At 66.1% G+C, this 57,671-nt stretch carries 45 protein-coding genes (1 of these 45 cut by a window edge); 27 read left to right on the top strand and 18 right to left on the bottom strand.

Annotated elements, in window-relative coordinates:
* Nucleotides 1–61 precede the first annotated feature (61 nt).
* The 8 genes from cls to OC373_RS14625 all read left to right on the top strand — a co-directional run bounded on the left by cls (nucleotide 62) and on the right by OC373_RS14625 (nucleotide 10,983).
* Entirely contained in the window at nucleotides 62–1,522 is a 1,461-nt protein-coding gene (gene cls / locus OC373_RS14660) for a cardiolipin synthase (RefSeq protein WP_046272265.1), read from the top strand.
* A 68-nt stretch (nucleotides 1,523–1,590) separates the two neighbouring features.
* Nucleotides 1,591–1,851 (top strand): hypothetical protein, encoded by a 261-nt coding sequence (locus OC373_RS14655; protein WP_019184059.1) that lies wholly within the window; start codon nucleotides 1,591–1,593, stop codon nucleotides 1,849–1,851.
* A 4-nt stretch (nucleotides 1,852–1,855) separates the two neighbouring features.
* Nucleotides 1,856–2,599, top strand: a complete 744-nt coding sequence (locus tag OC373_RS14650; RefSeq protein WP_261997919.1) for a pyridoxine 5'-phosphate synthase — start codon at nucleotides 1,856–1,858, stop codon at nucleotides 2,597–2,599.
* Between the two features lie 286 nt (nucleotides 2,600–2,885).
* Nucleotides 2,886–3,977: a PA0069 family radical SAM protein gene (locus OC373_RS14645; RefSeq protein ID WP_261997918.1), complete on the top strand. Its 1,092-nt coding sequence runs from the start codon at nucleotides 2,886–2,888 to the stop codon at nucleotides 3,975–3,977.
* Between the two features lie 187 nt (nucleotides 3,978–4,164).
* Complete coding sequence (locus tag OC373_RS14640; RefSeq protein WP_315985465.1) at nucleotides 4,165–7,569, top strand: DUF6531 domain-containing protein; 3,405 nt, start codon at nucleotides 4,165–4,167, stop codon at nucleotides 7,567–7,569.
* Nucleotides 7,569–9,800 carry an RHS repeat-associated core domain-containing protein gene (locus tag OC373_RS14635; protein ID WP_070426292.1) on the top strand — a complete coding sequence of 744 codons (2,232 nt, stop codon included), beginning with the start codon at nucleotides 7,569–7,571 and terminating at the stop codon, nucleotides 9,798–9,800. The genes OC373_RS14640 and OC373_RS14635 overlap by 1 nt, the downstream gene beginning before the upstream one ends.
* A gap of 252 nt (nucleotides 9,801–10,052) precedes the next feature.
* Nucleotides 10,053–10,409, top strand: coding sequence for a hypothetical protein (locus tag OC373_RS14630; protein WP_261997917.1), 357 nt, complete (start codon nucleotides 10,053–10,055; stop codon nucleotides 10,407–10,409).
* A 364-nt stretch (nucleotides 10,410–10,773) separates the two neighbouring features.
* Nucleotides 10,774–10,983 carry a hypothetical protein gene (locus OC373_RS14625; RefSeq protein ID WP_046272253.1) on the top strand — a complete coding sequence of 70 codons (210 nt, stop codon included), beginning with the start codon at nucleotides 10,774–10,776 and terminating at the stop codon, nucleotides 10,981–10,983.
* 84 nt (nucleotides 10,984–11,067) lie between these two features.
* On the opposite strand, the gene OC373_RS14620 is transcribed toward OC373_RS14625, so the two are convergent.
* From OC373_RS14620 to OC373_RS14610, 3 genes are all read right to left on the bottom strand, one after another.
* Nucleotides 11,068–11,778, bottom strand: a complete 711-nt coding sequence (locus OC373_RS14620; protein WP_070426294.1) for a 2OG-Fe(II) oxygenase — start codon at nucleotides 11,776–11,778, stop codon at nucleotides 11,068–11,070.
* 109 nt (nucleotides 11,779–11,887) lie between these two features.
* Entirely contained in the window at nucleotides 11,888–12,904 is a 1,017-nt protein-coding gene (locus tag OC373_RS14615; protein WP_046272251.1) for a class 1 fructose-bisphosphatase, read from the bottom strand.
* 167 nt (nucleotides 12,905–13,071) lie between these two features.
* Entirely contained in the window at nucleotides 13,072–14,274 is a 1,203-nt protein-coding gene (locus OC373_RS14610; protein WP_070426295.1) for an amino acid aminotransferase, read from the bottom strand.
* Nucleotides 14,275–14,450: 176 nt separating this feature from the next.
* Here OC373_RS14610 and OC373_RS14605 point away from each other — a divergent pair, with 176 nt between their 5' ends.
* On the top strand, nucleotides 14,451–16,577 hold the full coding sequence (locus tag OC373_RS14605; RefSeq protein ID WP_070426296.1) for a TonB-dependent receptor: 2,127 nt from the start codon (nucleotides 14,451–14,453) through the stop codon (nucleotides 16,575–16,577).
* A 10-nt stretch (nucleotides 16,578–16,587) separates the two neighbouring features.
* On the opposite strand, the gene OC373_RS14600 is transcribed toward OC373_RS14605, so the two are convergent.
* Nucleotides 16,588–16,929: a hypothetical protein gene (locus OC373_RS14600; RefSeq protein WP_046272249.1), complete on the bottom strand. Its 342-nt coding sequence runs from the start codon at nucleotides 16,927–16,929 to the stop codon at nucleotides 16,588–16,590.
* Nucleotides 16,930–17,073: 144 nt separating this feature from the next.
* On the opposite strand from OC373_RS14600, the gene OC373_RS14595 reads away from it, so the two are divergent.
* From OC373_RS14595 to ligD, 3 genes are all read left to right on the top strand, one after another.
* Nucleotides 17,074–17,469 (top strand): hypothetical protein, encoded by a 396-nt coding sequence (locus OC373_RS14595; RefSeq protein WP_019184068.1) that lies wholly within the window; start codon nucleotides 17,074–17,076, stop codon nucleotides 17,467–17,469.
* A 98-nt stretch (nucleotides 17,470–17,567) separates the two neighbouring features.
* A complete protein-coding gene (locus OC373_RS14590) occupies nucleotides 17,568–18,509 on the top strand; it encodes a Ku protein (protein WP_261997916.1) in 942 nt (313 codons plus the stop codon).
* Nucleotides 18,510–18,515: 6 nt separating this feature from the next.
* Nucleotides 18,516–21,101 carry a DNA ligase D gene (gene ligD / locus OC373_RS14585; protein WP_261997915.1) on the top strand — a complete coding sequence of 862 codons (2,586 nt, stop codon included), beginning with the start codon at nucleotides 18,516–18,518 and terminating at the stop codon, nucleotides 21,099–21,101.
* Here ligD and OC373_RS14580 read toward each other — a convergent pair whose 3' ends face one another.
* The 4 genes from OC373_RS14580 to adh all read right to left on the bottom strand — a co-directional run bounded on the left by OC373_RS14580 (nucleotide 21,102) and on the right by adh (nucleotide 24,664).
* Nucleotides 21,102–21,497 carry a hypothetical protein gene (locus OC373_RS14580; protein WP_070426299.1) on the bottom strand — a complete coding sequence of 132 codons (396 nt, stop codon included), beginning with the start codon at nucleotides 21,495–21,497 and terminating at the stop codon, nucleotides 21,102–21,104.
* A gap of 56 nt (nucleotides 21,498–21,553) precedes the next feature.
* On the bottom strand, nucleotides 21,554–21,931 hold the full coding sequence (locus tag OC373_RS14575) for a DUF779 domain-containing protein (protein ID WP_026069918.1): 378 nt from the start codon (nucleotides 21,929–21,931) through the stop codon (nucleotides 21,554–21,556).
* An 88-nt stretch (nucleotides 21,932–22,019) separates the two neighbouring features.
* Nucleotides 22,020–23,048, bottom strand: a complete 1,029-nt coding sequence (gene adhP, locus OC373_RS14570) for an alcohol dehydrogenase AdhP (protein WP_070426300.1) — start codon at nucleotides 23,046–23,048, stop codon at nucleotides 22,020–22,022.
* 86 nt (nucleotides 23,049–23,134) lie between these two features.
* Nucleotides 23,135–24,664 (bottom strand): aldehyde dehydrogenase, encoded by a 1,530-nt coding sequence (gene adh / locus OC373_RS14565; RefSeq protein WP_070426301.1) that lies wholly within the window; start codon nucleotides 24,662–24,664, stop codon nucleotides 23,135–23,137.
* Between the two features lie 240 nt (nucleotides 24,665–24,904).
* Between adh and OC373_RS14560 the strand changes: the two genes are divergently transcribed.
* Nucleotides 24,905–26,788 carry a sigma-54-dependent Fis family transcriptional regulator gene (locus tag OC373_RS14560; protein WP_261997914.1) on the top strand — a complete coding sequence of 628 codons (1,884 nt, stop codon included), beginning with the start codon at nucleotides 24,905–24,907 and terminating at the stop codon, nucleotides 26,786–26,788.
* A gap of 19 nt (nucleotides 26,789–26,807) precedes the next feature.
* Here OC373_RS14560 and eda read toward each other — a convergent pair whose 3' ends face one another.
* Complete coding sequence (gene eda / locus OC373_RS14555; RefSeq protein WP_019184076.1) at nucleotides 26,808–27,446, bottom strand: bifunctional 4-hydroxy-2-oxoglutarate aldolase/2-dehydro-3-deoxy-phosphogluconate aldolase; 639 nt, start codon at nucleotides 27,444–27,446, stop codon at nucleotides 26,808–26,810.
* Nucleotides 27,433–28,449 carry a sugar kinase gene (locus OC373_RS14550; protein ID WP_083279829.1) on the bottom strand — a complete coding sequence of 339 codons (1,017 nt, stop codon included), beginning with the start codon at nucleotides 28,447–28,449 and terminating at the stop codon, nucleotides 27,433–27,435. The genes eda and OC373_RS14550 overlap by 14 nt, the downstream gene beginning before the upstream one ends.
* Nucleotides 28,450–28,720: 271 nt before the next feature.
* On the opposite strand from OC373_RS14550, the gene OC373_RS14545 reads away from it, so the two are divergent.
* From OC373_RS14545 to OC373_RS14535, 3 genes are all read left to right on the top strand, one after another.
* A complete protein-coding gene (locus OC373_RS14545) occupies nucleotides 28,721–31,477 on the top strand; it encodes a TonB-dependent receptor (protein ID WP_070426305.1) in 2,757 nt (918 codons plus the stop codon).
* Between the two features lie 263 nt (nucleotides 31,478–31,740).
* Nucleotides 31,741–34,920, top strand: coding sequence for a TonB-dependent receptor (locus OC373_RS14540; RefSeq protein WP_261997913.1), 3,180 nt, complete (start codon nucleotides 31,741–31,743; stop codon nucleotides 34,918–34,920).
* A 151-nt stretch (nucleotides 34,921–35,071) separates the two neighbouring features.
* On the top strand, nucleotides 35,072–38,890 hold the full coding sequence (locus OC373_RS14535) for a LamG domain-containing protein (protein ID WP_261997912.1): 3,819 nt from the start codon (nucleotides 35,072–35,074) through the stop codon (nucleotides 38,888–38,890).
* 27 nt (nucleotides 38,891–38,917) lie between these two features.
* Here OC373_RS14535 and OC373_RS14530 read toward each other — a convergent pair whose 3' ends face one another.
* The 5 genes from OC373_RS14530 to OC373_RS14510 all read right to left on the bottom strand — a co-directional run bounded on the left by OC373_RS14530 (nucleotide 38,918) and on the right by OC373_RS14510 (nucleotide 44,015).
* Nucleotides 38,918–39,757 carry a PhzF family phenazine biosynthesis protein gene (locus OC373_RS14530; protein ID WP_070426307.1) on the bottom strand — a complete coding sequence of 280 codons (840 nt, stop codon included), beginning with the start codon at nucleotides 39,755–39,757 and terminating at the stop codon, nucleotides 38,918–38,920.
* 80 nt (nucleotides 39,758–39,837) lie between these two features.
* The gene (locus tag OC373_RS14525) at nucleotides 39,838–40,428 is read right to left on the bottom strand and encodes a cysteine dioxygenase family protein (protein WP_070426308.1); all 591 of its coding nucleotides are present in this window, start codon (nucleotides 40,426–40,428) and stop codon (nucleotides 39,838–39,840) included.
* Nucleotides 40,429–40,544: 116 nt separating this feature from the next.
* Nucleotides 40,545–41,363, bottom strand: coding sequence for a rhamnogalacturonan acetylesterase (locus tag OC373_RS14520; protein ID WP_083279933.1), 819 nt, complete (start codon nucleotides 41,361–41,363; stop codon nucleotides 40,545–40,547).
* Between the two features lie 44 nt (nucleotides 41,364–41,407).
* The gene (locus OC373_RS14515; protein ID WP_261997911.1) at nucleotides 41,408–43,030 is read right to left on the bottom strand and encodes a carboxylesterase/lipase family protein; all 1,623 of its coding nucleotides are present in this window, start codon (nucleotides 43,028–43,030) and stop codon (nucleotides 41,408–41,410) included.
* Nucleotides 43,023–44,015 carry an alpha/beta hydrolase gene (locus OC373_RS14510; RefSeq protein ID WP_261997910.1) on the bottom strand — a complete coding sequence of 331 codons (993 nt, stop codon included), beginning with the start codon at nucleotides 44,013–44,015 and terminating at the stop codon, nucleotides 43,023–43,025. Before OC373_RS14510 ends, OC373_RS14515 begins: the two co-directional genes overlap by 8 nt.
* Nucleotides 44,016–44,166: 151 nt before the next feature.
* Here OC373_RS14510 and OC373_RS14505 point away from each other — a divergent pair, with 151 nt between their 5' ends.
* The 10 genes from OC373_RS14505 (at nucleotide 44,167) to OC373_RS14460 (ending at nucleotide 54,883) form a co-directional block, all read left to right on the top strand.
* Nucleotides 44,167–44,988, top strand: coding sequence for a 2-keto-4-pentenoate hydratase (locus tag OC373_RS14505; protein ID WP_083279831.1), 822 nt, complete (start codon nucleotides 44,167–44,169; stop codon nucleotides 44,986–44,988).
* Between the two features lie 37 nt (nucleotides 44,989–45,025).
* Nucleotides 45,026–46,030 (top strand): TRAP transporter substrate-binding protein, encoded by a 1,005-nt coding sequence (locus OC373_RS14500; RefSeq protein ID WP_026069922.1) that lies wholly within the window; start codon nucleotides 45,026–45,028, stop codon nucleotides 46,028–46,030.
* A 12-nt stretch (nucleotides 46,031–46,042) separates the two neighbouring features.
* Nucleotides 46,043–46,573: a TRAP transporter small permease gene (locus OC373_RS14495; protein ID WP_019184090.1), complete on the top strand. Its 531-nt coding sequence runs from the start codon at nucleotides 46,043–46,045 to the stop codon at nucleotides 46,571–46,573.
* 3 nt (nucleotides 46,574–46,576) lie between these two features.
* A complete protein-coding gene (locus OC373_RS14490; protein WP_019184091.1) occupies nucleotides 46,577–47,860 on the top strand; it encodes a TRAP transporter large permease in 1,284 nt (427 codons plus the stop codon).
* Nucleotides 47,833–48,990: a pectate lyase gene (pelA, locus tag OC373_RS14485; RefSeq protein WP_070426312.1), complete on the top strand. Its 1,158-nt coding sequence runs from the start codon at nucleotides 47,833–47,835 to the stop codon at nucleotides 48,988–48,990. The genes OC373_RS14490 and pelA overlap by 28 nt, the downstream gene beginning before the upstream one ends.
* A 38-nt stretch (nucleotides 48,991–49,028) precedes the next feature.
* On the top strand, nucleotides 49,029–50,609 hold the full coding sequence (locus tag OC373_RS14480; protein ID WP_070426313.1) for a family 43 glycosylhydrolase: 1,581 nt from the start codon (nucleotides 49,029–49,031) through the stop codon (nucleotides 50,607–50,609).
* Between the two features lie 43 nt (nucleotides 50,610–50,652).
* Nucleotides 50,653–51,711 (top strand): LacI family DNA-binding transcriptional regulator, encoded by a 1,059-nt coding sequence (locus OC373_RS14475; RefSeq protein ID WP_046274231.1) that lies wholly within the window; start codon nucleotides 50,653–50,655, stop codon nucleotides 51,709–51,711.
* A 219-nt stretch (nucleotides 51,712–51,930) separates the two neighbouring features.
* On the top strand, nucleotides 51,931–52,779 hold the full coding sequence (gene kduI / locus OC373_RS14470; RefSeq protein ID WP_070426314.1) for a 5-dehydro-4-deoxy-D-glucuronate isomerase: 849 nt from the start codon (nucleotides 51,931–51,933) through the stop codon (nucleotides 52,777–52,779).
* Nucleotides 52,780–52,845: 66 nt separating this feature from the next.
* Nucleotides 52,846–53,601 carry a 2-dehydro-3-deoxy-D-gluconate 5-dehydrogenase KduD gene (gene kduD / locus OC373_RS14465; RefSeq protein ID WP_070426315.1) on the top strand — a complete coding sequence of 252 codons (756 nt, stop codon included), beginning with the start codon at nucleotides 52,846–52,848 and terminating at the stop codon, nucleotides 53,599–53,601.
* A gap of 178 nt (nucleotides 53,602–53,779) precedes the next feature.
* Nucleotides 53,780–54,883, top strand: a complete 1,104-nt coding sequence (locus OC373_RS14460; protein ID WP_261997909.1) for a GDSL-type esterase/lipase family protein — start codon at nucleotides 53,780–53,782, stop codon at nucleotides 54,881–54,883.
* Nucleotides 54,884–54,962: 79 nt separating this feature from the next.
* Here the strand turns inward: OC373_RS14460 and OC373_RS14455 are convergent, their stop codons facing one another.
* Together OC373_RS14455 and phhA are read right to left on the bottom strand one after the other, a co-directional pair.
* On the bottom strand, nucleotides 54,963–55,613 hold the full coding sequence (locus OC373_RS14455) for a DUF4375 domain-containing protein (protein WP_261997908.1): 651 nt from the start codon (nucleotides 55,611–55,613) through the stop codon (nucleotides 54,963–54,965).
* 31 nt (nucleotides 55,614–55,644) lie between these two features.
* A complete protein-coding gene (gene phhA, locus OC373_RS14450) occupies nucleotides 55,645–56,541 on the bottom strand; it encodes a phenylalanine 4-monooxygenase (protein WP_019184099.1) in 897 nt (298 codons plus the stop codon).
* Between the two features lie 127 nt (nucleotides 56,542–56,668).
* Here phhA and OC373_RS14445 point away from each other — a divergent pair, with 127 nt between their 5' ends.
* Nucleotides 56,669–57,151 (top strand): Lrp/AsnC family transcriptional regulator, encoded by a 483-nt coding sequence (locus tag OC373_RS14445; protein WP_019184100.1) that lies wholly within the window; start codon nucleotides 56,669–56,671, stop codon nucleotides 57,149–57,151.
* Between the two features lie 125 nt (nucleotides 57,152–57,276).
* Here the strand turns inward: OC373_RS14445 and OC373_RS14440 are convergent, their stop codons facing one another.
* On the bottom strand, nucleotides 57,277–57,671 hold the final stretch of the coding sequence (locus OC373_RS14440; RefSeq protein ID WP_019184101.1) for a patatin-like phospholipase family protein. It continues 604 nt past the right edge of the window; only the last 395 of its 999 coding nucleotides appear in the window; its start codon lies off the right edge, out of view; the stop codon is at nucleotides 57,277–57,279.

Genomic DNA, 57,671 nt, shown 5'->3' with positions numbered 1-57,671 from the left:
TTTTTTTGTGCCACCGGGCGTGGATACGCGCCAGCGCCACGCCGCCCGCTATCATCCGGCCATGCTCGCAACCTTCGATCTCTTCGGGGACTGGCTCGACGCCATCCCGCACCTGCGCCCGCTGATGGTGGCGGCCTACATTCTCTATCTGCTGTGGTTGATCGGCTGGATCATGCTGCAGAAGCGCGAGCCGGTCGCCACGCTGAGCTGGATCCTCTCGCTGGCCGCCCTGCCCTATGTGGGGCTGTTCATCTACTACCTGCTCGGCCCGCAGAAGGTGAAACGACAGCGCCTGCGCCGTGGCCGTTCGCGCTCGGGCATGGAGCACTACAGCAGCGTCTGCCCGCCGGATGCGGACTGCACCGAGCTGGCCAAGATCGCCCAGGCCACCACCGGGCTCTCACCGAGCTCGGCCACCGAGGTGGAGTGGCTGGTCGATGGCGCGGCCACCTACAGCGCACTGCTTGCCGCGGTGGCCACGGCCAAGGACCACCTGCACCTGGAGTACTACATCTTCAATCCGGACCACGCCGGCACCGCGCTGCGCGATGCGCTGACCGAGCGTGCGGCGGCCGGCGTGCGCGTGCGCCTGCTGCTCGATGCGGTCGGCTCGTCGTCCATCCGCAAGCGCTTCCTGCAGCCGCTGCTGGATGCAGGTGCCGAAGTCGTCTGGTTCCATCCGCGACAGCTGCTCAAGCCGTTCAAGCGGCCCTGGTTGAACCTGCGCACGCACCGCAAGCTCGTCATCATCGACGGCCTGCAGGCCTTTACCGGCGGCATCAACATCACCGATGAAGAAGACGAGAGCGTCCGCCCGGATGCGTATCGCGACCTGCACATGCGGCTGCGTGGCCACGTGGTGCGCAGCCTGCAGCTGGTCTTCATCGAGGATTGGATCTACGCCACCGGCCAGGAGCCGGCGCGCTTCAACATCGCGCAGTTGTGGCCCGAGACCATGCCCAGCCGCAGCGAGGGCAGCATCAATGCGCAGGTGCTGGTGTCCGGTCCGGACTCGTCATGGGAGACCATCCACCGGCTGCACGTGGCGGCGATCCACGAAGCGAAGGAGCGCGTCTGGCTGGTGACGCCCTACTTCGTGCCCGGCGAGGCCGCGCGCATGGCGCTGACCTCGGCCGCACTCGGCGGCCTGGACGTGCGCCTGCTGGTGCCCAAGATGAGCGACTCCTGGTTCGTCACCCAGGCCGCGCGTTCCTACTTCGACGAGCTGCTGCAGGCAGGCGTCAAGATCTACGAGTACGGCCCGCGCATGCTGCACACGAAGGCCTTCATCGCCGATGACGATGTCTGCATCGTCGGCAGTGCCAACTTCGACCACCGCAGCTTCCGGCTCAACTTCGAGCTCTCGATGATGATCAGCGATACCGACCGCGTGGCCGCGCTGGCCGAGATCCTGCTGGCCGAGTACAGCAGCGCCTCGCCGGTCTACAACGATCGCCAGCGTTCGCTCTGGCGGCACCGTGTTCCGGAGGCCTTCGCACGCTTGGCATCGCCGTTGCTGTAGCCACCGCTCCCCGTGGAACCGCACCCGGCGCCAGCGCTACACTGGCCCGGTCAATCGGGGAGAACGACATGTACTGGCTGTTCCTGCTGTTCGCGCTGGCCTGTTTCGGCATGGCGCTCAAGACCCCCCACATGGGGCTGATGGCGCTGTCGCTGCTGGGCACCCTGGTGTTCCTGCTGGCGTGGGTCCGCGGCCTTTACGTGGCCCGCTTCGGTGACGTGCAGCCCACCCGCGCGGCCATCACCGATCCCAACGAACTCCGTCGGCTGCGGGAGCTCGCCCTACAGGCGCGCACCCCGACCGCTCAGGGTGAGTCCGACCCCTCGTAGTGCCATGACCCAACTCAGCGTCAACGTGAACAAGATCGCCGTCCTGCGCAACTCGCGCGGCGGCACCGACCCGGACGTGCTGCAGGCCGCCCGTGCCTGCCTGGAGGCCGGCGCGCACGGCATCACCGTGCACCCGCGCCCGGACCGCCGCCACATCCACGCCGAGGACGTGCTGGCCCTGTCCGCGCTGACGGCCGAGCGCGGGGTGGAGTTCAACATCGAGGGCAACCCGTTCGCGCCACCGCGCGAGGGCTACCCCGGGCTGCTGCCGCTGTGCGCGCAGACCCGCCCCGCCCAGGCCACCCTGGTGCCCGATGGCGACGGCCAGCTCACGTCCGACCACGGCGTCGACTTCGCCCGGGATGCGCAGCGCCTGCGCCCGCTGATCGCCGAATTGAAGACCTACGGCTGCCGGGTCAGCCTGTTCGTGGATGCGGGCGACCCCGACATCGCCCAGGCCGCGGCCATCGGTGCTGACCGCGTGGAGCTCTACACCGGCCCTTACGCCGAGGCCCATGCCGCCGGCGACGCCACGGCCATGCTGGCCGTGTTCGCCGATGCAGCCCGCCGCGCGCAGGCGGCCGGCCTGGGGGTCAACGCCGGGCATGACCTGTCGCAGGACAACCTGGCCGATTTCCTCCGGACCGTGCCGGACGTGCTGGAAGTCTCGATCGGCCATGCGCTGATCAGCGAGGCGCTGTATGACGGGCTGGATGCCACGGTGAAGGGCTATCTGCGGCTGCTTTGATGGGGCGCGTAGCCCTGCCGCGTAAGGGGCGCCCGGCATCGGGTAGAGCCGACCGTTGGTCGGCTCAGCCGCCGGTGACGTGGCGCGCGAGGCACGCGCTCTGGCCCTGTGGATAATGTAGGGGATCAAATCGGCACCCACCGCCGGTGAGCCTTACCGGGCGCAGGTTTCACTTCCATTTGCCCCTGTGGTTAGTAATACTACTAACCATGGATATCCCCTATCCCCGCCGTTCCGACGCTACGACGTCTCATTCCCTGAGACATCCGGGCGATAGGCTTTGAAGATGGGTATTGCGATCAAAGGCCGGGGCTCCAGCGCGCACCTGGCGGGCCGCTTCGAGGTCACCGTCAGCGAAGCGATGGACGACGGCTGGGCGCCGGACGAGAGTGAAGAGTTCGCTGCGCCGCGCCTGCGCACCGAAGTCCGTGCCGAGACCGCGCGCAGCATCATCAGCCGCAACAAATCGCCGGACGTCGGCTTCAGCCAGTCGGTCAATCCGTACCGCGGTTGCGAGCATGGCTGTTCGTACTGTTTTGCCCGGCCCTCGCACGCCTATCTCAATCTCTCGCCCGGCCTGGACTTCGAGACCAAGCTGTTCGCCAAGACCAATGCGCCGCAGCTGCTGCGCAAGGAGTTCTCGCGCCCCGGCTACGTGCCGCAGCCGATCGCGCTGGGCATCAACACCGACGCCTACCAGCCGATCGAGCGCAAGCTCAAACTCACCCGCCAGCTGATCGAGGTGATGCTGGAAACGCAGCACCCGTTCTCGCTGATCACCAAGAATGCGCTGGTCGAGCGCGACATCGACCTGCTCGCACCGCTGGCGGAAAAGCAGCTGGTCAGCGTGCACTTCTCGGTGACCTCGCTGGACCCGCACCTGTCGGCCAAGCTGGAACCACGCGCCTCGGCCCCGCATGCACGGCTGCGCGCGATGCGTCGCCTGAGCGATGCCGGCATCCCGGTCGGGGTAATGGTCGCGCCGGTGATTCCGTGGATCAACGATGCCGAACTGGAAGCCGTGCTTGAGGCCGCCCACGATGCCGGTGCCTCCACCGCCGGCTACGTGCTGCTGCGGCTGCCGCTGGAAGTGGCGCCGCTGTTCCGCGATTGGCTCGACACCCACCACCCGGACCGCGCCACGCATGTGATGAGCACCATCAACCAGCTGCGCGGTGGCAAGGACTACAACAGCGAGTTCGGCACGCGCATGCGCGGTGAAGGGGTCTACGCCGACCTGCTGTCCAACCGTTTCAAGCTGGCCCGCAAGCGCCTGGGCTTCGATGCGCAGCACAGCCATTGGCCGAAGCTGGACTGCACCCGCTTCCTGCGGCCGTTGCCGCCGCGGGTGGACTCGCCGCAGGGTTCGTTGTTCTAACGAGCCTTGAAGGGACGGTCGTCAACAAACGTCTTAGTCCGTACCTAGTCGCCGTACATCAATGTAATCGGCCCGTTACTGCCGAGCATGCGTCCGCCACGACAGTCTATTAAACAACCCCAGGCTTGCTTGCTGAACCCTGAACGATGTAGCTTAAGCTTAATTATAAGTGAATGAGTCAGTATCCATGGATGGAAAAAGCACGCCCAATAGCCCGGGTAAGAGGCGCTTCTCCTATGTGATGACGCTATTGCCTATCGTTTCTTTGGGCGTCATATCAACGAGTGCTTTTGCAGCGCCCGCGAAAGAAAAGGTGCGAATAATCAGCCAAGCCGACGGCGGGGGTGGGGTAGCCACAACAGATATGGCAAGGATGACCGTCCGTGGGACTAGACCCAATCAGCCTCCCCTATTTAAGTCCTATAGCGGGATCTCCGCTCCTTACATCCAGCTGCCAATAGGGGGGGGCGGAGGAGGAACTGCAGCCCCTGCCCAAACATCGAAAGAGCAGGAAACCGACGATAGGCAGGACGACTGTCCAGAAGTTAGTGGGAATCCCGTGGTTCTTTACACTGGGAACAAGGTGGAGCCTGAGCTGGATTTTGCGAGCCAGGGAGAAATGGGCCTGTACCTGCAGCGCACCTACAACCACCATTGGAGTGCGGTTGGCATCTTTGGCCAACACTGGCTGAGCAACTTCGACTACTCACTGGCATTCTCTGATGAAAGGAATCTGGCTTGGTCGCAACGGCCAGATGGTCGGCGAATCAAGTTCCTCCGTGATCTAAGCAGTGGTCACTGGTTCGAGGACAAAGCGCAACCGGTGGCGTACATCAAGCAAAACGGCGATGGCTCATTCACGCTGCACAACGAACAGCGCGGGACAGAGAGCTATAACGCCGAAGGATTCATTACGCAGCAGCGCGATGAACAAGGCGTGGCATGGACGTACTCTTACAATAATCGTTATCTTCAGCGGGTGACTCATTCTTCGGGTCGACAAATCAACTTTTCCTGGAGTAATGGCCAGCTCGTGAGGGTAACGGACCCAGCCGGGAACGCTTACCAATACACGTATACCGCCAATGCCTTCGGTAGTAACCGCCCCCGACTCGCCTCTGCTGTAATGCCTGGCGCGCCCGCTACAACCATCAGCTACCACTATGAAGATGCGAGATTCCCCGGCGCCCTTACAGGCAAATCGTTCAATGGCAATCGATACTCAACCTTTGCCTACGATGCGAGCAGGCGCGCGGTTCTTTCCGAGCATGCGGGTGGAGTCGAACGCTTTACTTACAGCTACGCTGTACTTCAGACGGAAGCCGTCGCCCCTCCCCCCGCACCTGCTCAGCCAGGACGGTCTGCCGGAGGGACGGGGAGTACGCCGGGTTCACCATGGTGCGAACCGCGCGTAGGAGGAGAAATCTGCTATGCCCCACAGTCCCTGCCGTCCTTCCCGTCCCAGCCATCTCTGCCGACGTCCGGCGGCCCAATTATCAACCTTCCCGGCGTACCTGGGTCACCTGGCCTGCCTACAGACCCGCTTTCCCAACTTCCGACCACCAGGGACCGTGCAGTAAAGATCAGCGTCACTGAGACCAACCCGCTCGGCCGTAAGACTACCTACAAGTACGAGGATGGTAGGCAAGTATCGGTAAAAGGAGATGCGTCACCGAAATGTGCAGCCAGCTATAAGGAGCGTAGTTATGACGCCAATGGCTACCCCGACCTGGTCCACGACTTCGCGGACAACTTGACCAACTTTGATTACAGTCCCCAAGGCTTCCTGCTCAAACAGGTTGAGGCGGTCGGAACCAGTGCCGAACGTACAACAACGTGGGAGTGGGACACTGGGAAGAACCGCTTGCTGAAGCAGAGAATAGTGGGCGACGTCGAGAACAGTTTCACTTATGACGCCAAGGGAAACCTGGCCTCATCCACTGCGCGGAACGCCAGCGCAATTGGTGCGGTGGGCCAGTCCAGCGTCACGACATACACCTACACTTACCACCCCAATGGGCTAAAGGCATCAATAAAGTCCGACGGACCTCTCGCGCAAGATGACGTCGTCGAAACATATAGTGGGTCAGGCGACCTTCTCGCGGTCAAAAACGCACTCGGTCACACCGTGAGCTACAGCAACTACAACGGTCTTGGACAGCCTGGCCGAATCGTTGGCGTCAATGGCGATGTAACCGAAATCTCTTACGATGCGCGAGGAAGAGTTGCCTCGTCTCGTAGAAGCATTGGAAATGACTGGGCCACGACGACTATCAGCTACGATCCAACTGGCAATCTGGCGAGCATCCTTCGCCCCGATGGCATCAAAGTAAGCTACAGCTACGACGCTGCACAGAGACTGGTGCTGGAGTCTAGGCCCCTCGGTGACGGGCAGTTTGCAAGGGTGAAGCATAGTTACGACAACGCCTCCAACCGTACTCGAACCGAAATATCGCAAAGCGACTATCCAGCCGATAGCCAAGTAGTTGGATACATCGATGGTGTCACACACGACGGCCAGTGGAACTGGTTCGTACACGGTTGGGCCTGCACTACTGGATCCGCCGCATCCATCCAGGTCGACGCCTATGCCAGCGGGGGTGTGCACATCGGAAGCACCAAGGCGAATAGGGCTACCGGTACTGAGGTTGCGAACGTTTGCCAGGCGAGTGGAGCAGCGTACGGATTTCGCGTGCCAATCACCTTGGCTCAGCGCCAACAGTTGGGTGGCCGAACTGTTTCGGTCCAAGGCGTATCGCCTCAAGGAGCCACTTACAATCGGGCTTTGCCGAGCGCGGCAGATCATCTGATCCCGACAGCGACGATCATTGGCGGCGTCAGTGGGGTGGTCCAAGACGAAACATGGAACTCATACATCGAAGGGTGGGCGTGCTCCGTTGGTGTTGCTGCACCTATCGCTGTCCACGTCTATGCTGGCGGCGCTGCGGGTTCGGGCACGCACGTTGCAAGCGGGACCGCCAACCTGCCAGGTGACGCCACCGTCGCACATAGCTGTCAGGTGGCGACAACTGCGCATCGGTTCAGGGTGCTCTTAGACTTTGGCACCCGGCAGGCCCACGCCAACAAAACGCTGCACGTTCACGGCATCTCGCCTGTTGGACAATCCAACCTGGTCGTTACCGGATCCGGCAGCCATATCGTTCCACCGGCCACACTTAGCGCGCAGATCATCAGCTTTAACACTTCTCCGACTAATATCGTAAATGGAGAAACCACCGAGCTGACTGCTCGGGTGCGCAACACAGGAAATATCGTCTGGCATAGCAATACCTATCTTGCTTGGGGATTCATCCACCTAAACAACAGCATGCTCCTGTCAGCACCAGTTCCTCCTGGCGGAGAGGTGGTCTTCAGTCAAACCATCGCGCCAGAAAATCCTGGGACGGGAAACATGTACTTCGAATACTCTGCGCAGATGGCGAGCAGTGGTACAGCGTGGGGCCCCCGAGCCACCACGGGAGTGACCGTGTCCAATGTTGGCTGGGTCTGTAAGCCGAATGGAGAGTGTCAGGCGCCAATGTCAGTCGAGCCAGGCGGCCAGATGCTGAAGTCCACGGAAGGAGAGCGCTGATGTCCATCGCAACGGCAACACTGATCGCGTTGAGCACAGTTTCCTACAGCGTTGACTATCAGTATGACGAGCTGGGAAGACTGGTGGCGGAGAACGGTAACAGTGGTCAGAACGTCCGCTACGCATATGACGCTGAGGACCGTCTGATCCAAATCACGGATTCGCAGAATCGCACGACGAAATTCGAGTATGACGCGCGAGGACGATTGTTGAAGAAGATAGATCCAGCGGGTGGCGCGACACTGCTGGCCCACGACGTGGGTGATCGTGTTACCAAGGTGATCGACCCCCGTGGATTGGTAACGAGCTTCGAATACGATGGATTTGGACAACTGTGGAAGCAGAGCAGTCCGGATACTGGGGTCACGAGCCACCAATACAACGCAGGCGGCCTGCGAACGGGTACCGTGCGTAACGATGGCAGTATGGTGTCCTTTACTCATGACGGTTTGGGACGACTTACTGAGGTCAATTCCGACGGTCAACAACACAGTTACAGCTATGATTGGTGCAGTAGGGGGCTGGGCCGGCTATGTGGATTGGCCGCTCCAACCACATCCACACATTTCGCCTACAGCCCTGCTGGTGAAGTTTTGATCAGGCGGGACTTCATAATTGCCGGTGGAGCGACGACGGACCACAGCACCACCTACGGCTTCGACGGGATTGGCAGGCCTAACAAGATTACCTATCCCAATGGAAACGCTGTTGAGTACGGGTACGGGGCCGGCGGTCAACTTGGTTCAATGTCCGTGACCATCAACGGTGTGACCAAGCCGGTGATCACAGCCGCGAGTTACAAAGCAACGGGTGCTCGAAACAACCTCTCTTACGGCAATGGTCTTGTGCGTGGATATGGCCACGATCTGGACGGCCGCCTCACCTCCATGTCCGTACGGCGAGGGGACAACACCGCACTGAGCGCCTGGGACTACCAGCACAGCGCGGACAATGAGATCACCCGGATAGGTGACGGGGTCTCCCCGGACATGACGCAGGTCATTGGCTACGACGCGCTGAGTCGCCTGACCACCCTGACGCGATTCGGCGTGATCAACCAGCTTTCGTACGATGCGGGCGGCAATCACGATCGCTACCAAGCTGGAACCTCGCTGACCCAGTACAGCATCGATCCTCAGAGCAATCGCGTCCTGAACTACACGAGTGATGGTGTGAGCCGCCAGTACCAGTACGATGCTGTAGGTAACAGGATCAGCGAGAAGAGCGGTTCGCGTGTGCAGACCTACACCTATAGCCCCTTCAATCGGATGAGTCAGGCTAACGTCAATGGGGCTGTTACAAACTACATGCTCAATGCGCAAGGCCAGCGTGTAGCGAAGCTCAACGCAAGCACGAGCCGCTACTACTACGCGGGGCAGAATCAGCTCACCTCTGAGCTGACGGACGGTACTTGGACGAACTACCTTTGGTTCGGCGGCGAGCTGGTAGGCTTGGACCGTGGTGGCCAGGTTAACTTCGTACACACTGATCATCTGGGGCGGCCTGAATTTGCTACGAACGCTAGCCAGCAGACAGTGTGGAAGGCGTATAACTACGCCTATGGCCGGAGTGTTCAGCAGGACAGCATTGGCGGACTGAATATTGGTTTCCCAGGGCAGTACCACGATGCCGAGACGGGGCTTTGGTATAACGGCTTCCGGGACTACGACGCAAGTATTGCCAGGTATGTGCAGAGTGATCCGATTGGTTTGGAGGCTGGAACTAATACCTACTCATACGCTGGCTCCAACCCTGTAAGCTTAATCGATCCGTTTGGCTTGAAGGACTGTGATTGCACTTCAGCATCATTCGGAGAGATCAGGGCCCAGCTTCCAGATAAAGGGCCCCTTAGCCAAGTTTCCGATGGCGTTTCTAGCTACATTCAAGGCGTGGCTTGGGGCGGTACTGCGTTGGCTGCACAATCAGGAATATTGGGCGATAGAGCACTACAGGAAGCCAGTAGCACACATTCCCAATTAGGGATAGCCCTGATACAGGCACTGTCGCACCCAAATCAGACCGGAACAGCTGTAGCGGCGGTATCGTCTAAGTACCCCCTACAAGTGATGAGCAGAGCTGGAGCCGGCATCGCCGTCGGGACTGGATTTGGCGGGCGCGTGGGTGGTTATGCTTCCGCTGCCGCCTTCTATGGCTCAATGTTTAAGGCCACTTACAATAACTCTGAAGCAATAGCGGCAGCAGGAATAGTTGGGGAAGAGATATGTCGATGAATTTATCTTTTAAATTCAAGTGTCCAGCATGCGGCACAAGAGCACAGCGATTGCCAGCATTTAAATCGCTTGAGAGAGTGCTCATCGTCAAATGTAAAGAATGTCGATCAATCATTGAATCGGATATAGGCTGGCTCAGGTATATATTACTGGTGTCCTATACATATATATTCGCCGGGCTATTGGGGTCTGCATTCATAATTGGATTGGTTACTGGCAATGTTCTTCAGGTTCTGATCTCAGGCTTATTATTTGCACTCCTGGCACTTCTGCCTGCAATTATTCTTCATTCTCGATTTTTGGTTGTCCAGAAGACGGAGGAAAGCGTTAGATCGCTTGATCAGAAGTACGGAAAATATCGAAGGTGATTTCTTCGTCCCTCTTGGCGAGTCACGCAAAGGTCTAGACCCGGCACTCCATGCTCCGCTGAGTTATTACCGCGACAACGGCGTCATCCGCGACGCGGGCGCTGATCGTCTCTATCTCGATCTGGACGTGCTGGTCGGGTTGAAGGCGAAGACGAAGCGCACCGGGCGCAATGTGCCGATCACCGTGATGGTGTTGGCCGTGCTGGTTGCAGCCGTAGTGGTGGTGCTGGCGACTTGGTAACGCATGGGTCGCCCGTGTCCCCCGGTGCCTGTGACTCAAGGAGACCGCGTTGGGATGAAATGGATTCATCGGCTTGGGATCGCCTTCCTGTGGATGCTCCCAGTGAACTTCGTGGTACTTACGGGGCTGAAAGTTGCCTACCGTGTTTCTCTAGGCGAACAGGAGCTGGTTGGGTTGTCGTTGGCTATCCTTGGAACCGTGGGAGCGACGGTTTCCACTCGCCGAGGCCGCGTGAGTCGTTCCGATACGGCCGGTGATCGATGACGCGGGTTAGAGCGAACCTTTGCTCAACCGGCAAGCATTTGAACGGATAGAGTGCAAGGGCGTTGATCGAGACGTTGAACTCAAGCCAAGGAGGACGCACATGCTGGACCATCACCGGAGGACGGTAAATCTCGTGGTATTCGTCCTGATCACGATTGCGACGGGAGTGAATGCTCTCTGCAGGATTGCAGACGGGAAATTTACCGGCGTGCACCAGTACGCGCTGGCTTTCTTCGGCTTGTTCACTCTGTTCCTGAGTGTCGTGACCCTCATGACGATGCTGCGTACAAGCGCGCACCGCCGAAAGTGATCCAGGCTTTTGAGTGCATCGCATCGCCTTCGTAGATGAGAACCGGCGCTGCCTGCTCACGTGCTGATTGAAAGCGCGCGCTGATCAATTCCCACCAAACAATTTCTGCGCACTCTGGAAAAGAACCCAGCTCGTTGCAATGAACTTGTCCCCACCCTGCGGCCGGTTGCCCCGGTGGGTGTGGGTAAACGCCGTCGGTGCGATCAACAGGCTGCCCGTGCGCGGCGCGACCTTGCGGCCCTGGAACAGGAACTCGGTTTCGCCGGCATCGAAATCGTCATTGAGGTAGAGCGTCCACAGCAGGTGGCGGTGCAGCGTTTCGCCGGCCGGATCGCGTGGGTACAGCTCGCAGTGCCAGTACGGATAGCCGCCCTCGCCCGCTGCATACCATTGCAGATTGATGGCACCGGGCCGCAGGCAGGTGCGGGCCAGGTCGGACAGCGTGGCGTCGTCCATGTCGGGGAAATCCTCGGCCGCCAACCGGCGCGGCTGGCCCTGGCTGTCCTGGATCTGCAACATCAACGGCGAGATCAGGGCCTGTGGATAACGGCGTAGATAAGTCAGCAAACCCTTGAAAACCGCCTGCTGCAGCGCCGCTTCGGCCTGCCGCCACTCGGGGCGCCCGCTGATGCGAAGATCCTTGCTGTGCTTGAGTTCCGGGAACACACCGCTGCCCACTTCGCCCGGCTGCAACTGCGCACTGGATCGCATCTGGGCCTGCAGGGCCGCGCAGACCTCGTTGGGGACGGCGTTGTGGATTACTTCGATGAAATCGAGCGGCGCGTCGGCAGTCATGGGGTCATCCGTGGGCACGAATGGCCGATGGTGACCGCTGCCGTGGCCGATGTCACGCCGTTGCCACGTAGCAACAGGGCTGACCAGGCGGCCAGCCCTGCGTAGGAAATCACCCTGCCGCGCTGTCGTGTTCGCGGTGGTAACGGGTGGCTTCTTCCACTTCATTGCGCGAGCCGAGGAACACCGGCACGCGCTGGTGCAGCTGATCGGGCTGGATGTCGAGAATGCGCTCGCGCCCGGTGGTGGCAGCGCCGCCGGCCTGTTCGACCAGCAGGCCCATCGGGTTGGCTTCGTACATCAGGCGCAGCTTGCCGGCCTTGGAGGGATCCTTCGTGTCCCACGGGTAGATGAAGATGCCGCCGCGGGTCAGGATGCGATGCACGTCGGCCACCATGCTGGCGATCCAGCGCATGTTGAAGTTCTTGCCGCGCGCGCCTTCCTTGCCGGCCAGCAGGTCCTGCACGTAGCCCTGCATCGGGGTTTCCCAATGCCGCTGGTTGGACATGTTGATCGCGAATTCCTGGGTGTCCGCCGGGATCTGCATGTCCGGCGTGGTCAGCACGAACTCGCCCTTCTCGCGGTCCAGGGTGAAGGCGTGCGTGCCGTGGCCGACGGTGAGCACCATCTGCGTGCTCGGCCCGTAGATGCAGTAGCCGGCCGCGACCTGCGCGGTGCCCGGCTGCAGGAAGCTGGCATCGTTGGGCTGTTCGGTGCCCGGCGGGCAGCGCAGCACCGAGAAGATGGTGCCGACCGAGACGTTGACGTCGATGTTGGAGCTGCCATCGAGGGGATCGAACAGCAGCAGGAAGTCACCGCGCGGGTAGGTGTCCGGCACCGGCTGGCAATGATCCATTTCTTCCGAGGCGCAGGCCGCGAGGTGGCCGCCCCAGGCATTGGCTTCCAGCAGGATCTCGTTGCTGATCACGTCCAGCTTCTTCTGCGCTTCGCCCTGCACGTTGCCAGTGCCGGCTTCGCCAAGCACACCGCCCAGCGCGCCCTTGCTGACCGCGATGGAGATGCTGGTGCAGGCGCGGGCAACGACAGCGATCAGCTGGCGCAGATCGGCGTTGATGCGGCCGGCATGTTGCTCTTCGATCAGATAGCGGGTCAGCGACGTCTGGGACATGGAATCAGGCGGCCTTCAAAGGGGAAGCGCCTATTGTCGCCCTTCCCCGGAGCCATTACGAGGCGCGGGCCGCCGTAACCGTTCCCACCGCGCGCAACGCGCGGCCGGCGCGGCAAAGAAAAACGGCCGCACAGGGCGGCCGTTCTTCCTCACGGGGGCGATGCCGCTCAGCCCTTGCTGACGGTGGCCACGGCCTTGGCCACGTACTCCAGGTTGCCCTGGTTCAGTGCGGCCACGCAGATGCGGCCGGTGCCCACGGCGTAGATCGCGAACTCGTCGCGCAGGCGGTCCACCTGGGCGCGGCTCAGGCCCGAGTACGAGAACATGCCGGCCTGGTCGTTGATGAAGGCGTACTCCGGTGCGCCGGCGGCGACCAGGTTCTCCACCAGGCCATGGCGCAGGGCATGGATGCGCTCACGCATTTCGGTCAGTTCCGCTTCCCACAGCTGGCGCAGCTCGACGCTGTTGAGCACACCGGCCACCAGCGCGGCGCCATGGTTGGACGGGCTGGAGTAGATCGTGCGGATGATGCGCTTGACCTGCGACTGCACGGCCTTGGCCGCGTTCGCATCCGGGGCGACCACCGACAGCGCGCCAATGCGCTCGCCATACAGCGAGAACGACTTGGAGTACGAGTTGGCGACCACGAAGCTGTCGATGTCGGCCTCGGCGATGATGCGCACGGCGGCGCCATCTTCGCTGATGCCCTTGTCGAAGCCCTGGTAGGCCATGTCGATGAACGGGAACAGCTGGCGGTCCTTCAGCAGCTCGGCCACCTGCTTCCACTGCGCGACGGTGAGGTCGGCACCGGTCGGGTTGTGGCAGCACGCGTGCAGCAGCACCACGGTGCCCGGCTGCAGCTTGCCGAGGTCGGCCAGCATGCCGTCGAAGTCCACGCCATGGGTGGCGGCATCGAAGTAGGTGTAATCGACCACGTCGAAACCGGCCGCGCCGAACACCGCGCGATGGTTTTCCCAGCTCGGGTTGCTGATGGCGATGGTGGCGTGCGGCAGCAGCTTGTGCAGCAGGTCCGCGCCGACGCGCAGCGCACCGCTGCCGCCGATGGTCTGCGAGGTGGCCACGCGGCCAGCGGCCAGCAGCGGCGAATCCTTGCCGAAGACCAGCTCGCGGGTGGCCTGGTTGTAGGCCGGCAGGCCGTCGATCGGCAGGTAGCCGCGCGGTTTGGCGTCATTGGCCAGCTGCTGTTCGATCCTGTTCACGGCGCGGAGCAGCGGGATGCGGCCGCTCTCGTCGTAATAGATGCCCACGCCCAGGTTGACCTTGGTCGGACGGCTGTCGGCGTTGTAAGCCTCGGTCAGGCCCAGGATCGGGTCGCCTGGGACCAGTTCCACATTTGCAAAGAAGGACACGGCGGTACTCATTCGGATGACGGAAGGGGGAGGGTGGCGCGACGCAGGATTGGCGGCAGAATCAGCCAAAACCGACCCATCGTAACAAAGCCCTGCCAAGGGCGCCGAGGCCGTCGTCACGTCATCTTCCGTACCATGGCGTGCGGCACGCCCATTTACCGAGGATCCCGCCCCGCATGCTCCGTCTTACCCCGCTGGCCCGCCATTGTGCGCTGGCCTCGGCCGTGTTGCTGCCGTCGCTGGCGCAGGCCCAGAACACCCCCGCTCCCACCGCCCCGATCGAGCGGCTGCCCACGGTCCAGGTCCAGGCTGCGCGCGTGGCGCAGGTGGCCGATATCGACCTGCCCGCCTCGCTGACCACGGTCTGGGTGGATGAAGACCGTACCGGCCCGCTGGCCCAGCTCTCCGAGGCGCTCAACGGCATCCCCGGGGTGGTCGCGCGCGATCGTCAGAACTATGCGCAGGACACCCAGCTCTCGATCCGCGGCTTCGGCGCGCGTTCGACCTTCGGCGTGCGTGGCGTGCGCGTGCTCGTGGACGGTGTGCCGGCCACCATGCCCGACGGCCAGGGCCAGCTCTCCCACGCCAGCCTGCTCTCGGCGCAGCGCGTGGAGGTGCTGCGCGGGCCGTTCTCGGCGCTGTACGGCAACTCCTCCGGTGGCGTGGTCCAGGTGTGGAGCGCGGACGGTGCCGAAGGCGACCCGTGGCGCCTGCGGCTGGATACCGGCAGCGACAACACTGTCAGCGCCGGCGCCCAGCTGCGTGGCGTGCAGGGACCGATCCGCTACAACGTGGCCGCCAACCACTTCCGCACCGATGGCTGGCGCGACCACAGCCAGGCCCGGCGCGAATCGGTCAACGCCCGCTTGGGCACGGATGTCGGCGGCGGCCAGCTGGATCTGGTGCTGAACTACTTCGATGCGCCCGACGCGCAGGATCCACTCGGCCTGACCCGCGCCCAGGTGCGCGAGAACCCGCGCCAGGCCACCGCGGTGGCCACCCAGTACAACACCCGCAAATCCGTGCGCCAGGCCCAGGCCGGGCTGGTCTTCACCCGCACCGAAGGGGCGCAGACCTGGCGTGCGATGGGCTACGCCGGCCAGCGCAGCGTGGAGCAGTACCTGGCGATCCCACCGGGGCCGCAGGCCAACGCGCTGCATGCCGGCGGGGTGATCGATCTGGACGGCGATTACGGTGGACTCGACGCGCGCTGGGCCTGGCACGGCGACTGGGCTGGTCGACCGCTGGACGTGGTGATCGGCGCCAATGCCGACCGTCAGCAGCAGGATCGCCGCGGTTACGAGAATTTCGTCGGTGATCAGGTGGGCATCAAGGGCCGCCTGCGCCGCGACCAGAGCGACCGGGTCGAGAACGTGGACCAGTTCGCGCAGGCGTGGTGGCAGTGGGCACCGCGCTGGTCGCTGTTGCTTGGTATGCGGCACAGCACCGTGCGCTTCCGCTCCAACGACCACTACATCACCGCCGGCAATCCCGACGACAGCGGGTCGCGTCGCTACGAAGCGACCACCCCGGTGGCCGGCGTGGTGTTCCGCGCCAGCGATGCGTGGCGGCTGTATGCCTCGGCCGGGCGTGGCTTCGAGACCCCGACCTTCAACGAGCTGGGCTACCGCGCCGATGGCCAGGCCGGGCTGGCGCTGGATCTCTCGGCGGCCCGCAGCCGCAACCTGGAAGTGGGCAGCAAGTGGCACGGCCAGAGTGGCGTGCAGGTCGAGGCTGCGCTGTTCCGCGCCGATACCGATGACGAGCTGGCGGTGGCGAGCAACAGCGGCGGCCGCAGTACCTACCGCAACATCGGCCGCACCCGCCGCCAGGGCGCGGAAGCCAGCTATGTACAGCCGCTGGGTGCGCAGGCGGATCTCACGCTGGCCTACACCTGGATCGAGGCCACCGTGCGCGACCCGTATGCGCTGTGCGCGGCCAGCGGCTGCAATACGGTGGCGGCCGGGTCACGCCTGCCCGGCGTGCCCAGTCAGCAGTGGAACGCGCGGGTGCAGTACCGCCCGGGAACGTGGCAGTGGGCGGCCGAGATAGTGGCTTCCAGCGACACCGTGGTGAACGACCTGGCCACTGAGCGCGCGCCGGGCTACGCGCTGCTCAACCTGGAAATGTCACGGCGCTGGACCACCGCGCAGGGCACGCTGCGTGCCTTCGCGCGGATCGACAACGCGCTGGACCAGCGCTACATCGGCTCGGTGATCGTCAACGATGGCAACCAGCGCTTCTTCGAGCCCGGCCCGGATCGTCGCTACAACGTGGGCCTGCAGTGGCAGTGGGCGCCCTGATCGCAGCGGCTTACCTGGGCGGCTTGGCCGGCACGAACGGTGAGGTCGGGTCGCTGGCCGGGAAGGTCTCTTCCAGCGCCTCGTCCTGGTTGTCGCTGGCGTGTTCCTTGCGCTGGCGGCGCTGGTATTCATCTTCGCGGCGATGATGGCCGGCGGGGCCTTTCTCGCCGGCCGCCGAATCCTTGCGGTCGCGCGGGACGGGATCGGGCGTGACGGCCACCGGCAGGTGATCGGGTTCGTCGTCGGGCACGGACATGCCGGCGCCGCGGTCTTCGGCGTCCTGGTTGTCATGTTTGGCGCGCTGCTCGCCGGGGACCGGGGCGGTGGCGTCGCGCAGAGGATCGCGGGGCATGGGAGTTCTCCAGTAGCTGTGCAGCCCACTACAGCGCGCGGCGGGTGAAGTCGCTGCGAATCCCGGTGCGTCAACGAATCTGTCACGGCTGGATAACGGCGGCGGGTCTATTCCTGCCTCCCCCACCGCTGTCGGAGTCGTGTCATGCCCCGCCTGGACCGCCGTGCCGCACCCGCGTTGTTCAACGCCTACCTGCAGCCGGAACGGAGCGGGCGCCGCGCGCGCCGCGACCGCGCCGAAGATGCGCAGGCGGTCGCCCAGGACTACCTGCAGTACATGCGCAGTGACTACGAGCAGCGCCGCAGCCAGGGGCGCCGCAGCTGGCGCGACCTGTACCCGGCCTATGCCTTCGCCCTGACCACGCATTACGCCGACTGGCCGCGCGGCGCCGATGACACCGACGGCGAGCTGGCCGAGCACTGGGAACAGATGCGCGGCCAATCGCGGCTGGGCTGGCACCAGGCACGGGCGGTGGTCGAGGATGCCTGGCTGGCGCTGGACCACATGCCGGCGGCGGCGGTGCACGGCCTGCTGCAGTAGCCGCGGGCGTGCAGCCACGGCCTGCACAGGCCGGACACAGGCGTTTCACGTGCGCCGCGGTACAGCTGCCCTCCCTGTAGTGTTGGAGTGGCGCCACCATGGCCCGACCGATCTGGACCGGCACGCTGTCATTCGGGCTGCTCAATGTCCCGGTGTCGCTGATGTCCGGCGAACGCAATGTCGACCTGCACTTCCGCATGCTGGATTCGCGCGACCGCAAGCCGATCCGCTTCGAACGGGTCAACGCCGATACCGGTGAGGAAGTGCCGTGGAAAGAGATCGTCAAAGCCTACGAGTACGACAAGGGCAGCTATGTCGTGCTGGAGGAAGACGACATCCGCTCGGCCGCGCCGCAAAGCCATGAGGCGGTCGAGGTGGAGACCTTCGTCGACGCCGCCACCATCGACCCGCGGTACTACGAGAAGCCCTACCTGCTGGTGCCCGCCAAAAAAGCCGAGAAAGGCTACGTGCTGCTGCGCGAAACGCTGCGCAGCACCGGCAAGGTCGGCATCGCACGGGTGGTGGTGCGCACGCGCGAATACCTGTGCGCGGTGATGCCGCACGGCGATGGACTGGTGCTGATGATCCTGCGTTATCCACAGGAACTGGTCGACCCGGACGAGTACAAGCTGCCCAGCGGCAGCCTCGCCGAGTACCGTATCAACAGCAAGGAAACGGCGATGGCCGAGCAGTTGATCGCCTCCATGTCCGGCGAATGGAAGCCGGATGAGTACCACGATGAATTCCGCGAGCGCCTGCACACGCTGCTGAAAAAGCGGATCAAGGCCAAGGGTGGCACCACCAAGGTGGAGGAAGAGCCGGCCCCGCGCGAGGACGACGCGACCAACGTGGTCGACTTCATGTCGTTGCTGCAGAAGAGCCTGGATGCCAAGAAGCGCACGCCGGCCGCCAAAAAGTCGGCGGCGAAGAAGGCTACGGCAAAGGTCGCCAAACCCACTGCGGCCAAAAAGGCGACCAAGACAGCGGGCAAAGCGGCCAAGAAGACCACCAAGCGCGCGCCCGCGCGCAAAGCCGGGTAAGCCGACGTGTCCCTGCAGGAATACCGCCGCAAACGCCGCTTCGACGGCACCCCCGAGCCGGATGCCGAGCGCCGCGGCGCGCCGGCGCGGCGGCCGATCTTCGTGGTGCAGCTGCACCACGCCAGCTCGCGCCATTACGACTTCCGGCTGGAAGCCGATGGCGTGCTCAAGAGCTGGGCGGTGCCGAAAGGCCCCTCGCTGCGCGTTGGTGAAAAACGGCTCGCGGTGGAGGTTGAAGATCACCCGCTGTCCTACGCGACGTTTGCCGGCGATATCCCCAGCGGCCATTACGGCGCCGGGCATGTGGACGTCTACGACCACGGCACCTGGGCCTGCGATGGCGATCCGCTGGAGGCGATCGCGGCCGGCAAGGTGGACTTCGTCCTGCACGGTGAACGGCTCAAGGGCGGCTGGAAACTGGTGCGCACTGCGATGAAGGGCAAGCAGCACCAGTGGCTGCTGATCAAACGCGATGACGAGGAGGCCAGGGATATGGAGGCTGATGATCTGTTGGAGGCACCGCCCAAGGCAGGCAAGCGCGCAAGCGCGAAGAAGGTTGCCGCTGCCAACGCCAGCAAAGCTGCCCCGGCAAGGAAGACCGCGCCGGCCAAGGCCGCGACAGGTAGCCCCGCACGCAAGGCCGAACGCAAGGCGGACGCGCGCTGGTCCAAGCGCGCGCTGGCCCTGCAGGGCGCTCGCGCAACGCCCTACCCGCATGACTTCAAGCCTCAGCTGACCGATCACCGTGCCACCGCACCGGACGGCGAGCAGTGGCTGCACGAGATCAAATGGGACGGTTATCGCCTGCTGGCCGATGTGCGCGATGGCGTGGTGTCGCTGCGCTCGCGCGGCGGGTTGAACTGGACCGACGATTTTCCCGAGGTGGTGCAGGCGATCGAGCGGCTGCCGGTGCGCGATCTACGCCTGGACGGTGAGCTGGTGGTGCTGGATGCGCAGGGCCGCAGTGACTTTACTGCGTTGCAGAAGGTCATCGATGGCACCGCCAAACAGCCGCTGCGCTATGTGGTGTTCGACATGCCCGGCATCGCGGGGGTGGACGTCAGCCGGGTGCCCCTGCTGGAGCGCAAGGCCCTGCTCAAGGACCTGCTGGGCGCCACGCCGGGCACCCTGGCCTACAGCGACCACGTGCGCGACCACGGCCCGGCGGTGTTCGCCGCCAGTGGCGAGGCCGGCTTCGAAGGCATCATCAGCAAGCGGATCGACGCGCCCTACGTCAACGCGCGTTCGCGCGACTGGATCAAGATCAAGCACGAGAACACCGATGAGTTCCTCATCGTCGGCTATACCGAACCGAAGGGATCGCGCAGTGGCTTCGGCTCGCTGCTGATGGCCACCCCGGACAAGCGCGGGCTACGGTATGTCGGCCGCGTCGGCACGGGCTTCGACGATGCCGCGCTGCGCGCGCTGACCAGGCAGCTGACCCCGCTGACGGTGAAGGACGCGGTGGTCGAGCTGCCTGCGCATGTGCCGTTCACCGCACGCAGCGTGCACTGGGTGAAGCCGGTGCTGGTGGCGGAGGTCGCATTCCGTGGATGGGCCAAGGAAGGGTTGCTGCGCCAGGCCAGCTTCAAGCGGCTGCGCGAGGACAAACACGCCAAGGATCTGGGCGCCACAGCTACGGCCGTCTCCCCCACCCCCTCCACTACCGCGGCCTCCGCCACCCCGGCCGGAACGCGCGGGCGAAAGAAGGCAGCTACGGCCGCGCAGGACGAGAGCACGGTGACGATCAGCCATCCCGAGCGCGTGGTGTTCGCCAAGGCGAAAATCACCAAGGGCGAGGTGGCCGACTACTACCGGCGCATGGCGCGCTGGATCCTGCCCGAGGTGGCGCACCGCCCGCTGTCGGTGCTGCGCTGCCCGGACGGGGTGGACACGCCCTGCTTCTTCCAGAAACACCACGGCACCGGCCTGGGCGGTGCGGTCAAGGCGATTCCGCTGGAGCAGAAGAGCGGGCGCGAAGACTACCTCTACATCGAGGAGGTGGAGGGCCTGCTGCAGCTGGTGCAGATGAACACCCTGGAGCTGCATCCCTGGGGCGCCACCGTCGATGACCCCGAACATCCGGACCGGCTGGTGTTCGATCTGGATCCCGGCGAAGGCGTGAACTGGACGCAGATCAAGGCCGCCGCACGCGATGTGCGCGCGCGCCTGCAGGAAGCCGGGCTGGAGAGCTTCGTCCGGCTTTCCGGCGGCAAGGGCGTGCACGTGGTGGTGCCGCTGCAGCCCAAGGCCGACTGGGCGCAGGCCAAGGACTTCTGCGAGGCGTTTGCGCAGGCCATGGCCACCCAGGCACCGGAGCGCTATGTGGCGACGATGAGCAAGGCCAAGCGCGATGGGGTGATCTTCATCGATTGGCTGCGCAATGCGCGCGGCGCCACCAGTGTGAGCTCGTGGTCGCTGCGGGCGCGGCCCGGAGCCGGCGTGGCGGTGCCGCTGCGCTGGGAAGAGCTGGGCCGCATCGCGGCGCCGGACGCCTTCCCGATGGCGAAGGCGCTGCAGCGTGCGGAGCGGCTGAAGCAGGACCCGTGGGAAGGCATCGAGCAGGTGAAGCAGGTGCTGCCCGGCAGCTGATCAGGCGCGCGCTGGCCGGAACCGCGTGCCCACCCACAGGCCCACCAATGCCTGCACAGGCAGCGACACCAGCAGGGTCACCACGAACCAGAACGGGAAATCGCTGCCGAAATCCCAGGCGGTGTAGATCGAGGCGGCCGCGATCACCGCCCACACCACGCCGCCGTGCACACGTGGCCAGGTGGGCGCATAACGGCTGGCGAAGGCGATCGCAGCGATGCCGCTGAGGATCGTCCAGGCCAGGTCCCAGGCCAGCTGCGGCTCGCCGCCCGGCGGAATGCGCAGCAACGGCACCAGCCAGGAACCGAGGCTGTTGACCAGCACCATCACCGCGAACGCGAACACGACGGCCAGCACGGACAGCAGTGGATTCTTCAGGGCGGACCACACAGGCATGGCAGGGGCGTCACGGCGGGAGAGCCGCCATTATGGACGGGTTGCCGCGGCGTGGTTCAGACCCGGCCGGCGGCCTTGAGCTGCGCGAACTCCTCATCGCTGAACAAGCGCGAGCGGACCAGGAAGCGCACGCCCTCGCCGTTCTCCAGCGAGAACATGCCGCCCCGGCCGGGCACCACGTCGATGATCAGCTGGGTGTGCTTCCAGTATTCGAACTGCGCGGGGCTGATGTAGAACGGCGCCCCGCCGATCTCGCCCATGCGCACGTCGCGGTCGCCCACGATGAAATCGCCCTGGGCGAAACACATCGGCGAGGAGCCGTCGCAGCAGCCACCGGACTGATGGAACAGCAGGTCGCCATGGCGGGCCTGCAATGTCTCGATCAGCTGCAGGGCCGGGAGCGTGGCCATTACCTGGAGCGGGAGGTCGGGCATGGTCGGGAATCTCCGGGAGCCGGCCAGCGAGGCCGGCACTACCGTGGAACAGGCGCTGCCGAGGTACGTCGGCAGCGCGCCGTGTGTTTTACGCGTTCATGTCGAGCACCACGCGGCCTTCGATCTTGCCGGCCTGCATGCGCGCGAAGATGTCGTTGATGTTCTCCAGCGAATCGCTGGTGACCGTTGCGGCGACCTTGCCCTGCTCGGCGAATTCCAGCGATTCCTGCAGGTCCAGGCGGGTGCCGACGATCGACCCACGCACGGTGATGCCGTTGAGCACCATGCCGAAGATGTCCAGCGGGAAGTCTCCCGGCGGCAGGCCGTTCAACGAGACCGTACCGCCCCGGCGGACCATGCCCAGTGCCTGCTCGAAGGCCTTTGGCGAGACCGCGGTGACCAGTGCGCCGTGCGCGCCGCCGATCTCCTTCTTCAGGAACGCGGCCGGATCGGTATTGCGCGCGTTGACGGTGATCGTCGCGCCCAGCCGCTCGGCCAGCGCCAGCTTGCCGTCATCGATATCCACCGCGGCCACGTTCAGGCCCATCGCCTTGGCGTACTGCACGGCCATGTGGCCGAGCCCGCCGATGCCGGAGATCACCACCCACTGGCCGGGCTTGGTATCGGTGACCTTCAGGCCTTTGTAGACGGTGACGCCGGCACACAGGATCGGCGCGACCTCGATGAAGCCCACGCCCTTCGGCAGCAGGCCGACATAGGCCGCATTGGCCAGCGCATATTCGGCGAAGCCACCGTTCACCGAGTAGCCGGTGTTCTGCTGCGCTTCGCACAGGGTTTCCCAGCCGCCCAGGCAGTGCTCGCAGTAGCCGCACGCCGAATACAGCCACGGGATGCCGACGCGGTCGCCCTCGCGGATGTGGCTGACACCCGCACCCACCGCCACCACGTGGCCGACCCCTTCATGGCCGGGAATGAAGGGCGGGTTGGGCTTGACCGGCCAGTCACCATCCACCGCATGCAGGTCGGTGTGGCACACGCCACAGGCTTCGATCTTCACCAGGATGTCGCCGGGCCCCGGACGTGGCACCTCGACTTCCTCGATGCGCAACGGCTTTCCGAATTCGCGGACGACAGCGGCCTTCATGGTCTTGTTCATGCGTGGATCTCCGTGGATTGCCAATGACAGCACTGTGGCGCCGGCCGCATGCCGGCGCCTTGATCGGGATCAAGCCCGGCGCGGGCTCAGAAGAAGCCCAGCTTCTTGGGCGAATAGCTGACCAGCAGGTTCTTGGTCTGCTGGTAGTGGTCGAGCATCATCTTGTGGTTCTCGCGGCCGATGCCCGACTGCTTGTAGCCGCCGAACGCGGCATGTGCCGGATAGGCGTGGTAGCAGTTGGTCCACACGCGTCCGGCCTGGATGCCACGGCCCATGCGGTACAGGCGCGACGCATCGCGGCTCCACACGCCGGCGCCGAGGCCGTACAGGGTGTCGTTGGCGAGCTCCAGCGCTTCCTCCTCGGTCTTGAACGTGGTCACCGAAACCACCGGCCCGAAGATCTCTTCCTGGAACACGCGCATCTTGTTGTGGCCCTTGAACACGGTGGGCTTCACGTAGAAGCCGCCGGCCAGGTCGCCGTCCAGCTTGGCCTGCTCACCGCCGATCAACACCTCGGCACCCTCCTGCTTGCCGATGTCGAAGTAGGAGAGGATTTTCTCCAGCTGCTCGGAGGAGGCCTGCGCACCGACCATGGTGTTGGGATCGAGCGGATTGCCCTGCTTGATCGCGGCCACGCGCTTGAGCGCGCGTTCCATGAATTTCTCGTAGATCGATTCCTGGATCAGCGCGCGCGACGGGCAGGTACACACCTCGCCCTGGTTGAAGGCGAACAGCACGAAGCCTTCGATGGCCTTGTCGAGGAAGTCGTCATCCTCGGCCATGACATCGGCGAAGAAGATGTTCGGGGATTTGCCGCCCAGCTCCAGCGTCACCGGGATCAGGTTCTGGCTGGCGTACTGCATGATCAGCCGGCCGGTGGTGGTCTCGCCGGTGAAGGCGATCTTGGCGATGCGCGGGTTGGACGCCAGCGGCTTGCCCGCCTCCACACCGAAGCCATTGACCACGTTGAGCACGCCCTTGGGCAGCAGATCGCCGATCACCTCCATCAGCACCAGGATCGAAGCCGGGGTCTGCTCGGCCGGCTTGAGCACCACGCAGTTGCCGGCGGCCAGGGCCGGGGCCAGCTTCCAGGCGGCCATCAGCATCGGGAAGTTCCACGGGATGATCTGCCCGACCACGCCGAGCGGCTCGTGGAAGTGGTAGGCGATGGTGTCCTTGTCGATCTCCGACAGGCTGCCTTCCTGCGCGCGCACGGCACCGGCGAAGTAGCGGAAGTGGTCGGCCATCAGCGGCACGTCGGCGTTGAGCGTTTCGCGGATCGGCTTGCCGTTGTCCCAGGTCTCGGCATGCGCGAGCAGTTCGAGGTTTTCCTCGATGCGGTCGGCGATCCTGTTGAGGATATTGGCGCGTTCGGTGGTCGAGGTCTCGGCCCAGGCGGCCTTGGCCGCGTGGGCAGCGTCGAGCGCCGCTTCGATGTCCTCGGCGTTGGAACGGGCGACCTCGGTGAACACCTTGCCGGTCACCGGGGTGGTGTTTTCAAAGTACTGGCCGCTGCGCGGCGCCACCCATTCCCCGCCGATGTAGTTGCCGTAGCGCGGCTTGAAGATGGACTGCGGATCGGTGGCGTGCGGCTTGGCGGACGTGACGGCATTCATGGGTGCATCTCCGGATGGCAGTGGACAGGCCCGGTAAGGGGTCTGTTCCATGGCGCAAGGACGATGCCAGGTTCGGTGTGGTGCAGTGCGGCATGGCGCTACGCGGCGCACGGACTGGAGAGGGCCACTGAAACTGATGCAGTGCACCACGGCCGGTCATTGCGCGGTAACCCCGGGTGTGGTGTTTATCGGAACAGGCCCCGCTACAACTGTCGCAGATTGCGACACTGGAGAACCCAGGTGTCCCAGCTTCCGCTCCAGCACCGTGTCGGCAATGCGCGCCGCTCGTTCTTCGAACGTGGCGCGGCACCGGTCGGTATCGTGCCCGACACCATCCTGCAGTCCTGGCAACGCTGCCAGCGCGGTGGGCTCTCGGTGGATGCGCAGCCGGAGGTCGAGCCGCTGCCGGACGCGCGCCTGCGCGAACTGCGGCAGCGCCAGGAAACGCTGTGGCGGCTGGCGCGCCCGGAGCTGGATGGCCTGGCCGCCGACATCGCCGCGACCGGCAGCATCGCGCTGCTGACCGATGAAGCCGGCTGGATCCTGGATGCCGAGGGCAACCCGGCGTTTCTGGACAAGGCCGGGCGCGTGGCGCTGATGCCCGGCGTGCGCTGGGATGAAACCACGGTGGGCACCAATGCGATCGGCACCGCGATCGTCGAAGGCCGCTCGGTGGAGGTGCGCGGTGGCGAGCACTACTTCGCCCCACACGCGATCCTGACCTGTTCGGCGACGCCGATCTTCGATCCCTACGGGCAGCGCGTGGGGGTACTGGATATCTCCGGTGATGCGCGCCAGCAGCACCTGCATGCCCGCGTCCTGGCGCGGCAGGCGGTGGCGCACATCGAACACCGTTACTTCGAGGCAGGGCTGGGCGACTGCGAGGTGGTCCGCCTGCATCACGACGCCGGGCTGCTCGGCACCGCGCGCGAAGGCGTGCTGGGCTTCCGCAATGGCCGCCTGGTGGCCGCCAACCGTGCCGGGCTGGCCCTGTTCGGCCTGGACCACGGCGACATCGGCAGGGCGCCCTACGAGGCGTTGTTCGATGGCCCGCTGTCGCGGCTGCACGATGATGGCGCGCTGGTCGACCGCCAGGGACGCGCGCTGTATGGCCACGTGAGCCCGTCCGGTGGCGCCACGGTACGCTCGCCACTGCCCGCGCGGCCGACCCCCGCGGCACCCGCGCGCGCCGCCGCAGCTGCGGTGCGGGTGGACGCCACGCCGCTGTTCGATGCGGCCCAGCACCGGGTGCTCGAGCGCGCCTGCCGCGTGCTGGATGCGCAGCTGCCGGTGCTGCTGCAGGGGGAGACCGGTACCGGCAAGGAAGTCTTCGCGCGTGAGCTGCACCGGCGCAGTACGCGTGCCGACAAGCCGTTCGTGGCGGTCAACTGCGCGGCGCTGCCGGAAGGCCTGATCGAAGCCGAGCTGTTCGGCTACGAGGAAGGTGCCTTCACCGGCGCGCGCAAGAGCGGCAACACCGGCCTGCTGCGCCAGGCCCAGGGCGGGGTGCTGTTCCTCGATGAGATCGGCGACATGCCGCTGGCGCTGCAGCCGCGGCTGCTGCGCGTGCTGCAGGAGCGCACCCTGTCACCACTGGGCGGCGGCAAGCCGGTGCAGCTGGATTTCGCCTTGATCTGCGCCACCCACCGCGATCTGGACCAGGCGATGGCCGCCGGTGACTTCCGCAGCGATCTCTACTACCGCATCGCCGATCACAGCGTGCGCCTGCCGGCGCTGCGCGAGCATGCCGAGCGTGCAGCGCTGGTGCGCGGCCTGTGGCAGCGGCTGGGCCAGGGCCGCGAACTGGAGACCCCAGCCCTGGAGGCGCTGGCTGGATACACCTGGCCGGGCAATGTGCGGCAGCTGTGTTCCTGCCTGCGCACGCTGGTGGCGCTGAGCGATCCGGGTGACGTGATCCGGCACGGCATGCTGCCGGCCTATCTGCAGGCGGCGCCTGCGCCGGTGATGCCGTCCACGGCCGAGGGCCTGGAGGCGATGACCGAAACCGCCATGCGCGATGCGCTGCGTGCCAGCCATGGCAATGTCGCCCAGGCCGCGCGCGCGCTGGGCATCAGTCGCAGCACCCTGTATCGCCGCGTCGGGGCGACGGCCCGCCGCCACTGAGGCGGCAGGCCTTGCGGGCTCAGCCGACCAGCGCGGCCGAATCGCGCGCGAGCTGCTCGATGCCGGCCCAGTCCCTGGCCTGCAGCAGCGCCCGCGTGGTGAGCCACGAACCGCCCACGCACAGCACGTTGGGCAGATGCAGGAAATCGCGCGCGGTCTGCGCGCTGATGCCGCCGGTCGGGCAGAACCGCACATCGCCGAACGGGCCGTTCCATGCCGAGAGCATGGCCGCGCCGCCGGCCTGCACCGCCGGGAAGAACTTGAAGGTATCCAGACCCTGCTCCAGGCCGAGCATCAGCTCCGACGAGGTCGCCACGCCCGGCAGGAACGGCAGATCGGTATCGCGCGCGGCGGCGTACAGGCGCGGGGTCGCGCCCGGCGATACCGCAAAGCGCCCGCCCACCTGCTTGACCTTCTCCATCTGCGCGGCCGTCAACACGGTACCGGCGCCGACCACGGCATCGGGCACGGCCTCGACCATCGCCTGGATCGCCTCCATCGCCATCGGCGTGCGCAGCGTCACTTCGATCACCGGCAGGCCGCCGTTGAACAGGGCACGCGCGACCTCGACCGCATCCTCGACATTTTCCGGGGTGAACACCGGAATCACCGGGGCCAGTTTCAGGACTGCGCGTACGCGCGGATCAGCGCCGGACATCGAATCGCTCCTCGCCCGTGAGGGCCATGATGTCAGCCTCGCTGACAGGGTTGAAATCGCCGGGGATGGAATGCTTCAGGCAGCCTGCGGCCAGGCCGAAGCGCACGATCATGTCCGGCGCGAAGCCGCGCATCATGCCATGCAGGATGCCGGCGGCGAAGGCATCGCCACCGCCGATGCGGTCCACGATGCCGATCATCTCGCGGGTGGGTGCCACGGCGCGGGTGCCATCGCGGCCGATCAGCATCGCCCCGAGCGAATGGGTGTCCACACTGTGCGGGGTGCGCTGGGTGCAGGCCATCCACTGCAGCCGCGGGAAGGCCGCGAAGGCCTGTGCGGCGGCTGCATCGACCCGCTCGTGCACATCGGCCTGCCCGAATTCACCCCCGAGCACCACCCCGATATCGCGGTAGTCCGCGAAGACCAGATCGGCGCAGGCGAACAGCTCGCGCAGGATGCCGGGTGCATCACCCTGCCAGCGCGCCCACAGCGACGGGCGGAAGTTGCCATCGAAGGACACCTTCACGCCCCGCGCGCACGCCGCACGCGCGGCGGCCAGCGTGGCCTGGGCCATGGCCGGGTTGAGCGCCGGGCTGACCCCGGACAGGTGCAGCCAGTCGGCACCGGTCAACAGCGTGTCCCAGTCGTAGTCGGCGGCGCTGCTGTTGGCGAAGGCCGAATCGGCGCGGTCGTAGACCACTTCGCTGGCACGCTGCACGGCGCCGGTGGTCAGGAAGTACAGGCCCATGCGGCCCTCGGTGCGGCGCACCGCTGCGGTGTCCACCCCGTGCCGGCGCAGTTCGCCCACGGCGTACTCGCCCAGCGGGTTGGCCGGCACCGTGCTGACCGCGGCCACTGCATGCCCCAGATGGGCCAGAGAGACACCGACATTGGCCTCCGCACCCCCGGCGTGCACGGCCAGCTGCGGGCTCTGCAGCAACAGCTCCCGGCCGGGCGCGCTCATGCGCAACAACAACTCTCCGAAACAGACAACACGACTCATGGTTCTGGATCCTTGTGAGGGCCGCGGCCGCCACGCAGGCGCCCGACAGCAATGGCTAGCGGTGTCATTCTAGCGATGGACGCCGCCCCGTCCACCTGTCCCGAATGTCGGAACCATTGTCCTGCAAGCGTCTGCGGGACATTGAAAGTCTGCTGCGGTGCAAGATGCCGGATCAGTAACGGGCTGTTAACGTCCGCCCTGACCAGCGGTGTCATTGCACTGACATGTCGTTGGATAGCTGTTTCATGTAGCACCTTGGGAGAGGGAAAACATGCAAGTCCAGAACACGCAGAAAAAGACACCGGTTACCTTGCTCGCATTGTCGATCGGCCTGGCGCTGAGTGGTACCGCGCTGGCCCAGGATGCGGGGACCAACCCCACCGATCTGGATACCGTCGTCGTCACCGGCTACCGCGCCAGTGTCGAGAAGGCGCTGGACATCAAGCGCGGCGAAGCCGGCGTGGTCGACGCCATCGTCGCCGAGGATATCGGCAAGTTCCCCGATCTGAACCTGGCCGAGTCGCTGCAGCGCATCCCGGGCGTGGTCATCACCCGTGAGGCCGGCGAAGGCCGCAACATCTCCGTGCGTGGCCTGGGCCCGGACTTCACCCGTGTGCGCATCAACGGCATGGAAGCGCTGACCACGGTCGGTGCCGGTGACCAGAGTGGCGGCACCAACCGCGGCCGCGGCTTCGACTTCAACGTGTTCGCCTCGGACCTGTTCTCGCAGCTGATGGTGCGCAAGACCGCCTCTGCCGACGTCGAGGAAGGCTCGCTGGGGGCCACGGTCGACCTGCGCACCGCGCGCCCGTTCGACTATGACGGCTTCACCTTTGCCGCCAGCGGCCAGGCCGGTTACAACGCGATGGCCGAAAAAGCCGACCCGCGCATGGCCGCACTGATTTCCAACACCTTCGCCGACGGCACCTTCGGTGCGTTGCTGTCGGTGGCCTATTCCGAGCGCCAGGCGCTGGAAGAAGGCTCCAACACCGGCCGCTGGGCCAACGGCCCGAGCAACGGCAACTTCAACGCGGCCTCGCCGTTCGCCGCCGCCCGTTCGGCCGACGTCTACCACCCGCGCTTCCCGCGCTACGTGCAGATGGAGCATGAGCAGAAGCGCCTGGGCGTGACCGGCACCCTGCAGTGGAAGCCGAGCGATGCCACCGAGTTCTCGCTGGATGCGCTGTATTCCAAGATCGATGCGACCCGCGACGAGCACTACATCGAAGCGATCTCCTTCAGCCGTGGCACCAGCACCACGCCGCGCCTGGTCGGCAAGCCGGCGATGATCGTCAAGAACGGCGTGATCGAGAACAACGCACTGGTCTACGGTGAGTTCGACAACGTCGACATCCGTACCGAAAACCGCCATGACGAGTGGAGCACCGAGTTCAAGCAGCTCAGCCTCAATGGCCAGCACCGCTTCGGCGATGACTTCACCTTGTCCGGCAAGGTCGGCATCTCGCGCTCCAAGCACGAGAACCCGGTCCAGACCACGATCATCATGGACAAGTACGACGTCGACAATTACAGCTACGACTACCGGGGCAACAGCCGGTTCCCGACGCTGAACTACGGCATCGACCCGACCAACCCGGCGGGCTGGGAACTGGCGGAAATCCGCCTGCGCCCGCAGTACGTGGACAATGACTTCGATACCGGCCAGCTCGACTTCAACTGGAACATCAGCCCGGGCTTCCGCCTGAAGGGCGGCGTGCTGGCCAAGGACTACACCTTCAAGACCACCGAACTGCGCCGTGCCAGCGAACTGGCCGTGCCCAACTTCGCCGATGGCACCAAGATCGTGCCGGTGGACATGACCGAGCAGGCCGGCCTGAAGGGCATCAACGGCAGCCCGTCCAACTGGGTGGTGCCGGACCTGAACGCGATTGCCGATCAGTTCGACATCTACAGCAACAGCGGCATCTTCGCCGTCGCCCCGCGCGCCAACAACGTGCGCAGCGTCGAAGAGAAGGACCGTGGTGCCTACCTGATGGGCGAGTTCTCCACCGAACTGGGCAGCCTGCCGCTGTCGGGCAACGTCGGTGTGCGCTACGTGCGCACCAAGCAGAGCTCCACCGGCCTGTCCACGCTGGCCACCGGTACGGTCTCCACCACCGAGAACCGCACCTACAACGACACCCTGCCCTCGTTCAACCTGGTGGCTGAAGTCACCCCGGACTTCCTGATCCGCCTCGGCGCGGCCAAGGTGATGAGCCGCCCGGGCCTGGGCAGCCTGACGCCGGGCGCAACGGTGGCCGTGGCCGGTGGTGCGCGCACCATCTCCAGCGGCAACCCGGACCTGGAGCCGATCCGCGCGACCAACGTCGACCTCGGCTTCGAGTGGTACTTCGCCGAAGGCGCGATGGCCGGCATCGGGCTGTTCTACAAGGACATCGAGAGCTTCGTGCAGACCACCCGCGAAGTGCGTCCGTACTCCGACAGCGGCCTGCCCGCCTCGCTGCTGATCGGCACCGGTGCCTCGCCCGCCGATGACTTCACCTACAGCCGCCCGGTCAACACCCCGGGCGGTGAACTGCACGGCGTGGAAGCCAACTACACCCAGCCGTTCACCTTCCTGCCAGGCAAGTGGTCCAACCTGGGCGTGCAGTTGAACTACACCTGGGTGGAATCGCAGATCCAGTACCTCAACGCGGCCGGCCAGCCGGTGATGAAGACCGACCTGACCGGCCTGTCCAAGTCGTCCTGGAACGCCACGCTGTTCTACGAAGGCAAGGTCTTCTCCGGCCGCGTCTCGGCAACCAACCGCGATGACTACCTGACCCAGGCACCGGGTACGGAAACCGGCTTCAACCTCGACGGTTACCACGGCATGACCGGCACCACCGTCATCGATGCCTCGATCCGCTACACGATCAGCGACCAGCTCGAACTGAGCCTGGAAGGCATCAACCTGACCAACGAAGCTTCCGACGAGTGGGTCTACTCGCCGGCCACCGGTCGCCTGCCGCTGCAGTACACCGAAACCGGCCGCCAGTTCCTGCTCGGCGTGCGCTACAAGTTCTGATTCAACGGCAGTACCCGCCGGCGGCGTGAGTGATCACGCCGCCGGCTGCGCGCGCGCCGCCATCGTTGCCATCCCACGACTCTCTCCAGCGAATGCACGCTGCTGCGGCGCAAGATGCCGCCGCGTGAAGGGTTTGTTACGTTTCGGATGACCAGCGGTGTCACCGCGGCAATGCGCGCTGGACGCTCCGGGGGAGGCCGGACGTCATGACTCATCAACATCACGGTCGCATGGCGGCGAACCCTGGGAGGGGCTTACACACGATGGAACGACTCGACACCCGTAAAAAGACACCGGTTACCTTGCTCGCGGTATCGATCGCCTTCGCGCTGCAGGGCGTGGCTGGCATCGCCGCGGCACAGGAGACGCCGGAACAGGCCGCGTCACTCAACGCGGTCGATCTGGACAAGGTGGAGGTCAAGGCGACCTACCGCGAAAGCCTGCAGCAGTCGCTGGATGAAAAGCGCTACAGCGTCGAGCAGGTCGATGCGATCTACGCCGAAGACATCGGCAAGTTCCCGGATCTGAACCTGGCCGAGTCGATGCAGCGCATCGCCGGCGTCTCGATCGACCGTGAAGGCGGCGAAGGCCAGCAGATCTCCGTGCGCGGCCTGGGCTCGGACTTCACCCGCGTGCGCATTAACGGCCTGGAAGCGCTGTCCACCGCAGGCAGCGGCACCACCGGGGTCAACCGCAGCCGCGGCTTCGACTTCAATACCTTCGCCTCGGAGCTGTTCAGCCGGGTCAAGATCAACAAGACCCAGTCGGCGCAGACCGATGAGGGCTCGCTCGGCGCCACCGTCGATCTTCGCGGCTCGCGCCCGTTCGATTTCGAGGGCTTCCAGGCCTCGCTCGGCGGCCAGTACGGCTTCAACGAGCTCTCCAGGAACAAGGACCCGCGCATCTCCGGGCTGATCAGCAACACCTGGGCCGACGGCCGGGTCGGCGCGCTGATGTCGGTGGCCTACAGCAAGCGCACCATCTTCGAAGAAGGCTACAACCCGGTCCGCTGGGAGCACGGCAACTACCGCAACTCCAACCAGAGCACCGCGGCCAACAACGGCACCTACGGCTTCTGCAGCCCGGCCGGCTACGACCCGCAGACCCCACGCAACCCGCTGGCCAATGAAACCGCCGCCGGTGTCGGCAGCGCCGCCAACCAGGCGCGCAGCAACGGCTGGGGCAGCTACGGCATTGATGCGACCCACTGCGGCCCCGGCCTGGATCGCCCTGCGGCGACGGCGGAGAACATCGCCGCCTACGAGACCGCGACCAACGCCTGGATCCCGCGTTACCCGCGCTACATCCGCACCGAGCACGAGATCGAACGCCTGGGTGTCACCGGCGCAGTGCAGTTCAAGGTCAGCGACGACACGCAGCTGAACCTGGACATGCTGTACTCCAAGCTCGACAAGAACGTGCGCGAAGACTCCATCGGCGCCAACCTGCATCGCACCGCGCAGTACGGCGGCAAGACCCAGATCGTGGTCCGCGAGGCGCAGGCCGATGAGCAGAACCGCCTGACCTACGGCGTGTTCGACAACGTCGACTTCCGCACCGAATCCACCGCCATCGAAGAAAGCACCGAGTTCAAGCAGTTCAGCCTGAACCTGGAGCATCGCTTCAACGATGCGGTGCGCCTGGATGCCGTGGTCGGCCACTCCGAGTCGAACTATGAGCGGCCGGTCTTCTCGATGGTCAGCTTCGACAACAGCAACCTGGATGGCTTCGTGCTGGACATGCGCAACGGCAAGGTGCCGGCGATGTCCTTCCCGTTCGATCTCAACGCCGTGGACAACTGGAAGTGGCTCGGCTACGGCAGCACGCCGGTCAACGCCAACGGCACCGCGCGTGGCGGCAACATCAGCGAAGTGCGCTTGAATCCGCAGTACGTCGACAACGCCTTCGACACGGCCAAGGTCGATCTGACCTTCGATATCAGCCCCACCTTCACCCTGCGCGGCGGTCTGGCCTACAAGGACTACGACATGAGCACGCAGGAGTTCCGCAACATCAGTTACGGGCGCCTGTCGCAGGCACTGCCGGCCGGCGTCACCGTGGGTGACCTGAGCGATACGCTGAGCGGCTTCGGCAAGGGCATGGACGGCAACCTGCCCAACAGCTGGCTGGTGCCGGACTTCAACCAGATCGCCAAGCTGCTGGATATCTACTGCAACTGCGACACCGGTACCCTCGGCGGCGACTACCGCCTGGCCAGCGTGGGCCACTTCGGCGCGTCCAACAACAACTTCGACGTCAACGAGAAGAGCTACGGCAGCTACCTGCAGCTCGACTTCAACACCGACCTGCTGGGCCGCGCGTTCCGTGGCAACCTCGGCGTGCGCTATGTGCAGACGCGGATCACCGCCGATGGCTATGCGCCGTGCACCGCAGCCAATGCGACGGACCTGTCTTCGGCCTGCGCGCCGTTCTTCGGCGTGGCCAGCGCCACCGCCGATCCCGGCGAGCGCCTGCAGGTCGCCACCCGGGTCGGCCACAAGTACGACGACTGGCTGCCCTCGCTGAACCTGGCCTGGGACCTGAGCGACACCTTCGTGCTGCGCTTCGGCGCGGCCAAGACCATGGCCCGCCCGACCCTGTCCAACCTGTCGCCGAGCGTCAGCGGGGGACCCACCGCGTACTTCGATGACGACCGCAGCTACTCGATCAACCTCGGCAACCCCAAGCTGGACCCGTTCCGCTCGACCAACTACGACCTGAGCGCGGAGTGGTACTTCGAGGAAGGGGCCCTGCTGTCGGCGGCGCTGTTCTACAAGGACATCGACAGCTACGTGCAGCGCACGCGCCTGCTCACCACCTGGGCGGACATGGGCTACTCGCTGGACCTGCTGCCGACCGGCTTCAGCCCGGACACCGTGTTCAACGTGCAGAGCTACTTCAACACCCCGGGCGGCCCGCTCAAGGGCTATGAAGTGTCCTACCAGCAGCCTTTCAGCTTCCTGCCCGGCTTCTGGAAGAACTTCGGCGTGCAGCTGAACTACACGCACGTCGAGTCGAAGATCAAGTACATGTTCAGCTCGGGCACCGGCAGCACGATCGTCACCACCTACACCGAGAACGACCTGCTGAATCTCTCGCCGAACTCGTACAACGCCACCCTGTACTACGACGACGGCCGCTTCAGCGCCCGCGTCTCCACCAGCTACCGCGACGCGTACATCAGCACGATCCTCTCGCAGGAGAACGTGTGGGACCTGGACGGCAACCAGTTCGCCACCGCCGACGTGCAGGGCAAGTACAGCGTGGAGAACGTGGACTTCAACATGTCCTACAAGGTCAACAAGAACCTCTCGCTGACCTTCGAGGCGATCAACCTGCTTGACACCGCCGACGAGCGCTACGTCGATTCAGCGCTGTCGCTGCCGGATCGCTACACCCATACGGGCCGCCAGTACTACCTCGGCCTGCGTTACAAGTTCTGACCGTGCTGCGTCTTCCGCCACAGGTATCGCGCCCGCTTGCATCCTTCTCTCCGGGATGGCGGGCGCGGTGCCGGGGCGGGAGGCCACCGTGAGCGGCTGACCCCCGCTGCTGGTTCCGCTGTACTGTTTCTGCTGTCGAAAGGAAGGTCTCATGCATCGCGTTGTCGCCGCCTCGATCCGCCCCTCCCGCCTGTCCGCCAGCCTGCTGGCGCTGCTGCTTGCGGGCAGTGGCACCGCCTGGGCGCAGACCGCGCCCCAGCTGCTGTTCCACGTGTCGGCCGACCAGGGCCTGCAGGCCGATACCGCCGCGGGCGACCCGGTCCCCAACTTCGTGGACAAGGTGAAGCGGGTGCCCGACGGGGCGCATGGCAGTGCGATCGAATGGGCCGATGACGGCGTGCTGTCGTGGAATGCCCCCGGCAACATCCAGGCCCAACGGGGCACGCTGGGCTTCTTCTGGCGTTCGCGCTACGCGGTGGGTGAAGCACCGTTCGTGATCTTCCGGGTTGGTTATGCCGACCACAGCAGCTGGGACATGGCCTGGCTGCGCATCGACTGGAACGGCCACGGCTTCGATGCCTTTGTCACCGATGCCAACCTGGCGCGCACCCGCGTGTCGTTCAAGCTCGACCAGAACCCTTCGCCGCAGCAGTGGCAGCACATCGCCTTCGGCTGGGACGAAAACCACGGCGTGCGCCTGTACGTGGACGGCAAAGAGGTTGCCCGCCAGGAGACCACCGCCGACTACGACGCCGCACTCGATCAGCTCGGCCTGGCCGGACGCGTGATGGCGCCCTACCAGGTGCAGAGCCGTTACAACTTCCTGCGTGGCAGCGACGTCGACGAGATCCGCGTCTACGACCGCCTGCTCGATCCGGCCGGCATGGCCGCACTGGCCCGGAATGCTGCCCCGACCACGGCCGTGGCCGCGCCTGACCCGATGCGCGCCTGGCGCCATCGCCATGGGTGGGACGCAGCGCCGCCGCCGGCGCTGACCGCGCCGACCACCACGATCCGCAAGATCGAATTCGCCGATACCAAGGACCACAAGCAGTGGATGTGGAAGGCGACCGACGGCATCGCCGAGACCACCTGGCCGGGCGTCTACAACCGCTCGCGGCTGGCCGGGCGCGATGATTACTTCCAGCTGCCGGACTGGAACACCTATGTCGAGGGTGGCCAGCAGCTCGACCTGACCCTGCCGGCCGGTGAAACCGTCAACCGCATCGAAGTGCGCGGTGCAGCGTTTGGCGGGCTCAGCCACAGCGTGGACGGCCAGCCGGCGCAGACCCTGTTCCAGCGCCCGCAGGGCGTGGTCCGCAGCGTCAACAGCATTCCAGCCCAGGACGGCGGCGTGCTGCACTTCCGCAATACCGCGCAGGAAACCCCGATCCAGGAAATCTGGGCCTACCAGGTGAGCGATGCCGCCGAGCCGGAGGGTACGGTCAAGCAGCGCTACCTGATCGACAGCCAGGCGCTGCCGGATTACACCAACATCGCCGCACTGCGCGAGTACATCGACGGCCGCTACCCGGCGGCCGAACGCAGCACGGTGATGGCGCTGCCCAAGGGCGCCGGCTCGCGCAAGCGCACGGCCGACACGCTGCCCGCGCAGCCGCTGCCGATCGTGCACGTGCTGATTCCCTCCGGCGTGAGCGACGCGCCGGCCGCGCAGCCGCTGATCCGCAGCTGGGCACACAGCTGGGAGAACATGCATGACGGCCTGGATGGCATCGCCATCGATCTGCCCAAGCTGGATCTGCCGGCCACGCAGGACGGCCTGATCCCGCTCAACATCCGCATCAAGGATCCGATCTGGCCGGCGCGCGACATGATCGACGTGTCGGTCTCGGTCAAGCCGGGCCAGAAGCGCACCCTGTGGCTGGACCTGCGCGATCGCATCCTGACCGCCGACAGCCTGTGGATCTCCATCGCCTCTGCCGCGCCCGGCTTCAACGCGACCTCGCTGGATGGGGCGGAAATCCGCATGGTCTACAAGGACCGCGAGGAGGCGAAGAAAGAACACATCGCCGACCGCTTCAACCAGGTACGCGACAACTGGGGCTTCCTGGTCGAAGAGCACACCACCTCCAAGCGCCAGCGCCTGTACGCGCGCGTCTATGCCGACCTCAGCGATCTGCTGCGGGTCGATCCGGACCACGAACTGGGCCGTCTGTACTGGAACTACATCAGCTACAACAGCCAGGGCAAACCGCCGTTCACCCAGCCCGATGCGCCCAAGGGCGTACCGCTGTGGGCCTTCCGCCAGACCGAAGACCTCAAGTACGTACGCCGCTTCATCGACTGGTGGATCGACAACCGCCAGATCGCCTATGGCGACTTCGGCGGCGGCATCTCCGACGACTCCGACCTGACCCAGCAGTGGCCTGGGCTGGCGCTGATGGGCGTGCAGCCGGACAAGCTCAACGCCTCGCTGACCGCACTGTCCGACGCGGTGTACCGCAATGGCATGTTCAGCAATGGCTTGAGCACCATCGAGACCGACGAGCTGCATGCCTACGAGGAAGGCATCAACACCAACAGCGCGATGCTCTACCTCAACTGGGGCGATCCGCTCACCGTCGAGCGCCTGATGGAAACGGTGAAGGCCTTCGATGAACGCATCATCCTGCCCAATCCGCAGGGGCATCTGCTGTTCTCCAGCAACTGGTTCGGCGGCAACAAGGTCTACCGCGAGCCGAACTGGCAGTGGCAGAAACCGTACTCCTTCCCGGTGCTGCACCCGGCGTTCCTGATCGGCCAGTACAACGCCGATCCGACCGGTCGCAAGCTGGTCACCGGCCTGGCCGATGGTTACCTGGCCCACGCCTACACCGACGACAAGGGGCGCTGGGCGCTGCCGAACGAGATCCACTGGGCGACCGGCAAGACCCGCGGCGGCGAGCTCAACAACGGCTCGGGCAGCGGCGACATCATGCATACCTTCTGGGCGGCATGGCGCTGGACCGGCGATGACAAGTACCTCAAGGCGCTGGACTACCGCGTCGAGCGCGGTGGGCCGGGCGCGCTGTCCAACCTGGGCGAGAACTACGTCGAAGCGCTGGGCCGCGGTGCCGAGTGGAACCCGCGCTTCATCAGCGATGCCGACGGTGGCAACACCGGCTTCTCCAGTCTGATGGCGTGGCAGGCCACCGGCGACAAGAAGTACCTGGAGGCATTGCACGCTGATGGCATCCAGGCCAAGGCCCAGCGCGAGTACATGAACACCGAAGGCCACTGGTGGTCCGACCGTGTCGAGGCGCCGAGCGAGTTCCTGCAGCGCGCGCGGTTGGGCGGTATCGCGCTCAAGCGCAACCAGAGCTGGCCCGGCCACACCGTGAGCTGGCGCTTTGCCCAGCCGGACGCGGCCGAGCAGGTCGCGCTGCTGGTGCATGCGCCCTCGCCGGACCGCTTCAAGGTGATCGCCTACAACCTGGGCACGCGCGCGGTGGATGCCGAGATGAGCACCTGGAATGTCACCGCCGGGCAATGGCGGATGACCAGCGGCGTGGACCGCGACGGCGATGACCGGATCGACGGCAAGGCGACCACGCGCGATCTGGCGCTGGAACGCAGTGCCTCGACCACGCTGCGCTTCGCGCCGGGGCAGAGCCAGGTGTTCGAGTTCGAGCTGGTGCAGGCCGGCACGCCGGTCGAGCAGCGGGCCGACCTCGGCATCGGGCGGGGCGATGTCCGCGTGGAGGGCGGCCAGGTGCAGGTGACCGTGCACAGTCTGGGCCACGTCGCGACCAGCGTGGGCGTGGCGGTGCTGGAAGATGCCAAGGGCCGTGAGCTTGCCCGGGTGGAGATTCCCAGCCTGCCCGCGCCGAGCGATCTGGTGCCGAAAACCACCGCGATCAGCCTGCCGCTGCCGGCGGGGGATCACCGTGGGCTGCGCGTGCGTGTCATGCAGGCCGATGGCGCCGCCGAGGTGACCCAGCGCAACAACCTGGTGGTGCTGGACCGGTAGTGCCATGCCATGCATGGCAGCGACGGATCACAGCGTGACCTGCCCCTCGATGCAGGTCACGCAGTCCCCGCCGATCCACAGTGCTTCGCCCACGCGCTCTACCCGCAGCCGTCCAGCACGGCCCATGGCGGTGCCCTGGCTGATCACATAGCGCTCCGGCGCCTCGCCGGTGCTCAGCAGCCAGCGCGCGATGCCGGCATTGAGGCTGCCGGTGGCCGGGTCCTCCGGTGCGCCGTCACCGGCAATGAAGGCGCGGCTTTCATACTGGGCCTCGTCGCCATCGCTGGCCTGCCACGGCCCGAACACGCCGACCTTCAGCCCCTGCAGCTGGGCGTAGTCCGGCTGGATCGCCAGCACCGCGGCGCGGTCACGCAGGCGCAGGGCGAGCCAGCCGGTACCGTTGTCCGCCCAGCGCGCGTCCACCACGTCCTGCGTTGCCACGCCGAGCCCGCGCCGCACCTGTTCACGCAGGTCCGGCGCCAATGCGTCGCCCCGCAGCAGTGGCGGCGCCAGGAACGCCAGGCCCGCCTCGCTGCGGCGGATCCGCACCAGGCCGATGCCGCACTCCTGCACGATCTCTTCGCCCTTGGGCATGCCGCCATGGGCCAGCCAGGCATGACAGCTGCCCAGGGTGGGATGCCCGGCGAACGGGAGTTCTTCCAGCGTGGTGAAGATGCGCACGCGATAGTCCGCCTGCGGATCGGTAGGCGGCAGCAGGAAGGTGGTCTCGCTCAGGTTGGTCCAGTGCGCGAACGCGGCCATGCGCGCGTCGTCGATGCCTTGGGCCTCCAGAACCACGGCCAGCGGATTGCCGCGCAGGGGATCCCGGCTGAAGACATTGACCTGTTGGAACGGCAGCGTAGGCATGGCGGAACGTCGGTAACCGGGTGGAACGCGCATGATGCGCGCCACCGCGGCGTCGGGTCGAGCGGTGCGCCCGTCGCGCCCTAGGCCGCGTCGGTTTCCATCACCTGCACGCGGCGCTGGTACCAGCCATCGGCCTCGGGTTCGAAGATGGCACTACGGGTCATCTCGCCCTGGTAGACGTGCACCGAGATCGCCAGCTCCGCATCGCTGGTATTGCGGATGGTGTGGTACTCGTGCGGCGGGATCAGGCTGCCGGCGCTGCCACAGTCGCCCACCACGGCTGCTTCGGGGCGGAAGCGGAACCGCTCGCCGTCACGCTCCAGCAGCTGGTACTGGGTGATTTCCAGCTGGCCCAGCCACACGCCCTCCACGCACCACAGCCCGCTGTGGTCATGCAGCGGCGTGCCCTGCCCCGGCCCCCAGCTCATCGCCACGATGCTGTAGCCGTGCACGGGGCTGCGGTACAGCTCGCGGCGCGCGTAGTGGTCCTGGATGGGGCGATGCACGCAGGCCGGCAGCTGGATCCGGCTGTCGGCGATCGCCTCACGCAACGCCGAGCGCAGCGTGGCGGCGATCTGGTGCGCGTGCTCGTGCTGCACCGCATGGTCGACCGCGGCGATCAATCGATCGCGGCCATGGAACGGCGGAAACGGGTTGCATTGGTCTTGCATGCCCCGAGTCTAGGCGATCCCGGTGAACAACGTGTTTGACCTGGATCACATCCGTTTGCCCCACGATCTCCGACATACCCCGCCATTCGAAAGAAATAGTCGGACTTGCCTATCGATCAGGGAATCAGCAGCGGCCGCAACGAGGGAACCTGACGGGCGAGTTCCTCGGTGACCAGCGTGGCGAACAGCGCCGCGCCATCCGGGCCCAGATGGGTGTAATCAAAGGCGACCTTGGCCTGCCCCATGGGCTCGGTGGCGGCGTTGTTCTGCGCGACGGGTGCGCCAGCGACGGGCGCTGCACCCACGGTCGTACCGCCCAGCGCCGCACCCACCTGCGCAGGCGTGGCGGCCGCCTGTGCCAGCGGCATCGAGGCTACCGGCCCCAGCGCCTGCACCACCGCGCGGCTGCGTGCGTGCAGGTCGACCAGCGGCACCTCCAGTTCCCGCGCAACAGTGCGCACGGCCTCGGCCCACGGGGCCAGATCATCGATCAGCACGCCGTCGGCGAACTGGCGGCGGGTCAACGGGGTCAGCAGCACCGGCTGGGCACCGGCGGCGCGGACCTCGCGCACGTAGCGGCGCAGATTGTCCGGAAACTCGCGCTGCAGATCGGTGGAGCGGCCCGGCTTGCCTGGCTGGTCGTTGTGGCCGAACTGGATCAGTACCCAGGTCTGCGCATAGCCCGGCGTGCGCATCTCCGCCCCGGCCAGCGCCCACGAGCCTTCGGCGCGGTAGTTGTACGTGCTGCGGCCGCCGCGGGCGAGGTTGGTGCAGGTCAGGAACGAGGTCACGTGCCGTGCGCAGAACGCCGGCCCCCAGCCGCCCTGCACGGCCGTGGTGGAATCACCAACCAGCACGATCTTGCTGGCGCGGATCGGGGTCGGTGCCGGGCGGTCCATCACCGCCGGATCCACGGCGGCCTGCGCCGCGCTCATCAGGGCGAACAGTGCGCTGCCGAGCAGCCAGGACGTACACCGCATCAGAATGTGCCTCGTTGGATGAAGGGGGCCTGCTGATAGAGACGACGCTCGCCACCGCGCGGGTCGTCGGCCTGCTGCGAGGTGGCATCGAACAGCATCGTTTCGCGGCGGGCGAGCGAATAGGTCTGCCAGCGTGGCAGTCCGCCATGATTCGGATCGCCACGGCGGGCGAAGGCGATCAGGGCCTCGCTCATCGTGGCTGCCACGCGTGCAGCCTCCTCGCCGCCACCGGTGCGCGAACCGGGGCGGTCGATGTTGTCGAACACCAGCGGGATATCCAGGGTGTGGAACGCACCGAACCTGCCGCCGTCCAGCGGCGAGCCCCAATCGAGTTGATAGGCCCAGGTGGGTGCGCCCTGGCGTGCACGCGCTTCCAGTTCCTCCACCGCACCGCGCCATGAACGACCGGCGGTGGTGGCGGCGAAGAACACCTCCGAAGGCGTGTAGTGCGGATACAGGCGGCGGTACTCGGCGATCACCACCGAGGGCAGCAGGTCCACGTACTGCTCTTTTTCCAGCTTGGCCGGCAGCGTCTCCCAGGTGAGGGCGAAGTTGGCCGGGTCGTTGCCGAGGAACGCGCGGGTTTCATCGTGGGTGTTGCCGATCACCATCGGGATTCCGGCGGACTGTGCCGGCGCCTCCGGCCAGAACGGATGCACCGGCAGCGAGCGACCGTCCAGCACGGGGCCCACGTACAGGCTGCTGTTCTCCACGCGCGAGGGATCGCGTGCACGGGTGGCGGCCAGCAGCGCTTCCATCGGCATCGTGCGCAGCGCCTCGGCATCGGCCGCCCCCACGGCCTGCATCGCGATCTGCGCGCGCTGGGTGGCCGCACGCGGGCCGGCAGCGGTGACCTGCTGCCCGCTCATCGTCCACGCGCGCTGGAACAGGCCGCGCGCGGCCGGCATCGCCATCAGCGTGGCGATCTTCGCCCCGCCACCGGATTGGCCGACCACGGTGATGTTGCCCGCATCGCCACCGAACTCCGGCGCGTGCTGGCGGACCCACTGCAGCGCCTGGACCAGATCGAGCTGGCCGACATTGCCCGAATCGGCGAAGCGCGCATCGCCCAACTGCGCCAGGTACAGGTAACCGAACACGTTGAGCCGATGGTTGACCGTGACCACGACCACGTCGCCACGCCGGCACAACGCGCTGCCGTCATACAGCGGGTCGCTGCCCGAGCCGTTGTTGTAGGCACCGCCATGGATATAGAACACGATCGGCCGCCTGCCGCCGTCGCGCAGCGCCGGGGTCCACACGTTGAGAAACAGGCAGTCCTCGCTGCCCGGCCCTTCGTTACCGCCCTGCGGCGCGGCATTGCCGTACGCCAGTGCATCACGCACGCCACGCCAGGCCGATTCCTGCACAGCAGGCTGGAAGCGCCGGGGCGCGGTATCGGCGCCATAGGGAATGCCGCGGAACACATTCACGCCCTGCTCGAGCTGCCCGCGCAGGCGCCCGCTGCGTACACGCGCCAGCGGCGCGGCATCGTGGCGCGGGCCGGGCACCCCGGCAAAGGCCGGCAACAGCGGCAGGCTGGTAGCACCGAGCATCAGTGCATAGCGCGCGCTGTCGCGCAGGAAACGACGCCGTTGAAGATCGGCGGGGCTATCAGTCATGGCGCGCGGGCTCCGTGTGGCGCGAGGGGATCCAGCGCAGGGCCAGCTCGGGCCACTGCGCGGCGGTCAAACCGGCCGGGATGCGCACGCCGAAGCCGTGGCCGCCGAACGGGAACAGATGCATTTCGGTGGCGACGCCGGCGCGCCGCAGCGCCTGGTAATACACCAGGCTGTTGTCGACCGAGACCACGGTGTCGTCCTGCGCATGCACCAGGAAGGTCGGCGGCGTATCGGTGCGGACCTGCTCCTGCATCGAGAACCGCGCCTGCAGCGCGGCATCGGGGTGCGGGCCAAGCAGGCGCGCACGCGAGCCGGTATGCGCGTGCGCGCCCATGTCGATCACCGGGTAGATCAGCAAAGCGACATCCGGGCGTGCGCTGAGCGCATCGATGGCATCGCGATGGGGATAGACCGGTGCATCGAAGCCATTGCTCAGCCGTGCCGCGACGTGGCCGCCGGCCGAAAAACCCATTACCCCGACGCGCTGCGGATCGATCTGCCAGCGCGAAGCATCCGCGCGGATCACCCGCATCGCGCGCTGCGCATCGGCCAGGGCGGCCTCGCGATCACTGCGGCCGGCGGGCAGCCGGTAGCGCAGCACGAACAGGGTCACCCCGCCCTGCTCGACGAACGCCGGCACCAGGGCAGTGCCTTCCTTGTCGAGCACGATGCGCTGGTAGCCGCCGCCGGGCACCACCAGCAGCGCGCTGCCGTTCGGGCGCGGTGGCCGGTACACCACCAGGTAGGGCGCACTGACGTTGTCGATGTAGCGATCCGGCAGGGCGGGATCATGGCTGCGCTCCACCACGTTGGGCACGCTGGCCGGGCCGGCTTCGCCCGGCACCTCGCCCGCTGGCCACAACGCGATCCGGTCCGCCGCGCCAGCGGCCGGCTCGGTGTCCGGCACGGCATGCTCGGCCGCGCGCGCCAGGCCGCAGGCCAGCAGCAGGAAAGGCAACAATGACAACACTAGGGGGCGGCGCATCGGCGGACGTCCTTCCGGCAGGGGAACAGGCATCGTGCCTGACCGGCAGCCGTTCTGATGCGCTGCACATTGCCAATGACACCGGTTTACCATATACAGCACATCCAACCGCTGTCGATTGGCAGTGCAACAATTTTTCCGGGAGACCCGCTTGAGCAACGACCACGGCAAACAGGACCTGCCCGACCAGGGGTTGGGCGAGATCGCCCGGCACTTCGTCAGCGCCCGCCAACACGGCCAATCCCTGCCGGATTTCCCGGGCACCATCCCGGAAGACCTCGTCACCGCCTACCAGGTACAGGACCAGGCCATCGCGCTGTGGGACGACCAGGTGGTCGGCTGGAAGGTGGGCTACATCGCTGCCGAGCGCCGCGATGTCTCCGGCGACGACCGGCTGCTGGGCCCGATCTTCTCGCGTCAACTCTGGAATGCTACCGGTGGAACAGTAGAGATTCCGGTGTTCGTCGGGGGCTTCGGCGCGGTCGAGGCCGAGTACGTGATCCAGCTGCAGGAAGACGCCCCGGCGGACAAGCTGCAGTGGACTCCGGAAGAAGCCGAGGCCCTGGCCGCCAAGCTCTTCATCGGCGTTGAAGTGGCCAGCAGCCCGCTGGCGACCATCAACAAGCTCGGCCCGCGCGTGGTGGTGTCGGACTTCGGCAACAACAATGGCCTGGTGCTTGGCCCGGAAATCCCGGACTGGACCCGCCTGGACGATGCCGACCTGCGTGCGGAAACCCGCATCGAGGGCGAGGTGGTCGGCACCGGTGGCGCGACCCTGCTGCCCGGTGGCCTGCGTACCGCCTATGCCTTCGCCCTGGGCCGCTCGGCGCAGCGTGGGCGGCCGTTGAAGGCCGGCGACCTGATCGCCAGTGGCAACGCTACCGGCATCCACGACATCGCCGTGGGCCAGCAAGCATTGATCCGTTTCGTCGGCTACGGCGACATTACCTGCAAGGCCATCGCCGCCGGGTAACCGCGCGGACATGGCGAGCACGCTTGGGAGGGCGCAGATGTTCACTCGCAGAAGTTTCCTGGCCACCAGTCTGGGCGCGCTTGCCGCGCCCGCGCTGACGGCTTGTTCGCGGTCGTCCAACGCCGCACCGGCTGGTGCGCAGTTGCTGACCGCCACCGACGTCCACGTCGCCGACTACCCCACCGTCACGGCGGTGAAATGGATCGGGAAGACGCTGGAAGAAAAAACCGGCGGCCGGCTGCGCCTGCGCCAGTACCACTCCGGCCAGCTCGGCCGCGAGTCCGAGGCGATCGACATGGCCCGCTTCGGCGCCATCGACATCACCCGCGTCTACTCCGGCGCGCTCAACAACGCATTTCCGCTGACCCAGGGCCTGTGCCTGCCGTACGTGTTCGAGTCGGTGGCGCACATGCGCCGCGCCCTCGATGGTGGCGTTGCCGATACGGTCCTGCAGGGCTTTGAAACCCGCGATCTGGTCGGCCTGGCCATCTACGACTCCGGCGCGCGCTGCTTCTACAACACCAAGCATCCGATCGTGGAACCCAAGGACCTGCATGGCCTGAAGCTGCGCGTGGCGTCTTCGGACATCTTCATCCAGCTGATGCGCCTGCTCGGTGCCAACCCCACCCCGATGTCGCTGGGCGATACCTTCTCGGGCATGGAAACGCACATGATCGACGGTGCGGAAAACAACATGCGCAGCTTCCACTCCAGCCGCCACTTCGAGGCCGCGCACTACTGGTCGCAGAGCGATCATTCCTACGCGCCGGACGTGCTGCTGATGTCGCGCCAGAGCTTCGATGCGCTGAGTCCGGCCGACCGCACCCTGGTGATCGAGACCGCACGCGAGTCGGTGCAGGTGATGCGCGAGCAGTGGGATGCCTCGGAAAACACCGCCCGCCAAGCCGTGGCCGACTTCGGCATCAAGTTCAACGAGGTCGACATGCCGGCCTTCCGCAAGGCCGCCGACCCGCTGCTGCAGCGATACCTGCAGCAGCCGGAGCTGGCCGCCCTCACCCGTCGCATCCGCGACTTCGCCTGAGGCCCCGACGCGATGTCCGACTCGACTTCCGAAACCGTCATCACCCCCACCGCGCCGCAGCGCCTGCTCAACGTCATCGCCGATGTGGCGATCTACATTGCCGTCATCGCCCTGCTGGGCCTGGTGGTGGTGCAGGGCTGGCAGGTGTTCGCCCGCTATGTGATCAATGATTCGCCCAGCTGGACCGAGCCGGTCACGCTGCTGCTGCTCGCCACCGCGATGAGCCTGGGCGCGGCCACCGGCGTGCATACCCGCCGCCACTTCGGCTTCTTCCTGCTCGCCGCCCACATGGGCCCGGGCCTGCGCCGCGCGGTCGATGTGTTCGCCGCGCTGGTGGTGGCCGTGCTGGGCGTGGTCATCGCCTGGTGGGCGGCCGTGCTGCTGATGGACGGCCTGGACATCAAGGCCGCCGGCGCCAACCTGCCGCAGAGCATCAACTACCTGCCCCTGTCGATCGGTGGCGCCTTGATGGCGATCTTCGCCGTGAACCAGATGGCGCTGGCTGTACGGCCGGCCGATGCCGTTGCCGAGGGAGATCGCTGAGTCATGGGTATCACCATTCTTTTCACCGTGTTCGCGGTGCTGTTGCTGCTCGGTGTGCCGGTCGCGTTCGCGCTTGCCGCTGCCGCCCTGGCCACCCTGTGGTACCTGGATCTGCCGACGCTGGTGCTGGTCCAGCAGATCTCGGCCGGTACCGGTTCGGCCTCGCTGATCGCCATTCCGCTGTTCATCTTCGCCGGCGAAATCATGATGCGCGGCGGCATCTCCGAGCGCCTGATCTCGCTGGCGTCTTCGCTGGTCGGGCGCATGCGCGGCGGCCTGGGCCAGGTCTCGATCCTGTCCTCGCTGTTCTTCGGCGGTGTATCCGGTTCGGCCATCGCCGATGTCTCGGCGGTCGGCGGCACGATGATTCCGCAGATGGTCAAGCGCGGCTATGACCGTGACTTCGCGGTCAACGTCAGCATCACCGCCGCGCTGGTCGCGCTGCTGGTGCCGCCCTCGCACAACCTGATCCTGTTCTCGGCCGCGGCCGGGGGTGGCCTGTCGATCGCCGATCTGTTCGCGGCCGGCATCGTGCCGGCGCTGCTGATGACCGTCGCCCTGATGATCACCGGCTACGTGGTCGCGCGTCGTCGCGGCTATGGCGTGGAGATCTTCCCCGGCTGGCGCGCGGTGCTGCTGCGGCTGGTCTCGGCCCTGCCCGGCCTGGGCCTGGTCGCGCTGATCTTCATCGGTATCCGCGCCGGCATCTTCACCGCGGTGGAGAGCGCGGCGATCGCCGTGGTCTACGCCCTGCTGGTGACCACGGTGCTGTATCGCCAGCTGGACTGGCGCGAGTTCCTCGGCACGGTCACCCACGCCGCGCGCAGTACCGGCGTGATCCTGTTCGTGATCGCGACCGCGGCGGTGTTCGGCTGGCTGCTGGCCTATCTGGAAGTGCCGTCGGCGGCGGTCAATTTCCTCCAGTCGTTCGCGCACAGCCAGTTCATGGTGCTGTTGATGATCGTGATCATGCTGTTGCTGCTGGGCACCTTCATGGACCTGGCGCCGATGATCCTGATCTGCACGCCGATCTTCCTGCCGGTGGCCAAGGCCTACGGCATCGATCCGATCCACTTCGGCCTGGTGCTGGTGCTGACCGGTGGCCTGGGCCTGGTGACGCCGCCGGTGGGCTCGGTGCTGTTCATCGGGACCGCGATCGGCAAGATCAGCGTGGGTGAGAGCATGCGCTCGATCTGGCCGTTCTGGTTCGCTGCCCTCGGTGTGCTGCTGATCGTCACCTTCTTCCCGGAAATGTCGCTGTGGCTGCCCGCCCTGCTGCGCGCGTAAGCGTGCGGCGGCTGGCTGCCCTGCTGTGGGTCGCCCTGCCCTGCGCCGCCATGGCGCAGGGCCAGGACATCGCGCTGCGCGGCTTCCAGGACGGCATCAACCATTGGCAGAGCGGCCACGGCACGGATTACCCGCGCTATCGGCCCGATCAGTACCGGCAGATCGCCGACAACCTGGTCGCGCTGCAGCGGCGCGGTGGTGGCTGGGCGGTCAACCAGGATCCCCAGCGGATCCTCGACGAGGCCGCCAGGGCCCAGGTATCGGCCGACCAGGCCACGCCCGGCGGCAGCTTCGACAACCGCAACATCTACACCCAGGTCAGCTACCTGGCCGAGGCCTTCGCGCGCAGCGGGGAGGCCCGCTATCGCGATGCGGCCGTGCGCGGCCTGGACTTCATCCTCGCCGAGCAGATTCCAACGTGTGGCGGCTGGCCGCACTCGGTGCCGTCGCGCACCTCCTACCATGGCCATATCACCTTCGCCGACGATGTCACCAGCGGTGTGCTGACCACGCTGCGGCGGGTGCAGCGCGAGCCGGTGTTCGGCTTCATCACGGCCGATCAGCGTGCCCGCGTGGACGCGGCCGTGACCGCCGGCGATGCCTGCCTGCTGCGCCTGCAGGTGCGCCAGGACGGCGTGCCGACGATCTGGGCCGGTCAGTACGACCGCACCACCCTGCAGCCCGCGCAGGGCCGGAAGTTCGAACTGCCGGCGCTGGTCACCGACGAGAGTGTCGGCGTGGTCCGCTACCTGATGTCGATCCCGGATCCATCGCCGGAGGTGGTCGCCTCGGTCAACGCCGCCATGGCGTGGTTCCAGGCGCACGCGCTGACCGGCTGGCGGCTGGAGACCTTCCAGACCACGCCGGAACAGTTCCAGTTCCATCGCACCACGGTGGATCGCCGCCTGGTCGCCGATACGGATGCCCCACTGCTGTGGGGGCGCTTCCATGACCTGCGCGACAGTTCGGTGGTGCTGGCCAACCGGGAGGGCGAACGCGTGGCCACCTTCGATCAGATTCCGCGCGAGCGCCGCACCGGCTACCACTGGTACGGCACCTGGCCGCAGGCCCTGATCACCACCGAGTACCCACGCTGGCAACAGCGTCCTGCCGGGCCCGGGGCGCGCTGAGCGCGGCCGGCCCACGATACGTTCAAGGGAGAGAGACGATGCACTTGAGGAAGACCCTGGCGAGCTTCGCCACCGCCTGCCTGCTGCTGGCCGGCGCCGGACACGCCGCCGAGCCGGCCACCGCCTGGAAGCGCGGGATCGAGAACCAGCGCCAGGCCGACCTGGGCAACGGTACCTTCCTCAACCCGGTGTTCGCCGGCGACCGTCCGGACCCGTCCGTGCTCAAGGATGGCGACGACTATTACCTCACCCTGTCCTCGTTCGATGCCTACCCCGGCCTGCCGATCTGGCACTCGCGCGACCTGGTCAACTGGCAGCCGCTGGGCCATGCGATCACCAGGAACGTGGGGGCGATCTGGGCCCCGGACATCGTCAAGCACGGCAGCCGCTACTACATCTACTTCCCCGCCCGCACCGGGGAGACCCGCAGCAACTTCGTGGTCTGGGCCGACAGCATCAAGGGTCCGTGGAGCGAGCCGATCGACATCGGCCTGGGCAGCTACATCGATCCCGGCCATGCAGTAGGCGAAGACGGCAAGCGCTACCTGTTCCTCAGCGGCGGCGACTATGTGCAGCTGGCCGACGACGGCCTGAGCGTGGTCGGCACGCCCAAGCACGTCTACGACGGCTGGAAATACCCGGAAAGCTGGGACGTGGAGGCCTATGCGCAGGAAGGCCCGAAGATCAATTTCCGCGATGGCTGGTACTACATGACCACCGCCGTGGGCGGCACCGCCGGCCCGCCCACCGGGCACATGGTGATCACCGCGCGCTCGCGCTCGATCCACGGCCCGTGGGTGAACGCACCGAACAACCCGATCATGCGCACCCAGTCGGCCGCCGAGCCGTGGTGGTCGCGCGGCCACGCCACGGTGATCGAAGGCACCGACGGGCGCTGGTGGATGATGTATCACGGCTACGAGAACGGGTACTGGACGCTGGGCCGCCAGGCCCTGCTGGAGCCGATCGAATGGACCGCCGATGGCTGGTTCGTGGCCAAGGGCGGCGACCTCGGCCAGCCGCTGGCCATGCCTTCGGGCACATCGGTCGGCCAGCACGGCATGGCGTTGTCCGATGACTTCCGCGGCAAGACCCTCGGCGCACAGTGGTCGTTCTTCAACCCGGCCCAGGACGAGTACAAGCGCCTGGGCTTCACCGGCAAGGGCATGGTGCTGCAGGGCAAGGGCAGCACCCCGCGCGACAGCTCGCCGCTGACCGCCATCGCCGGCGACAAGGCCTACCAGTTCGAGGTCGAGATGGAGATTGCCCCGGGCGCGGTGGGCGGTGCCCTGCTCTTCTACAGCGACCGCCTGTACGTGGGCGTGGGCAGCAACGGCGAGAAGTTCATCATGCACCGCTACGGCGAGGAGCGCCCCACCCGGCTGGCCCCCAGCGCCACCGGTGGCACGCTGTGGCTGCGGGTGACCAACAACCGCCACATCGTGACCATCCACTCCAGCACCGATGGCAAAACCTGGCAGAAGTACCCGGTTCAGATGGAAGTCTCCGGCTACCATCACAATGTGGCGGGCAAGTTCCTGGCCCTGAAGCCGGCGATCTATGCTGCCGGTGACGGCAAGGTCCAGTTCCGGAACTTCCGCTACCGCGCCCTTGATTGAGCTCCCCGCTAGAATCCCCTGACTCATCCCCGGTTTGAACGACATGTCATTGCGCAGCAAAACCGATCCGTCGCCGCACGGATTGACCAAAGGCAAGGCCGCCACGATCAACGACATCGCGCGTCTGTCCGGGGTATCGAAGAAGACCGTTTCGCGGATCATCAACAACTCGCCGCTGGTGCGCAAGGACACGCGCGAGAAGGTCGAAGCGCTGATGCGCGAGGTCGGTTACACGCCGGACCCGCTGGCCCGGGGGCTGGCGTTCCGGCGCTCGTTCCTGATCGGCATGGTGTACGACAACCCGACCGCGCAGTACATCGTGGACATGCAGTACGGCGCGCTGGACGCGCTGCGCGGCTCCAGTTTCGAACTGGTCGTGCACCCCTGCGATTCGCGCAGCCCCGGCTACATCGAGGGGGTGCGCCGCTTCGTGCAGCAGCAGAAGCTGCACGGCGTGATCCTGGTGCCGCGTGCCTCCGAAGACCAGGCGCTGGTGGACATGCTCGATGAGATCGGCTGCCGCTTCACCCGGATCGCCTCGCTGCCGCTGGATGACACCTCGCAGATGGTGGTCACCCACGATCGCGACGGCGCGGCCGAAGCTGCCGATTACCTGCTTTCCCTGGGCCACCGCGACATCGCCCTGGTGACCGGCCCGAGCGCGTACCGCTCGGCGCACGAACGCACTGCCGGCTTCATCGATGCGCTGGCCAAGCGCGGCATCGAGCTGCCCCCCGCTCGCATCGTCGAGGCCGGCTATACCTTCGAATCCGGCGTGGCCGCGGCCGAAAAGCTGCTGCTGGGCAAGCAGCGCCCGACCGCCATCTTCACCGGCAACGATGAAATGGCTGCCGGTATCTACAAGGTCGCCCTGCGCGCGGGCATCAACATTCCGCGCCAGCTCTCGATCATCGGCTACGACGACAGCCCGCTGGCGTCGCGCCTGTGGCCGTCGCTGACCTCGGTGCGCCGCCACACGCGCGACACCGGCCGAACCGCCGCGGCCATGCTGATCCAGCCCGATGGCCAGGCGGTGATGCAGCACGCCAGCGTGCGCCCGCACCTGATCGTGCGCGACTCCTGCCAGCCGCCCGAGGATTGACGCGCGCCGCGATGGCAACGACGCGCGTTCATGATGAACGCGTCGCCACGCGCCCGTGCACTCCGTTGCCGATCGCACGGCTTTTCTGACATGGACACCACGCCGGGCCCGCCCCGGTCCATCGTGCGCTGCAAAATGACACCGGTTTACCAAATCGCTACAATCACTTGAAATCGCGCCGGGGCCGACGCATCGCCCCACCCCTGCTCTGGAGACGCCATGTACTGCAAGACCCACTACGCCACCCATCCCGACGCCATCAAGGGCGCCAGCAATGACGACCTGCGCGAGCTGTATCTGCTCGACGGTCTGTTCAACGCCGATGCGGTGACCCTGAAGTACACCCATTACGAGCGCTTCGTGCTCGGCGGTGCGGCCCCGGTCAACGGCCCGGTCTCGCTGCCCAAGCAGACCGAGCCGGCCTCGGCTGCCGGCCACGCGTTCCTGGAGCGCCGCGAGCTGGGCGTGATCAACGTCGGCGCCGGCAGCGGCACCGTCACCGTGGACGGCACCGTGTTCACGCTGGGTCCGAAGGATGGCCTGTACGTGGCCATGGGCAGCACGGAGGTGGTGTTCGCTTCCGATGACGCGGCCAACCCGGCGCAGTTCTACCTGGCCTCGACCCCGGCGCATGCGCGCTTCGAGACCAAGGCGCTGTCGATCAAGGACGCCGTGGCACTGGACCGTGGCGCGCTGGAAACCAGCAACGAACGCACCATCTACCAGTACATCGTGCCGGCCACCTGCCAGTCCTCGCAGCTGCTGCTGGGCCTGACCGTGCTCAAGCCGGGCAGCGTCTGGAACACGATGCCGCCGCACCTGCATGACCGCCGCAGCGAAGTCTATTTCTACTTCGACCTGGGCCAGAACGACCGCGTGTACCACTTCATGGGCGAGCCGGACGCGCAGCGCCACATCGTCATCCAGAACAACGAAGCCGTCGTCTCGCCGCCGTGGTCGATCCACATGGGCGCAGGCACCAGCAACTACGCCTTCATCTGGGCGATGGGTGGCGAGAACCTGGATTACACCGACATGCACGTGCTGGACATCTGCCAGCTGAAGTAACCCCGACGCGCCGCCGGCATCGCGCCGGCGGCGTCTGTTACGCATTGGACAAGGACTACATACGCAATGGCTAATCCGTTCAGTCTGGAAGGCAAGGTCGCCCTCGTCACCGGTGGCAACACCGGCCTGGGCCAGGGCATCGCGGTCGCATTGGCGCAGGCCGGTGCCGACGTCGCCGTGGCCGGCATCGCGCCGCCCACCGAGACCATCGAAAAGATCACCGCGCTGGGCCGTCGCTGCCTGGCGATCGAAGCGAACCTGATCAGCATCGAGCCGGTCGAGCGTGTCATCCGCGAAACCATCGAAGGCCTGGGCGGCCTGGACATCCTGGTCAACAACGCCGGCCTGATCCGCCGCGCCGACGCGGTGGAGTTCAGCGAGCAGGATTGGGATGACGTGATGAACGTCAACATCAAGTCCGCGTTCTTCATCTCGCAGGCCGCCGGCAAGCATTTCATCGCCCAGGGCCGCGGCAAGATCATCAACATCGCCTCGATGCTGTCCTTCCAGGGCGGTATCCGCGTACCGTCGTACACCGCCAGCAAGAGCGGCATCGCCGGCATCACCCGCCTGCTCGCCAACGAGTGGGCCAGCAAGGGCATCAACGTCAACGCGATCGCCCCGGGCTACATGGCCACGGACAACACCGCCGCACTGCGCGCCGATGAGGACCGCAACAAGTCCATCCTCGACCGCATCCCGGCCGCACGCTGGGGCACCCCGGAAGACCTCGGCGGCACCGCCGTGTTCCTGGCCTCCAGCGCTTCGGACTACGTCAACGGCGCAGTGCTGCCGGTTGATGGTGGTTGGCTCGCCCGGTAACACCATCGCTATGCGCTGGCGCTCCCACGATCTGCGCTGCAGATCGTGGGCCCCGAGCAATCGTTGCATCCAGACCCCCACCGCTTCGCGGTCGCCCCCTGACTCAGGGGGCTTTCCACCAGATGCACGCCGGTAGTGCCGGCCGCTGGCCGGCAGCTCTCCATCCAGGAGCATGACCATGCTGCGTTTGCTGTTGTCCCTGTCGTTCCTGCTCGCGGCCCCCAGCGCGCTGTGCGCCCCGCACCGCATCTTCATTGCCGGGGATTCCACCGCCGCCGAGTACGGCCCGGAGCGCGCGCCACAGGCCGGCTGGGGCCAGGCGTTGCAGAGCTATCTCGATCCCGCCGTGTGGGAGGTCCGCAACCATGCCAAGGGCGGCCGCAGCACGCGCAGCTTCATCGATGAGAAGCGCCTGGATGCGATCGCCGCCGAGCTCCAACGTGGCGACGTGCTGCTGATCCAGTTCGGACACAACGACGCCAAGTTCGAAGACCCCACGCGCTATACCGATCCTGCCGTTGCCTACCCGCAGTTCCTGAAGCGCTACGTGCAGCTGGCGCGCGACAAGGGCGCCACGCCGGTGCTGATCACCCCGGTGGCGCGGCTGCTGTACGACTTCGGCTCGCTGCTGGACACGCACGGTGTGTACACCCAAGCCGTGAAAGCGCTGGCGACACGCGAGCAGGTCGCGCTGATCGATCTCAACGACAGCTCCACGCGCTGGATCCGCGGGCTGGGCGAGCAGGGTGCCAAACCGTACTTCATGTTCGTGCCCGAGCAGAACAAGGCCGACGGCACGCACTTCAGCGTGAACGGTGCGACGGCGGTGGCGTGCCTGGTGATGCGTGACTGGGTGGCGTTGCAGCCGGAACTCACCTCGGCGCTGAAGCGCGATATCGACTGCGAGGTGCGCAGTGCAGGGCAGGGCGGTGATGCGGCGAAGCCCTCGCGTGTCGTGCACGAACGCGATATCGCCGTGACCCAGCCGGGGCCGCACGGCGGGGCGGGGCCGACCACGGCGTATCCGTTTTTCGCCGAGGACACGGACCTCCCGTTCGTGCTGCGCAAGCGCGTGCTGCACAAGGGCGCGGGCATCGGCCTGCACCCGCAGCACAAGGACGAGATCTACTACATCGTCAGCGGGCAGGGCAGCTACGTGCTGGATGGCAAGCAGTACGACGTGGCGGCGGGGGATGCGCTGCTGACGCGGACCGGCAGCTCGCATGCGCTGCAGCAGGTGGGCGAGGAGGATCTGGTGGTGCTGCTGGCGTACCCGCGGTGATCGAAACCCAGCCGAGCACGGGCTCGGCTCTGCACGGGCTGCGTTGCGCTGTAGCGCCGGGCCTACGCTCGGCCTGGCCCTACAAGGGCTCCGGGCCGAAGTGCTGCAGCCCCAGCCGCGCCAGGTCTTCCGGGCGCTCGAAATAGGCTTCGTCGAAGGCGTGCAGGGCGGCCTGCTCCTCATCGGTCATCGCGCCGTACAGGTCGGTCAGTTCCTTGATTTCCGGGTCGTCCTCCAGCCGGTCCAGCAAGCCACGCATCCCTGCCAGGATCGCGTGGGTCTGCACCGCACCCATTGCCTGCAGCGCGCGCAGCGCCAGCTGGCAGGTCGGGTCGCCCCAGTTGCACAGGAACTGCATGAAGCCCCCGTTGTTGATGTCCGCCTCCATGCGCCACAGCGCGACCAGCTGCTGGTCCTCATCGGACAGCGCATCCAGCGACCATCCAGCCGATTTCAGCCGCGCCAGGGCCGCCTCGTAGCGGTCGTCCCACACCTGGTTCGGCACATCGACCACGCCCTTCTTGCGCGCGGGAAGCAGTGCCGGCCAGTTCACGCCCAGCCCATCGGGCGTAAGCACCCACTGCGCGCGCTGCAGGGCATCGGCCTCGTACAGCGCAGGTGCCCAACGTAAGGGTTGCCGGGTGCGCCGGCCATCGGCGAGGGCCAGCAGGACGAAGTCGTCGTCGAAATCGACGGTGGCCACGCGCAGGGAAGCGAAAACATCGGTCATGCGGGTCAGGATACCGGACCGGCCAGCGCGCTCACACGTCGCCGCCGTCTTCCCAGCCTTCGCCCGTGCCCTTCTGGAATACGCGGTCACCGTCCTGCACCTCACCGGCCGGCAGATGGTCCTTGGCCTCCAAGGCGGCATAGATCGGGGTGAAGTCCGGCGCGGTGGCCTGCATCAACTGCTCGAAGCTGTCGATGACGAAGTAGGTCTTCTGGAAGGTGTCGATCCGGTAGCGGGTGCGCATGATCCGCTCCAGATCGAAACCGATCCGGTTCGGTGCGGCCGACTCCAGCGAGTACAGCGATTCGCCCTTGGACGACACGATGCCGGCGCCGTAGATGCGCAGGCCCTCGTCGGTGTTGATCAGCCCGAATTCCACCGTGTACCAGTACAGGCGGGTGAGGTGCTGCAGTGCTTCCGGGCCGATCGCATGCGCCTTGACGCCGCCGCGGCCGTACGCGGCCATGTAATCGGCGAACACCGGGTTCATCAGCAGCGGCACGTGCCCGAACAGGTCATGGAACATGTCCGGTTCGGCGATGTAGTCGATCTGGTCCGGGCGGCGGATCCACCACGTCACCGGGAAGCGGCGGTTGGCCAGATGGTCGAAGAAATCCAGCTCCGGCAGCAGGCCTTCCACCCCGACCAGGGTCCAGCCGGTCGCCGCGCCGAGCACCTCATTGAGCTGGTCGAAGCGCGGGATCATGTGCGCGCTCATGCCCATCTCGTCCTGCGCGTGCAGGAACTCCTTGCTGGCGCGGCCGACCAGCAATTCGCGCTGGCGCTGGAACAGCGTGCTCCAGGTCGCGTGGTCGTCGGCGGTATAGCTGTCCCAGGGCTGTTCCACGATGGCAGTGGTATAGACCGGCACGTATCCCTTGTCGGTCTGCTGGTGTTCGACGCGGCGTGGGGCGGTGGCGGTTTCCATCGTGGTGGTCTCCTGGGAAGTCATCTGTCGATGCTAGGGCAGGGCGCGCGCAAGAGGTTTGCAAAGTTGCGCGGATATGGCCTGTTGGCGCAATATCATTGCGTCCACATCATGTTGCGGGGCAGCAATGACCGGAGATGCCCAGTTCGACCGCACGGATCTGCGCTTGCTGGCGGAAATCCAGCAACACGGGCGTGCCACCAACGCCGAGCTCGCCGCCCGGGTCAACCTGTCTCCATCGGCCTGCCTGCGGCGGGTCCAGCGGCTGGAAAGCGAGGGCGTGATCGCCGGGTATGGCGCCCGCCTTGAGCCGCGTCAGATCGGTCTGGGCCTGCAGGCCTTCGTCCGCGTGCAGCTGGAGAAACACGACCAGCACGCCATTGGCGTGTTCGCCGACAGCGTCGTGGAATGGGATGAGGTGGTGGCCTGCCACGCGCTCACCGGCGACATGGACTACCTGCTGCACATCTACGTGCGCGACCTGGAGCACTTCTCCAGCTTCCTGCTCGACAAGCTGCTCAATGCCGCCGGCGTGGCCGACGTCAATTCCAGCTTCGTGCTGCGCACGGTCAAGGAATTCCGCGCGCTGCCGTTGTCGCAGCTGGAATGACGCCGATCGCCCTCGCGAGCGCCAGGTAGAGCCGACCGTTGGTCTGCTGCTCCAACCCCATGGCCCCGCGGCAACGTCGCTCGAACGACAGCCGACCAACGGTCGGCTCTACCGGTGGCGGGATTTCAGCCCTCGCACTTTTCCTTGCGCCCCATCAGCCGGCCCACGCGCGAAGGCGCATCACACTTGGGCGTGGCCGGCGGCGGGGCCAGCGCCGCGGCACGCGCCTTCTGCAGCTGCTGCACCTTGGCGCGGATCTGCGGCATCGCCGCCATCGCGGCCTTCTCGCCTTCCAGGATCGCGTTGTTGCGCTGGCCGAAATCGGCCGCGCCGATGTCCAGCACCTTGGGCCGGATGATCACGTCCGCGCGTGCCAGTTCCTGCTCGCCCAGGCGCTGGCCCATGATCGAGATCGACTGGTTGACGATGCCGAGCATGCCGGTCGGCGCCTTGCCGCTGGCCTTGCTGGAGATGTCCACGGCGATCACGATGTCCGCGCCGAGCTGGCGCGCCGCATCGA

Origin of the sequence: Stenotrophomonas sp. Ste96 (assembly GCF_024519495.1) — a bacterium.
GTDB lineage: Bacteria > Pseudomonadota > Gammaproteobacteria > Xanthomonadales > Xanthomonadaceae > Stenotrophomonas > Stenotrophomonas bentonitica_A.
This window is presented reverse-complemented; position numbering and strand designations above follow the sequence as displayed.

Bases quoted from the DNA above. Each gene is read 5' to 3' on its own strand.
- cls (WP_046272265.1), top strand. From the start codon at position 62: ATGCTCGCAACCTTCGATCTCTTCGGGGACTGGCTCGACGCCATCCCG.
- OC373_RS14655 (WP_019184059.1), top strand. From the start codon at position 1,591: ATGTACTGGCTGTTCCTGCTGTTCGCGCTGGCCTGTTTCGGCATGGCG.
- OC373_RS14650 (WP_261997919.1), top strand. From the start codon at position 1,856: ATGACCCAACTCAGCGTCAACGTGAACAAGATCGCCGTCCTGCGCAAC.
- OC373_RS14645 (WP_261997918.1), top strand. From the start codon at position 2,886: ATGGGTATTGCGATCAAAGGCCGGGGCTCCAGCGCGCACCTGGCGGGC.
- OC373_RS14640 (WP_315985465.1), top strand. From the start codon at position 4,165: ATGGATGGAAAAAGCACGCCCAATAGCCCGGGTAAGAGGCGCTTCTCC.
- OC373_RS14635 (WP_070426292.1), top strand. From the start codon at position 7,569: ATGTCCATCGCAACGGCAACACTGATCGCGTTGAGCACAGTTTCCTAC.
- OC373_RS14625 (WP_046272253.1), top strand. From the start codon at position 10,774: ATGCTGGACCATCACCGGAGGACGGTAAATCTCGTGGTATTCGTCCTG.
- OC373_RS14620 (WP_070426294.1), bottom strand. From the start codon at position 11,778: ATGACTGCCGACGCGCCGCTCGATTTCATCGAAGTAATCCACAACGCC.
- OC373_RS14615 (WP_046272251.1), bottom strand. From the start codon at position 12,904: ATGTCCCAGACGTCGCTGACCCGCTATCTGATCGAAGAGCAACATGCC.
- OC373_RS14605 (WP_070426296.1), top strand. From the start codon at position 14,451: ATGCTCCGTCTTACCCCGCTGGCCCGCCATTGTGCGCTGGCCTCGGCC.
- OC373_RS14600 (WP_046272249.1), bottom strand. From the start codon at position 16,929: ATGCCCCGCGATCCTCTGCGCGACGCCACCGCCCCGGTCCCCGGCGAG.
- OC373_RS14595 (WP_019184068.1), top strand. From the start codon at position 17,074: ATGCCCCGCCTGGACCGCCGTGCCGCACCCGCGTTGTTCAACGCCTAC.
- OC373_RS14590 (WP_261997916.1), top strand. From the start codon at position 17,568: ATGGCCCGACCGATCTGGACCGGCACGCTGTCATTCGGGCTGCTCAAT.
- OC373_RS14580 (WP_070426299.1), bottom strand. From the start codon at position 21,497: ATGCCTGTGTGGTCCGCCCTGAAGAATCCACTGCTGTCCGTGCTGGCC.
- OC373_RS14575 (WP_026069918.1), bottom strand. From the start codon at position 21,931: ATGCCCGACCTCCCGCTCCAGGTAATGGCCACGCTCCCGGCCCTGCAG.
- adhP (WP_070426300.1), bottom strand. From the start codon at position 23,048: ATGAACAAGACCATGAAGGCCGCTGTCGTCCGCGAATTCGGAAAGCCG.
- adh (WP_070426301.1), bottom strand. From the start codon at position 24,664: ATGAATGCCGTCACGTCCGCCAAGCCGCACGCCACCGATCCGCAGTCC.
- eda (WP_019184076.1), bottom strand. From the start codon at position 27,446: ATGTCCGGCGCTGATCCGCGCGTACGCGCAGTCCTGAAACTGGCCCCG.
- OC373_RS14550 (WP_083279829.1), bottom strand. From the start codon at position 28,449: ATGAGTCGTGTTGTCTGTTTCGGAGAGTTGTTGTTGCGCATGAGCGCG.
- OC373_RS14545 (WP_070426305.1), top strand. From the start codon at position 28,721: ATGCAAGTCCAGAACACGCAGAAAAAGACACCGGTTACCTTGCTCGCA.
- OC373_RS14540 (WP_261997913.1), top strand. From the start codon at position 31,741: ATGGAACGACTCGACACCCGTAAAAAGACACCGGTTACCTTGCTCGCG.
- OC373_RS14535 (WP_261997912.1), top strand. From the start codon at position 35,072: ATGCATCGCGTTGTCGCCGCCTCGATCCGCCCCTCCCGCCTGTCCGCC.
- OC373_RS14530 (WP_070426307.1), bottom strand. From the start codon at position 39,757: ATGCCTACGCTGCCGTTCCAACAGGTCAATGTCTTCAGCCGGGATCCC.
- OC373_RS14525 (WP_070426308.1), bottom strand. From the start codon at position 40,428: ATGCAAGACCAATGCAACCCGTTTCCGCCGTTCCATGGCCGCGATCGA.
- OC373_RS14520 (WP_083279933.1), bottom strand. From the start codon at position 41,363: ATGAGCGCGGCGCAGGCCGCCGTGGATCCGGCGGTGATGGACCGCCCG.
- OC373_RS14515 (WP_261997911.1), bottom strand. From the start codon at position 43,030: ATGACTGATAGCCCCGCCGATCTTCAACGGCGTCGTTTCCTGCGCGAC.
- OC373_RS14510 (WP_261997910.1), bottom strand. From the start codon at position 44,015: ATGCGCCGCCCCCTAGTGTTGTCATTGTTGCCTTTCCTGCTGCTGGCC.
- OC373_RS14500 (WP_026069922.1), top strand. From the start codon at position 45,026: ATGTTCACTCGCAGAAGTTTCCTGGCCACCAGTCTGGGCGCGCTTGCC.
- OC373_RS14495 (WP_019184090.1), top strand. From the start codon at position 46,043: ATGTCCGACTCGACTTCCGAAACCGTCATCACCCCCACCGCGCCGCAG.
- OC373_RS14490 (WP_019184091.1), top strand. From the start codon at position 46,577: ATGGGTATCACCATTCTTTTCACCGTGTTCGCGGTGCTGTTGCTGCTC.
- OC373_RS14480 (WP_070426313.1), top strand. From the start codon at position 49,029: ATGCACTTGAGGAAGACCCTGGCGAGCTTCGCCACCGCCTGCCTGCTG.
- OC373_RS14475 (WP_046274231.1), top strand. From the start codon at position 50,653: ATGTCATTGCGCAGCAAAACCGATCCGTCGCCGCACGGATTGACCAAA.
- kduI (WP_070426314.1), top strand. From the start codon at position 51,931: ATGTACTGCAAGACCCACTACGCCACCCATCCCGACGCCATCAAGGGC.
- kduD (WP_070426315.1), top strand. From the start codon at position 52,846: ATGGCTAATCCGTTCAGTCTGGAAGGCAAGGTCGCCCTCGTCACCGGT.
- OC373_RS14460 (WP_261997909.1), top strand. From the start codon at position 53,780: ATGCTGCGTTTGCTGTTGTCCCTGTCGTTCCTGCTCGCGGCCCCCAGC.
- OC373_RS14455 (WP_261997908.1), bottom strand. From the start codon at position 55,613: ATGACCGATGTTTTCGCTTCCCTGCGCGTGGCCACCGTCGATTTCGAC.
- phhA (WP_019184099.1), bottom strand. From the start codon at position 56,541: ATGGAAACCGCCACCGCCCCACGCCGCGTCGAACACCAGCAGACCGAC.
- OC373_RS14445 (WP_019184100.1), top strand. From the start codon at position 56,669: ATGACCGGAGATGCCCAGTTCGACCGCACGGATCTGCGCTTGCTGGCG.